Genomic DNA, 54,281 nt, shown 5'->3' with positions numbered 1-54,281 from the left:
TTGGCTGCGGCGTCCTGGTCCTTGTTGCGGCTCGCCGCGACGGAGAGGCGGCGGATCGTCTCGATCCGCTCATAGGCCTCGCTTCCTTCGTGCTCGCGAACGGCGTCGCCCAGCAGCCGGCCGAGGAGACGGATATCCTCGTTTAGCGGAAGATCGCTCTTCGCCTCGGGCTCGGCCGGAGCGGAAATCTGGGTCGGCGCTTCTTTCAGTTGTGCGTCGCGCTGCATGGTGAACCTATGAAATCAAAGCGCCCGCCCCCGCGGCCCGGTAGAGCCTATAGCAGGCCTCGAGGCCATTGACGATCTTGGCGCCGAAGAGGCGCAGAGGCGCCGTCCGGCGCCCCTTGCGGCGTCAGAAAAAGTTGAACGGGTCGGTGTGATATTTCCTGAAGTCGGTGGGCGTCAGCTCGTGACGGCAGGCCCGCGTCAGCTGGGGCATATGGCGTTTCAGACAGTTCTCCATCTCGAAGATGAAGACGGTGTTGCCGCCGCAGAAGCGGTCGGCGTCATAGGCGCAGGCGTCCTGCTCCTCCGCCATGTCCTCGGCCGTGTTTCCCGCCCAGGTGTTCACGGCGCGGGCCGGAGCTGATCCGCAGATCAGGAAAGCTAATCCGAGAGCGACGATCTTCATCTTCCGGCCTTTGCGTCCGTCCGCGGGCTTGGCCGAATGTGCGTCCGGATCGCGGCTTTGGCAAGCCGTAGCGCCGCGCCCCTTGTTCGAAACCCCCGCCCCCCTTATAGACCTTGCGCGGCCAGAAAACGTCAATCGCCCGCGCTTTCCGCGCGCCAATCGGTCACGCCATGCTCGACACTGTGGAAATCGCCCTCTTCGCGGGGCTCGGGGTTCTCTTCGCCATCGGCCTCATCGTCCTTTCGCGCTGGTCGAAGACGCGGCCGGCGCTGCTCGCGGCCTATGCGCTCATCGCGGTCTGCTTCCTTTATGTCGGCTTCGCCATCCGCGCCGAAAACTACGAGATGTGGATCGGCTTCGAGATGACCGCCGTCGCCTTTTTCGGCACGCTCGCCGGCATGTCGATCGTCGGCTCGCCCTGGTTCGTGGTCGCGGGCTTCGCCCTGCATGCGGCCTGGACGCTTTACGAGCATTATGTGGGCGCCGGCCAGGCTTTCGCTCCCGCCCCCTTCGTCGTCGCGACCGTCGGCTTCGACGTGGCGGTCGCGCTCTATGTCGCCTATATGACGTTGCGCGGCAAGCAGGCTGACGCGGCCGGGGCCGCTCCCGCGCGCAAGCTCGCGGCGCGCTCGCAGAACCGCAAGGGAGCCGCGTGATGAACGCCCCCGCCGACTTCAACATCCGCCACGACTGGACGGTCGACGAAATCGTCGGCGTCCACAATCTGCCGCTGCTCGATCTCATCGCCCAGGCCAACGCCGCGCATCGCCGCTATCATGACGTCAACGACGTGCAGAAGGCGGCGCTTCTCTCGATCAAGACCGGCGGCTGCCCGGAAGACTGCTCCTATTGCCCGCAGTCGGCGCATCACCGCGAGGTGAAGCTCGACCGCGTCGACCTCCTGTCGACGGCGGACGTTCTCGCCGCCGCCAGGACGGCGAAGGAGGCGGGGGCGGACCGTTTCTGCATGGGCGCGGCCTGGCGCGCCGCCCCCAAGGACAAGCGCTTCGACGCGGTCGTCGAGATGGTGCGCGGCGTCCGTGAACTCGGCATGGAAGCCTGCGTCACGCTCGGCATGATCGACGACGCGCAGGCGAAGCGCCTCGTCGAGGCGGGCCTCACCGCTTATAACCACAATCTCGACACCGGCCCCGAATTCTATGGCGACATCATCACCACCCGCACCTATCAGGACCGCCTCGACACGCTGAAGGCGGTGCGCGGCGCGGGGCTCGAAATGTGCTGCGGCGGCATCATCGGCATGGGCGAGACTGTGCGCGACCGCGCCGGCATGCTGCAGGTTCTCGCGAGCTTCGACCCGCATCCCGAGAGCGTGCCGATCAATACGCTCGTCGCCGTCGAAGGCACGCCGCTCGCCGATCGCGACAAGGTTGATCCGCTCGATCTCGTGCGCATGATCGCCACGACCCGCATCGTCATGCCGCGCGCGCGGGTGCGTCTCTCCGCGGGACGCTCCTTCCTCACGCAAGAAGCGCAGATCCTCTGCCTCGTCGCAGGCGCCAATTCGATTTTCTACGGCGAGAAGCTGCTCACCACCAGCAACGCCGGCGTCAACGAGGACGACGCGCTCTTCACCGCGCTCGCGCCACGCTGAAGTCCAGCCGCCGCCCGCCGGGCTCCCGGCGGGGGAATTTATGCGGGTCGAGCCCGGCCGTTTCGGCGGCGTTGAGGATCAAGGGCTGCAAGAGGTCGCGCTCGGCTTCTTCGAGGAGCGCGCCGCCTGTCTCTTCGTCGAGTCGCATGAGATCGTCGAAGACGCTGACGAGCGCCTCGAGGATTCGCGCTTCGGGGGCGCGCGGCGGCAGCGCCTTCAGCGCCTCGAAATAGGCGCGGATGCGCGCGTCGACACGAGCCGTCGCCTCCGGCGTCGCGCCAGCCACGCCGCTGTCGCGGCAGCGCTCCCAATGCGCGGCGATGGAGTGCTCCGCGTCTTCGAGAAGCGCGTCCAATCGCCGGTTCCTTGCCGCATTCATTCCCGTTCGCCTCCAGGTAAACGCCCGCGCCTGCGGTTGACATATGGTAGGATTTCTCCGCAACCAATGGCCACAGACTAAGAGCACGCCGTGACGCATCGCCAAAAATTTATTCTCGCCGGCGTCATGGGCTGGCCGATCGCCCATTCGCGCAGCCCCAAGATCCATAATTACTGGTTTGCGCGCTATGGCGTCGAGGGCGCCTATGTCCCGCTCCCCGTCGAGCCCGGCAAACTCGAAACCGCCCTGCGGGCCTTGCCGGCGCTGGGTTTTTCCGGCTGCAACCTCACCATCCCGCACAAGGAGGCCGCGCTCGCCTTTCTCGACTCGGTCGACCCGGCGGCGCAACGAATCGGCGCCGTCAACTGCGTCGTCGTGGATAAAGCTGGCGCGCTCATCGGCCGGAATTATGACGGCTTCGGTTTCGTCGCCTCGCTCCAGGAGGGCGCGCCCCATTGGCGGGGGGAGGCCGGCCCCTGCGTCGTCATCGGCGCCGGCGGCGGCGCGCGGGCGATCGTCTGGGGGCTCATCGAGGCGGGGGCGCGCGAAATCCGCCTGCTCAACCGCACCCGCGCCCGCGCCGACCGGCTGGCCCAGGACTTCGGCGCGCCCGTCGCGGCCTATGACTGGGAGGAGCGCCACGACGCGCTCGCCGGCGCCGCGCTTCTCGTCAACACCACGAGCCAGGGCATGGTCGGGCAGGAGCCGCTCGATCTCTCGCTTGCCGCCTTGCCGGCTTCGGCGGTCGTCGCCGACATCGTCTACGCCCCGCTGGAGACGCCGCTCCTCGCCGCAGCCCGGGCCAGGGGGGCGACGCCGGTCGACGGTCTCGGCATGCTGCTGCATCAGGCGCGGCCCGCCTTCCGCGACTGGACCGGAGTCGCGCCCGAGGTCACGCCCGAGCTGCGCGCGTTGATCGAGGCGACGCTCTAAAAAAAAGCGTCAGCGCCCCAACGGCCGCCGACGCCCGCAAAAAAAGCGAAATCTGTTCTTGCCGCTCAGGCCGCCTTGCGCACGTCGCAAAGCGGGGCGGCCGCGAAGCTCGCCAGGTTTTTCGCGACGTCCATCAGCTCTTGCGACTGACGGACGAAGGCTTCGAAGCGCTCGCTGGCGAAGCGCGACTGAATGTCGACGGCCTCCTCGAAGCTTTTCGCCTTGACGACCTGTTCCGCAAACTCGAGGAAAGCGGCGGCGTTCTCGGCCCAGAGCTCCAGCGACTTCTTCGACCAGGCGGACGTGTCGAATTCAAACGAGGCGGAGAAGGACTCCGCCGCGGATTCGGCCGCCTCCTCGATCACGGCGAGCGGCGCCGAGACGATGTCCACAATCTCCGGCTCCGGCGTCGGCGCGGGGGCCGCTGGGGAAGCGGCTTCGCTCAAGACCGGCTCTTGGGCGGGAATTTCGGCGCGCAGCGCCTCCTCCGGCGCCTCGGCAGGGGCCGCCTGCCCGGCGTCGAGGGGAATGCTTTTGTCAGCCTTGCTTTTCGTCGCCATCTTCCCGCTCCTCAAAGATTTCGAGTGAACAAACTGTCGGATCAGGACTTCAGGGTCGTCGAGCGCTGAAACGCGGCGCCGAGCTCCTTGGTCTGCTCCTGAATGGCCTCGAACTGCGACTTCACGAAGTCGGCCTGAAGCTGGAACACTTCCTGCGGGTCCTTCGCCTTGACGAGCTTTTGCGCGAGATCGAAAGCCGCATTCACATTGGCTTCGGCGAAAGAAAAGGCCTTGGCTCCGACATCCTTCGCGCCCGGCGGCACGATCGGCAGCTCGGTCGTGGAGGTGAGCGCTTTCTGTGCGGCGCCGGCGAAGCCTTCGAAGGCCTTGCGCGCCTGCTCGACGCTCTTCTCGGCGAAGTCGCGAACCTCGTTTGGAACCTGATAGATTGGATCAACCATGAACGTCTCCTCATTTGGCTGCGCCCGCGGCCGGCGGGTGGGCCGGGGCAGACAAGAGGACAATGCCTGATTTTTTGCTGCGCTGCAACATAAATTGTGCAGCGCAGTATAAGGCAGGTGAATGTTAGCAAAAAAATGACCTGAAAGCAGGCGGGGTCGGATGGACCGCGACGCGGCGACCGTTTAAGTTTGCGTTAAGCTCAAACTTGATCGCGTCTTTGGGAATTTTCGAGGCGGTCGGGCGCGGGCGCGTGTTCCCGTCGCAACAGCGAGCCGGCGTCATGGGCTCTTCGCAGGCAGAGGTCGAAGGAGAGGTGGCCGCCAGCCGCATCGCGGCCGATCCTGCTTTTTCGGCGCTGGACGCGTCGGGGGCCCCGATTTTCGCCGCCTGCGGAACTCCGCTCCGGATTGTCTATCTCAACGATTCGGCGCGCGCCGTCTTCGGCGCAGATGCGACGGCCCTGGCCGAGCGGCTGTTCGAAAGCGACGCGCCAAGCGCGAAGCGGCTGACGGATCTCGTCGAATCCGTGCGCCAGGGCGCCGCGTTGCGGCTGGAGCGCCTGCGGTTCAATTTCGGTCCCTCCCAGCAGACCGTCACCCTGCTGTGCCGAAAGCTTCCGACAGCCGCCGGCGCGCCCGATTTTCTCGTCCTTGCAGCGCTCGGGGTCCGGCCTGCTCCTTCGCCCGTCGACGCCCTAGCCCCTCAGACGCCCACAGCCGGCCACTCATCCCCCATCGGCGACAGCCGCGCGCTGCGCGAGCAACTGATGAGCCGCCATGGCGCCCGCGCGCCCCGCTTCCTTTGGAAAACGGACGCCGACGGCCGTTTCATCGACGTGACGCACGTGCTCGCCGACGTTGTCGGCCCGGAAAGCGCGGAGATCGTCGGCCGGGGAGTCGCGGACGTCGCCGCGGCTTTGGCGCTGGGCCGGGCTTTCGCCGCGGCGATTGCGGCGCGGAAGAGCTTTGCGGGGATCGAGGTCGACTGGCCGCTCGCCGGCACCGGCGCCCGCGCGCCGGTGACGCTGGGCGGACTGCCAACCAGCGACGCCGACCGCCGCTTCGCCGGCTTTCAGGGCTATGGCGTTCTTCATCTCGACCGGGCTTTCGTCGCGGACGCCGTCGCCCTCCCGCCTGTCGAGACGCGCGAACCGCCGCAAGAGCCGGCGCCGGAGCCCGTCTATGCGGCCGACAATGTCGTGCCCTTGCGCCCCGTCCCTGCGCCACGCGAGGAGGCGCCGAGCGCCGCCCCGCCGCCGGACAGGGACGCGTTGACCGCCGCCGAGCGCATGAATTTCGAGGAGATCGCGCGCGCGCTCAAAAGCGGCGCCGCGGCGCCGGCGCTTGTCGAGGCCGAGGCCGGGGAGGCCGCGACCGCGCCCGTCGAGGAACCGCTCTCCGCTGTCGCGGTTCAGGAAATCGCCGCGGAGCTTGCCGCGCTGATCGGGGGCGAGCCGGCGCCCGCGCCGCCGCCCGCAGCCTCGACGGCGACCGGCGTGCTCGACTGCCTGCCGGTCGGCGTGCTCATCGCGCGCGGGGCCAAGACGCTCTTCGCCAATCGCACCTTGCTCGATTATCTCGGCTATGCCGACGCCGCCGCCTTCGAAGCGGACGGCGGGCTCGCCCGCATGTTTTTCGGCCGCCCGCCGGGCGACGCCGGGGCGCGGGCCGCGGCGGTGCAGTCGAGCGACGGCGAGGCGCTCGACGTCGACGTCCATCTGCAAAGCGTCGACTGGGAGGGCGCGCCGGCGACGCTCGTCACCCTGCGCCGCAACCGCAGCCGGCTCCCCGGCCCCGATGAAAGCGCGCTGGCGCTCGCCCGCGCGCGGGACGAAAAGCTCGCCCGCGCCCGCGCCGACAACAGCCTGCTGCGCGGCCTTCTCGAAACCAGCGGCGTCGCCGTCGCCGTGCTGAGCGAAGAGGGCCGCATCGAGAGCGCCACGGGCGCCTTCGCCGCGCTGTTCGAGGCCGAGAAGGGCGCGCTCGACGGCCTGCCGCTCACCGCGCTCTTATCGGCGGAGGATACGCGCAAGCTCGCCGCCTGCTTCCGCGCGGGCGAGCCGGACGCCGCTTTGCGCCTGTCGGCTCGGCTCGGCGGCGCATCCTTCGAGGCGACGCTGCGCCGTCTCGGCCCGGCGCAAAAGCCCTGCCTCACGCTGCGCGCGGAGGCGGCCGACGCCCGCGCCGAGGCGCTGCGGGCGGCGCGCGACGCGGCCGAACAGGCGAACGCCGCGAAATCCGATTTCCTGGCCCGCGTCAGCCACGAAATCCGCACGCCGCTCAACGCCATTCTCGGCTTCGCCGAAGTGATGATGCAGGAGCGCCTCGGGCCCGTCGGCTCGGAGCGCTACAAGGAATATCTGAAGGACATGCACGCCTCGGGCGAGCATGTGCTGTCGCTCGTCAACGATCTTCTCGACCTCTCGAAAATCGAGGCGGGCAAGATGGAGCTGGAATTCGACCGCGTCGACGGCAACGCCGTCATCACGGAATGCGCCGCGATCATGCAGGCGCAGGCCAACAAGGCGCGCATCGTCATGCGCCTGTCGCTCTCCGAGCGCCTGCCGCCGGTGCGCGCCGACGCGCGCTCCTTGAAGCAGATCCTGCTCAATCTTCTCTCCAATGCGGTGAAGTTCAACGAGCCGGGCGGTCAGGTCATCGTCTCGAGCGCACTCACCGACTCGGGCCATGTCGTGATCCGCGTGAAGGACACCGGGATCGGCATGAGCGACGAGGACGTGCAGACGGCGCTCGAGCCGTTCAAGCAGGTGGCGATCTCGCACAAAAGGCCCGGCACCGGCCTCGGCCTGCCGCTGACCAAGGCGCTGATCGAAGCGAACCAGGCGAGCTTCACGATCAGGAGCCGCAAGAACGAAGGCACGCTGATCGAAATCGCCTTCCCGCCGCCGCAGGTGCTGGCGGCGGAGTGACAGCCGCCATCGACCCTGCGGGGATCACCGATATGACCTCACCCGCCGTCTTCCCGTGCGCCGCCGGCACGCCGTCGGGCAAACGTGAAGAGTCAAGGCTCGGCCAAAGCGCGCATTCTTACGCGGCCTGATTCAATCACGGAAAAATGCGTAACCGAGACACGCCGAAATATCCTCATGCGCCAGGGTCGGATAATTGCGCAGAATATCGGTCTCGCTCCAGCCGTCCGCCATCAAGCCGATGATAAACTCGACCGACAGGCGCGTGCCGCGCACGACTGGCTTGCCGGCGAGCACGTCGGGGTCGAGGGTGATTCGGGGCTGGTCAGTCATGCGGACGGCCTCCTTCGGGCAGTATAGATCGTCCCACGCCCTCTCCCAATCGCCCATGGGGATGGCCGGGACAAGCCGGCTATGACGGGGACGTCATAGCTGACAAGGAATGCGGAGAGTTAAACCAACCGGCTCTGCGCCTTCGCCGCCGCGATGAAACTCGCAAACAGCGGATGCGGCTCGAAGGGCCGCGACTTCAGCTCGGGATGATATTGCACGCCGATGAACCAGGGATGGTCGGGGATTTCGACCGTCTCCGGCAGCAGGCCGTCGGGCGAGGTTCCAGCGAAGAGCAGGCCGCAGGCCTCCAGCCGGTCGCGATAGCCGATGTTGACCTCGTAGCGATGGCGGTGGCGTTCGGAGATTTCCGTCGCGCCATAGATGCCGGCGATGCGCGAGCCGGGCTTCAGCAGCGCCTGATAGGCGCCGAGGCGCATCGTGCCGCCGAGATCGCCGTCCGCCGCGCGCTTTTCGAGCTCATTGCCCTTGAGCCATTCGGTCATGAGGCCGACGACCGGCTCGCTGCAGGGGCCGAACTCCGTCGAATTGGCCGCCTCAATGCCGGCGAGCGCGCGCGCCGCCTCGATCACCGCCATCTGCATGCCGAAGCAGATGCCGAAATAGGGAACCTTGCGCTCGCGCGCGAAGCGGGCGGCGAGAATCTTGCCCTCGGCGCCGCGCTGGCCGAAGCCGCCCGGCACGAGAATGCCGTGCACATGTTCGAGATGCGCGGCCGGATCGCCGCCCTCGAATATCTCCGATTCGATCCAGTCGAGATTGACCTTCACGCGGTTGGCGAGGCCGCCATGCGCGAGAGCCTCGATGAGGCTCTTATAGGCGTCCTTCATCTCGGTGTATTTGCCGACGACGGCGATCGTGACTTCGCCTTCGGGATTCATGATCCGCTGCGTGACGGCGTTCCAGCGGCTCATGTCGGGCTTGGGCGCGGGCTCGATGCCGAAGGCCGCGAGCACCTGCGCGTCGAGGCCGGCCGCGTGATAGGCGCGCGGCACGTCATAAATGTTCGCGGCGTCGCGCGCCTCGATCACCGCCTGCTCGCGGACGTTGCAGAACAGGCCGAGCTTGCGGCGCTCCTCACGCGGAATCTCGCGATCGGTGCGGCACAGCAGGATGTCCGGCTGAATGCCGATCGAGCGCAGCTCCTTCACCGAATGCTGCGTGGGCTTGGTTTTGAGTTCGCCGGCGCTCGGGATAAAGGGCAGGAGCGTCAGGTGAATATAGATGCAGTGATGCGGCGGCAGATCGTTCTTGAGCTGGCGGATCGCCTCGAAGAAGGGCAGGCCCTCGATGTCGCCGACCGTGCCGCCGATCTCGATCAGCGCGAAATCGACGTTGTCATTGCCCTCGAGGACGAAGTCCTTGATGGCGTTCGTCACATGCGGAATGACCTGGATGGTCGCGCCGAGATAGTCGCCGCGCCGCTCCTTGTTGATGATGTCCTGATAGATGCGCCCGGTCGTGACATTGTCCTGCCGGTTGGCGGGGCGGCCGGTGAAGCGCTCATAGTGACCGAGGTCGAGATCGGTCTCGGCGCCGTCGTCGGTGACGAAGACCTCGCCATGCTGATAGGGGGACATGGTCCCCGGATCGATGTTGAGATAGGGGTCGAGCTTGCGGAGCCGGACGGTGTAGCCGCGCGCCTGCAGGAGCGCGCCGAGAACCGCCGACGCGAGACCCTTGCCAAGTGAGGAAACCACGCCGCCGGTGATGAAGATGTAGCGCGCCATGGGGCTTAACGCCTAACGCCTTTCGCTGGATTTGGATAGCGTTTAATGCGCCGGAGAAGGACTCTTCCCCAGCGCCGTTCTCGATGTGGAAAGGAAGGACCCGCCGCTTACTGCGTGGGCGACTTCCACTGGGTCGGCGCCGCGGACTGCGCGGCGGGCGCCGCCGGGGCGGGAGCGGCCGGCGCGGCGTCGGCCTTCGGCGCGGCCTCGGGCTTGGGGGCCTCGGGCTTGGGCGCCTCGGCGGCCGGGGCCGGAGCGGCAGGCGCTTCGGCGGCAGGCGCCGCCTTGGGCGCTTCCGTCACGGGCTGAGCGTCGGCTTTCGGCGCGTCGGCCTTGGGGGCCTCCGCGGGAGCCTCCGCCTTCGGAGCGTCCGCCTTGGGAGCGTCCGCCTTGGGAGCCTCGCCGGGAGCGGTCGGGGAAGCGCCCTGCTGGCGCTTCTGCTGGGCGCGCTGGAGCTGGTCGAAGATCGAATCCTTGCCGGCCTCGGGCGTCTTCTCGCCGGGCTTGACCTCTTTGAACTTGACGTCGCCCTGGTCGATGGCCTTGGTCCAGTCGTCGCCGCCCTCGGTGTGGCGCTGCCAGGCCGGCAGCACGGTCAGAGCGATGCTGGTCAAAAAGAAGATCGTCGCGAGAATGCCGGTGGCGCGGGTCAGGGCGTTGGCCTGGCCGCGACCCGTGAAGACGCCGCTGCCGCCCATGCCGAGCGCCCCGCCCTCGGACTTCTGATAGAGCACGAGAACGACGAGCGCCGTCACCACCATCAGGTGGATCGCGATAATGACCTGCTGCATTTCCAACCTTCTTCGCTAGCGGAGCCCAAGCCGTAGCCAAGCTCGACGCCAATCCCTGGCGGCGCTTCTACACCATGCGGGACGCGCACGGAAGGGGGCCGGGCGCTTACGAAAATGTTGACGGCGGAGCCGCCGGCGTCGCCGAAAGGAGCGCGCGTCCTGGAAGAGGCGGCGCGAGAAAAAAAAAGCGGGCCCGCGAAGGCCCGCCCTGCGTAGAGCCGCGCGCGGCTTTCAGTAGAAGTTGCCGTCCTGGCCCTTCCACTTGCCGCCGTCCTGGTCGAAGCGGGTCTCGTCCTTGAACTCGATGACCTTGCCCGGTTCGATATATTGCTTGTCCTTGATCATCTGGTTCTGGATCGTGGTCGAGTAATAGCTCGTATTGTCGGAGCAGCCGGGCTTCGGCGCGCCGCCCTCCGGTTTGCACTGAAGATTGGCGCCTTTCGGGAAGCGCACATTCGCCGTGAAATAGAATTCGTAGCCGGCGTGGCCGGCGCCCTCGACGTCGAGCGGCCAGAAGCGGGTGATGTCGAATTTCTCGACGACGGCGGTCTCGTCGAACTTCTTCTTGATCAGATTTTCGAAAACCTTGCGCGCGTCTTCGGGCTTCGGCTCGCAGTTGAAGACGCAGAAGGCCTTGGCGGGAACAGCCCCGGCAAAGGCCGCGAAGATGGCTAGCGCGCCGATCTTGAGAAGTTTCATGGTCGCAACGTCTCCCCTCTTGAATTTGCGCATGTCCGGGGCTCGTTTGGCGGCCGCGACTCTGGCGCAATTTCTTGTTCCTTGACCTTTTTCAAGCTGCACGGCTTCGCCGCTTCGGGCAAGGGAAAGGAGCCGCGCGAATTGTCGCACGGCCGCCCGCGCGTCCCTGCCCGCGCGCCCATGTTGCGCAGGGCTCCCCGCCGCTCTATTGACGGCGCTTCTGCTTTCCCGAACGCAACGAAGAGGGTTTCATGTCCGCCTACAAGATCCTGCTCCTGCCCGGCGACGGCATCGGTCCGGAAATCTCCGCCGAGGCCGAGAAGGTGATCGACTTTCTGGGTCGGGCGGGCGTCGCCTCTTTCGAGATCGAGCGCGGACTCGTCGGCGGGGCGGCCTATGACGTCCATGGCGTGGCGATCAGCGAAGGCGACATGGCGCTGGCGCAGGCCGCCGACGCCGTGCTGCTCGCCGCCGTCGGCGGCCCCAAATGGGACGGCGTGCCCTATGACGTGCGCCCCGAGGCGGGCCTCCTGCGCCTGCGCAAGGATCTCGGCCTCTTCGCCAATTTGCGCCCCGCGATCTGCTATCCGGCGCTCGCCGACGCCTCCTCGCTCAAGCGCGAATTGGTCGACGGGCTCGACATCATGATCGTGCGCGAATTGACGGGCGGCGTCTATTTCGGCGAACCCAAGGAGATCACCGATCTCGGCGACGGCCAGAAGCGCGCCGTCGACACGCAGGTTTACGAAACCTATGAGATCGAGCGCATCGGCCGCGTCGCCTTCGAACTCGCCCGCAAGCGCCGCAACAAGGTGACCTCGTCCGAGAAGGCGAACGTCATGAAATCGGGCTATCTGTGGCGCGAGGTTGTTACCGCGCTGCACAAGCGCGAATATGCGGACGTGCAGCTCGAGCACATGCTCGCCGACGCGCTCGCCATGCAGCTCGTGCGCTGGCCCAAGCAGTTCGACGTCGTCGTCACCGACAATCTGTTCGGCGACATGCTGTCGGACGAAGCCGCCATGCTCACCGGCTCGCTCGGCATGCTGCCCTCGGCCTCGCTCGGCGCGGCCGACGCCAATGGCAAGCGCAAGGCGATGTACGAGCCCTGCCACGGCTCGGCGCCCGATATCGCCGGCAAGGGCGTCGCCAATCCGATCGCCATGATCGGCTCGCTCGGCATGGCGATGCGCTATTCCTTCGACAATCCCAAGGCCGCCGACGCCATCGACGCCGCCATCTCCGGCGTGCTGGGCAAGGGCCTGCGCACCGCCGACATCAAGGGCGACGCGCCCGCGTCGATCTCGACCCGCGAGATGGGCGACGCCATCGTCGCGGAACTGAAGACGATTCTGGCGTAAGCGGCTCCCGCTCACGTCATGTCGGGCTCGTCCCGGCCATCCGCCAATTCAGGCGCTCGCGGCGAGACCGGCGAGCGCCTGTTCTATTTTCGGCCCCCAGGTCTTCTCGCGAAAGCCGAAAAAATCGCGCGCCTTGTCGATAAGGCCATTGCGCCCGGCGACGACGCAGTCGACGCGCGTTTGCGCGCCTTCCGGGGCGAGCGCGATGGTCGCATGGCTTTCCGCGCCGCCGCCGTTCACGAGCCTCAGAACCACGCGCGCATTCGGCTCCGTCTCAACGACGGAGACGGCGCCGAGCGGCGCCCAGGAGGCCGGATCGGCGGCCAGCGCGAAAACCCGGCTGGCCTTGCCGGCGATAGCGGCCGTGCGCCTCACGGCGTAGCGGTCCGATTGCATGATGAGCGCCGCAGCGAGCAGCGCCAGCAGGAAATAGAGAAGAACGAGCGCGACGCCGACCATGAACGCCTCCTCTGAAACGCCTTCAGGCGTCAACGTAGCGCGCTCGTGGCCGCTGGCCACCGCCGCGCCGAGGAACCCCTGTCCGCGAGCGTCGAACACGCTAGGATGAGGGCATGACCAAAGCGGCCAAAAGCGTCGATCTCAACGCCGATCTCGGCGAAGGCTATGGCCCCTGGCGCATGGGCGACGACGACGCCATGCTCGGCATTGTCACGAGCGCCAATGTCGCCTGCGGCTTTCATGCCGGCGATCCCGACATCATGGCGAGGACGTTCGCGCGCGCGCGGGAGAAGGGCGTCGCCGTGGGCGCCCATGTCGCCTTTCCCGATCTCATCGGCTTCGGACGCCGGCCCCTGCCCCTGACGGCGATCGAAATCGAGCGCGCGGTCGCCTATCAGATCGGCGCAGCGCAGGGGCTCGCGGCGCTCGCCGGCCATCGCGTCGCCTATGTGAAGGCGCACGGGGCGCTCGCCAATCTCGCCGAGAAGGATGTGGAGGTCGCCGACGCGCTGGCGCGGGCGACGCGCGCCGTCGACGCGTCGCTGACATTGCTCGCCATTGCGCGTTCGGAACAGGTTCGGGCCGGCGAACGCGCCGAGCTGAAGGTGGCGCATGAGATTTTCGCCGACCGCGCCTATGTCGACGACGGACGGCTGCAGCCGCGTGGCCAGCCGGGCGCGGTTTTGGTCGACGCCGACGCAGCGCTGGCCCGGGTCCGCGCGATGCTCGCCGAGGGCGCGCTCGTGACCATTTCCGGGAAGCGCCTGCCGACGCCGATCGACTCGATCTGCGTGCATGGCGACTCCGCCCACGCCGTCGAGATGGCGCGGCGCTTGCGCGCGGGCCTCGAGGCGGAGGGCTTTGCGCTTCGGGCCTTCGTCGAGGCGTGACATGTACGACGCCGGACCGCGCTTTCTCGATCAGGGCGAAACGGCGCTCACGGTCGAATTCGGCGACGTCGTCGATCCCCGCGTCAACGCGCGCGTGCTGGCTCTCGACGAGGCCTTTCGCGGCGCCCCGCCCCCCGGCGTGAAAGAGACGACGCCGACCTATCGCTCGCTGCTTGTGCATTACGAGCCGCTGGCGATCTCCCGCGCTGCGCTGATCGCGTGGATCAATGACCGCCTCGCGCGCCCTGCGGCCGGAGAGAAACAGTCCAACCCGAGCGCCGCTCACGCCGACGGCGCAAACTGGGCCGTCCCTTGCTGCTACGATCCGGCGCTCGCCGAAGACATCGTCGAGGCGGGGGCTCTGCTGGGCCTGTCGCCGGCGGCGCTCGCCGCGCAACATGCTGGCGCCCTCTATCGCGTCTATATGTATGGCTTCGCGCCGGGGTGGTGCTATCTCGGCGGCCTGCCGGAGGCGCTCGCATTGCCGCGACGCCTGGCCCCGCGCGGGCCGACCCCGCAAGGCGCCGTGCTGATCGGCGGCGGCCTGTCCCTCATCGGCGCCAATCCCATGCCGACCGGCTGGTATGTCATCGGCCGCACGCCGGAGCGGCTCTTCTCCCCGCAGAGGAAGCCGCCCTTTTTCGTCGCGCCCGGCGACACATTACGCTTCGAGCCCGTTGACGCCGCGACGTTCGCGGCGCTGGAGTCCCGTGCGGCGGCGGGCGAGACGGTCGCCCGGCGCGAGACGGGGGCATGAGCGCGCGGCTCCTCGTCCATGCCGCCGGGCCGGGCGTCACATTGCAGGACGTCGGCCGCTTCGGCTATTCGCGCGTCGGCGTGACGCCCGCGGGGCCGATGGACTGGCCGGCCTTTCTGACAGCGACGCGGGCCGTGGGCGCGACCGTGGCGCTGGAAGTCTCGCTCGGCGGCGTCGAGCTTGCGGCGGAGGGAGCGACGCTCGCCGTCGCCATCGCAGGCGGAGCCTTCGATATCCGGCTCGACGCGACGTCGCTCCCCCACGCCGCCGTTGCGCCACTTGCGCCCGGCGCAAGGCTCGCCATCCGCGCCGGGCCGACGGGAGCTTGGTGCTACGTCGCGGTCGGCGGCCGCATCGACGTCGCGCCGACGCTCGGATCGCTTGCGACCCATTCGCGCTCCGGGATCGGTCCCCCGCCGCTTCGCTCCGGCGACGCCCTGCCCGTCGTCGACGTCGCCCCCGCGCCAGCCGAGCCGCAGAAATTGGATGCGCCCTGGCTCGTGGAGGACGACGCGCCCATCCGCGTCATGCTCGGGCCGCAGGACGATTATTTTGCGCCCGAGTCGATCGCGGCGCTGCTCGCGGCCGAATGGCGGGTCGGGGCGCGCAGCGACCGCATGGCCTATGCGCTGGAGGGGCCGCGGCTGACCCATGCGCGCGGCCATGACGTCGTCTCGGACGGCACCGCCATGGGAGCCATCCAGATTCCCGGCTCCGGCGCGCCCTTCGTGCTGATGGCCGATCGCCAGCCGACCGGCGGCTACCCCAAGATCGCGACCGTCATCGGCGCCGACCTCGGCCGCATGGCCCAGCGTCGCCCCGGCGCGGCTCTGCGGTTCACGGCGGTCGATTGGGACGCGGCGGTCGCGGCGCGCGCCGCGCTGAAAGCGCAAGTCGCGGCCGGCCCTGTTTTGAGGCCCCTCGCCGCCGAACTCTCCACCGAGGCGCTGTTGGCGGTCAATCTCATCGGCGGCGTGGTGAACGCGCGAGATTAGCAGCTCGCCTGCCGTCATGGCCCGGCCAGGACAGCGGGAGCGGCGGCGATCGGATAAAGCGCCGAGACGCCGAGGCGGCGGCCCTTTACTCCGCCGGCTCCTCGATCTTCACCAGCACCGGCGTCTCGTCGACCGGCGCGGGCGCCTCGACGGCGCCGCGGCGTTTCCACCACTTCCAGACCATCATCCACCAAGGATCGCCGACATGCAGGTGATAGCGCAGCGGCGTCTTGATGATGGCGAGCACCAAGCCGATTGAGAACAGGCACCAGACGGCCGGCCATTCATTGATGTTGCTGGTCGTCAGCCCCGCGAGGAACGGGCCGGCCAACCAGGAGAAAAGAATGAAGCGCCAGCTGCCGTAGAGCGTCGGGATGAAGAAGGACATCAGCGGATAGCCGAGATAGCCGCGCCCGAGCCAGGCGTTGTCCGCCATGCTGTTGCCGATGCCGTTGGTCGGCAGCAGCCAGGCGATGTGCCATTCACCGCGCACCGTGCACAAAACGTCGCCGCAGAGCGGCCGGCCGATGGCGCAGTGGCCCGCCCAGCTGAACGGATAAAGCTGGATCAGCATGGCGATGGCCGCGACGAAACAGCCGAAATAGGCCCAGGGCGCGACGATGCGCGCGCTGTCCTTGGGCATGAAGTAAAGCGCAACGGCGTTGATGAAGAAGGGCTGAAACGTAATGTGAAGATAACCGAACATGGTCATCATCTGATTTAAGGGCGAGTCGCATTGGTTGAGGACCGAATAGGCGACCGCCTGAAGCGACTCCATGCTGGCGAAATACAGAAGGCAGATCCAGAGCGCCATCGGCTCCGGGTTCTTTTTCAGAGCGGAATAGGCCGCGCCGGCAATGCCCGTGGCCGCCAATACAGTCGAAGCTTCCCCGCTCCAGCACATGGGTGTCGTTTCCTCTGATTTTCTTTTACGCGCCCCGATACACCATCCCGGGAAAAGCAAAAAGCCCCCGCTCTTGAAAACGGGAGCGCTCGCTCCAGGCGGTTTTCGGGTCCTAGGGAATTTCCCCCGGCGCGGCGAGCTCGAAATGGGCGAATTCGAAGCCCGGCGCGACCGTACAGCCGACGAGCGTCCAGGCGCCGAGGCTTTTCGCCGATTGCCAGCCCCCCGCCGGCACGATCCCCTGGGGTCGCTCGCCGCCCAAAAGATCAGCGCCAAGCCGCAAGACTGTGCGGCGACCCTCGTCGTATAGCGACAGTTCCAGCGGCGCGCCAGCGTGCCAGTGCCAGATTTCCGCGGCGTCGACCCGGTGCCAGGCGGAGATCTGGCCGGCCGGCAGGAGGTAGTAGATCGCGGTCGAGGCCGCGCGCCCGCCGCCGCCCGCGGGGTCGCGGAAGGTCTCGCGATAATAGCCGCCCTCGGGATGCGGCGCGAGGTCGAGGAGGCGCGCAACCTCCTGCGCAGAGAGACCGGACAAAGCGCTCATCCGGCGAAGCGGTTCTTGCGTTCGCGCATTTCGGCGAAGACGGCGAAGGGGTTGGCGTCCGCCATGCCCATCGCCTTCTTCACCTCCGGGTCCTCCACGCGCAGGAAGGGGTTGGTGGCGTTTTCGAGCGCAATCGTGGTGGGGAGGGTGAACTTGCCGGCGGCGCGCAGTTCGGCGACGCGTTGCACCCGGTCGCGCAGCACGGGGTTTTCCGGGTCGACCGTGAGGGCGAAGCGGCCGTTCGCCTGCGTATATTCGTGGCCGCAATAGATCAGCGTCTCGCGCGGCAGATTGGCGAGCGTTTCGAGCGATAGCCGCATCTCGTCGGTCGTCCCCTCGAAGACGCGGCCGCAGCCGAGCGAGAACAGCGTGTCGCCGACAAAGACGGCCTCGTCCTCGGGAAAATAATAGGCGACGTGGCCGGTCGTGTGGCCCGGCGTGGCGATGACCCTGGCGCGGGCGGCGCCGATCGCCACTTCGTCGCCGTCGGACACCGCCTGATCGAGCGGCGGCAGGCGGTGGGCGTCCGCCGCGGCTCCGACGATCTTCATCTGAGGAAAGCGCTTCTTGAGCGTTTCCGCTCCCTCGATGTGGTCGAGATGATGATGGGTGATGAGGAGATGCGTGACCGGCCAGCCCCGCCGCTCCGCCTCGGCGGCGATCGCCGCGCCGTCGGGGGCGTCCACGGTCGCCGTCGCGCCCGTCCGCGCATCGTGAACCAACAGCCCGAAATTATCGTTCAGGCAAATAAACTGCGCCACCTCTATGGACATGCCGATCTCCGCATTATTGATCCGCATCATAGCGGAGGCGCGCAAAAATGCGACCAGGTCAAGCCTTGCCACGCTGAGAGAATAAGAAGATGATCCGGCCCATGGCCCCCGACGTGGTGGAACTGAGAGCCTTTTACGAAACCGCCCTGGGCGAGGTGGCGCGCCGCGTGGTCGGGCGCCTGCTGCGGACCCGCTGGGATGACCATGCCGGCATGCGGGTGCTCGGGCTCGGCTATCCGACGCCCTATCTGGACGGGTTTCGCGAGAAGGCTCAGCGGGTTCTGGCCTTTATGCCGGCGACGCAGGGGGTCGTGCACTGGCCGCTCGACGGCCGCTCGGCCACGGCGCTGGTCGAAGCCTCGATGATGCCCTTGCCCGACGCCAGCATCGACCGCCTGCTGCTGGTGCATGCGCTCGAGGTCGAGGAGCATCCGCAGGATTTGCTCGAGGAGGTCTGGCGCATCCTCGCCCCGGGCGGGCGGGTGGTGATCATTGCGCCGAGCCGCACCGGCCTTTGGGCGCGCCTCGACACCACGCCTTTCGGCCATGGCCACCCCTATTCGCGCGGCCAGCTGCAGACGCTGCTCCAGGAAGCGCAGTTCCTGCCGGTTTTCTGGGGCGAGGCGCTGTACGTGCCGCCCTTCCAGCGCGTGACGCTGCTGCGCTCGGCGCCCGCCTTCGAGCGCATCGCCGGGCGCTTTTCACTGCCCGGCGGGGGCGTCCATGTCGTCGAGGCGATGAAGCAGCTCTACCGGCCGGCGCTGCGCCGGGCCGTGCGGCGCGCGCCCGTCATCGCCGAGCCGGAGCTCGAGCCGGCGCTCGAGCCCGAGGGCGCCGAGCCGGCGTGAGGCGCGCGGCCTTAGCGCCGACCATAGTCGACCTTGATCCCGAACGACTGCGCCAGAAACAGCGCCCCATGGATCAGCCCCGCGTTGTCGATGCCATGGCCGAGGCCGGCTGACATGTGCCACTGCGTCGGCACGCCGATGTCGGCGAGCGAACCGGCGGAGAGCAGCAGGGCCTCGGCGGGGATGAGTTCATCCTCCTCGCCATGAACGAGCAGCACCGCGGGCGGGGGATTTTGCGGCGCCGGTTCGGAGCCGGGCGTCGCCGCGCCGAGCACATGGATGCCGGAATAGCCGAGAATGGCGCGGGGCGGGATGCGACGGCGCAGGCCGGCGTGCAGGGCCATCATCGTGCCCTGGCTGAAGCCGACGAGCGCGAGCGCACGCTCGTCGAAGCCGCGCTTGGCGAGCTCCTTGTCGAGAAAAGCGTCGAGCGTGGGGCGGGCGGCGTTGACCCCGCGCCAGCGCTCGTCCGGATCGCGGGTGAACAGCGGGAACCACTGCCGCCCCATGGGCGACATGGCGCACCGCTCGGGCGCATGCGGCGCGACGAAATCGGCGTCGGGGAGAAAGCCGCGCCATTGGCGGCCGATCTCGATGAGATCCTGGCCGTCCGCGCCGAACCCATGGAGAAAAACGACGAGTTGCCGGGCCTTGCCGGATTTGGCCGCGACCCTCGGACCGTCGATCTCAACCGTCATGCCATGCTCCCCTTACGCCGGTCCGGGACGGGCCGCGGATGCGGGCGTTTTCTGTCTAGAAGCGTCCCGGGCGCGAAGAGATTCGCGACGTCTAGGAACGCTAAAGCTCTCGGGGGTTGTCGCTCGAAGGTCAAGAGGGCTCGTCAGGAGCCGGGCATGCGGCCTCTCGACGGCCGCAGCTTCAAAACGACGTGTTCACAACGAAGCGAAGAATCTTGAAGGCGAAGATGAAAGCGCCAGCCAGCGTGCCGTGCTTCACCATGGTCATTGCGAGAAAAATATGGTCCGGCCTCATCATGTTTCGTAACCCTTCCAAATACGCTCACGGCGCCGCGCGCGGCTTCCTGCATTCCCGCGGAGGAGAAGAGACGTTTTAAGGTTCGGGGCGTCTGCGTCTCGATCAGGCCCTTGCGAAAGGCGCGCCATTACGCCTTCTTTCGACTGAGCAATTTCGTCGCACCCTTGGCGACGCGCTCCATCTCGAAAACCTTGCGTCGAGGTAGCTTTCGACAGGCGCTTTTGCAAGCGACAGCCTTCGTAATCGGGCGTTTCGCGACAATATGTCACTTCGGGAACGCAGCGTGCGTGGAAGCTCCAATGACAGGCGTTTCGATATGCCGAGACTGTTGATCTTCGTGGGCGTTGCGCTGATCGCGCTCGGCCTCCTGTGGTCGCTCGGGGAGCGGTTCGGACTGGGCCGACTGCCCGGCGACATCGTTTTCGAGCGCGGCAATATCCGGGTTTATTTCCCGCTCGCGACGTCGCTCCTCCTCAGCCTCGCATTGAGCGTCGTCTTCTGGCTCCTCAACCGCTGAGATGGGCGCGCGGCATGGCCGTGACGCTTCGTCTTTTGACGCGGGCGTCAGGAACAACCCTTGGCGCCTCTGGTTGATCGATTACGCAAAACGATGGGGGCGGCAAAGGCCGAGGGTGTCGACATGCAGATCTTCAAACGAAATCGTGAACGTGACGCCCGCGACATCGGCGGCGTCGTAGCCCGGCAGGCCTCGGCCGCGGCCGATCAGGCGCAGCGCATGATGGAAGAGGGCGTCGACCAGGCCAATCGCGCGATCGCGACTGCGCGGGAGCAAGGCGCGCAGGTTGCAGAAAACGCGGGCGAAGCCATGGAGGAATGGCGCTCGAGTCTCGAGACGGCGGTGCGCGCTCAACCGATTGCGGCGCTGGCGATCGCAGCCGTCGCAGGCCTCGCCATCGGCGCGCTGTGGCGCAGCGGCGAAAGATGAATTGACAGGCGAGGCGTCGCACCCGCCTCGCCTCTCACGCAACTGGCCTGTGGGCGGCGGCTCTGCTATGAGCCCCGCCATGGAGCCGCAACAGACACTCGAGGCGCTTCGGCGCGGCGACCTCGCGGGCGCGCGCGAATTGCGCCTCCCGGGCCTCGCCGAGTTCCCACGCGAAGTTTTCGGATTAGCCGAGACGCTGGAAGCGCTCGATCTCGGCGGCGGGGAATTGCGCGAACTGCCCGACGACATGGGCCGCCTGCGCAAATTGCAGGTGCTGTTTTGCTCCAATAACAACTTCGCGATTTTGCCGCCGTCGCTCGGCGACTGCGCCGCGCTGCGCATGATCGGCTTTCGCCGCACGGGACTGCGCGAAGTTCCGGGCGAAGCACTGCCGCCGCTCCTGCGCTGGCTCACGCTGACCGACAACCACATCGAACGCCTCCCGGACGCCCTCGGCGAAAGGCCGCATTTGCAGAAGCTGATGCTTGCCGGCAATCGGCTCGATTCCCTGCCCGCGACATTGCGTTACGCGGAAAGGCTCGAACTGGTTCGGCTGAGCTCGAACCGTTTCGACGCGCTGCCGTCGTGGCTTCGGACGCTGCCGGCCCTCGCCTGGATTTCATGGGGCGGCAATCCTTTCGAGCGCGAGATCGAGACGGCGGCGGCCGCGCCCGCCGCCTGGGCGCATCTCGAGGTCGACGCGCTGTTGGGCGAAGGCGCCTCGGGACGCGTGCACCGCGCCACCTGGCGCCGGAACGGCGACGCAGGGCGACCCGTCGCGCTGAAGATTTTCAAGGGCGCGATGACGAGCGACGGCCTGCCCGCGCGCGAAATGGCCGCTTGTCTCGCCGCCGGAGACCACCCCAATCTGACGGCCGCGCTCGGCCGGCTGACCGATCATCCCGACGGCGCGCAGGCGCTGCTCATGCCGCTGCTGCCGCCGCACTGGCGCCGGCTCGCCGATCCGCCGAGCTTCGAAACCTGCAGCCGCGACGTTTACGACGCCGGAATGCGCATGTCGGCCGACGCCGGGCGCGCCCTTGTGCGCGGCGTCGCGGCGGCGGTCGCGCATCTGCACGCGCGCGGCCTGATGCATGGCGATCTCTACGCCCATAACATTCTGTGGGACGAGGCGAGCGGAGAGGCGACTCTGGGCGATTTCGGCGCCGCCTGCGCCCTGCCCTCGGGCGATGAAGGCGACGCCTGGCGCCAAATCGAGGTCCGCGCGTTCGGATTGCTGCTCGACGAAATTTTGGATCGTTGCGCGCCCGCACCCGACGGCGGCGAAAAACTGCGCGGTCTGGCGCGCGCCTGTGTCCAGAAGGATGTACGCGCCCGACCGCTTATGGCGGAAGCGCTGAAGGAAATCTGACCGCCTTGCGAAGCAATGGCGAGCGCCTCTCCGCCTCGCATCTGCGGCAAAATGCGGAATTGCCCTGCTTTGCTTTTGTTCTAAGCTTTGCGGGTCGCCGTCGCATGTAGAGGCGGCGACCCTTGAAAAAGGGGGAGAGCCATGACGAGGCAAGACTTCATCGTCACGGACCAGTCGAGCGTATGGTTGTTCGAGCCCCTGACCGAAGCTGCGCAACGCTTCGTCCGCGAGAGTGTGAACGTGGACGAGTGGCTGTGGCAGGGCCAGCGTTTCGTCGTCGACTATCTGTCCGCGGGGGCGCTCGCCGAAGACCTTCAGGACGAGGGCTTCTCCGTCGTTACAAAGCACTGACGAAACACCCTCACCCGGAGCCTTCTTGGCCTCTCCCGCGAGGGAAAGGCGCATGACGGCGCCGCTTTTTGGGTTCCCCTTTCTCCCCTTGCGGGAAAAGGCGTTCCGCCGAAGCAAGACGGGGCGCGCTCCCTCAGAGCGGAAGCCGGCCCTGCGCCTCGGTCTCCGAGCCGCCGGGCGTCGGGGCCATCTCCGGACCTTTCAGAAAAGACGCGGCGTCTCGTACGATTTCCGCCTTGCGCTCGGCGCTCATGGCGTCGAGGGCCTTCAGCGGCATGGCGAGGCGCGGGGTCTTGGCGAGACGTTCGCGGTTTTCTAGAAAGAAATTCCAGTAAAGATAATTAAAGGGACAGGCTCTCGCGCCGCTTTTCGCCTGCGCCTCGTAGAAACAGCTTTTGCAATAATTCGACATGCGGTCGATATAGGCGCCCGAGGCCGCATAAGGCTTGGAGGCGAGGAGGCCGCCGTCGGCGAAAATCGCCATGCCATGCACATTGGGGAGTTCCACCCATTCGAATGCGTCGGCGTAAACGATGAGAAACCATTCTTCGATCGCTTCCGGCGCGACGCCGGCGAGCAGCGCGAAATTGCCGGCGACCATCAGTCGCTGAATATGATGCGCATAGGCGTTTTGGCGCGTGTCGGCGACCGTCTGCGCGAGACAGTTCATGCGCGTTTCGCCGGACCAGTAGAACCATGGCAAGGGGCGCGCGGCGCGCAGAGCGTTGCTCTCGCGATAGTCGGGCATGCACAGCCAATAGACTCCGCGCACATATTCGCGCCAGCCGAGGATCTGACGGATGAAGCCCTCGACCGCGTTGAGCGGCGCGCGCCCCGCCAGGAAGGCGCGCTCGGCCGCGACGCAGACCTCATGCGGCGTCAACAGGCCAATGTTGAGCGACGTCGACAGCAGCCCATGGTACAGGAAAGGCGCGCCCGTGCGCATGGCGTCCTGATAATCGCCGAAAGAAGGCAGGGACTTCGCGAGAAAATCGTCGAGCGCGGCCAGCGCCTGCGCCCGCGTGACCGGCCAGCCGAAAGAGTCGAGATCGCCAAAATGATCGGCGCAGCGCGTCTCGACGAGCGCCATGACCTCCTGCGTGAGCGCGTCCGGCGCGAAGCGCCGCCGCGTCGGCGCGCGAAACTTGTCCGGCAGCGACCGGCGATTTTCCACATCGAAATTCCAGCGCCCGCCGACTGGCGCGTCGTCCCTCATCAGAAAGCCGGTGCGCCGCCGCATGTCGCGGTAGAAAAACTCCATGCGCAGCGCCGCGCGCCCCTCGGCCCAGCGCGCGAAATCGGCGCGGGAGCAGAAAAAGCGGTCATCGTCGCGAATTTCGACGGGAACTCCGAGCGCCGCGGACCACTCGCTCATCATCTCCCGCACCCGCCACTCGCCGGGCTCGGTGACGACGACGCGCGACGGCCGATGGCGGGCGACGGCGCGCGCGAGTTCTCCGGTGAAGGAGCCTGTATTGGCGGGATCGTCGAGGCGCACATAGTCGACCGCGACGCCCTCGGCGGCGAGCTCCAGCGCGAAATGGCGCATGGCCGAGAGGATGAGGACGATTTTCTGCTTGTGGTGGCGAACGTAGCGGGTCTCGTCGGCAACCTCGGCCATGAGCGCCACGTCGCCGGGCGCGAGCCCGTCGAGGGCCGAGATGGCGCGCGTGAGCTGGTCGCCGAGGAGGAAGCGCAGCGTTTTGGTCATGCGGCTTTGAGTTAGCGCCGCGCCCGCCGATTGCAACGAGCAACGAGTGCCGCGTTCCGCTTAGTGCTCGCCGATGAAGTGACGATGGTTGTGGATCGGAGCGACGCGGCGCGGCTGATGGGGGCGAGGTCGCGCAAAGCGATCCAGGCGCCGGCCGGTTATTGGAGGCTCGACGATCACCCCGCCCTGCGGCAAGGCGCGACGCGCCGAGGGGGCGAGAACAGTGGGATTGATGACCTGCTGCGCCGAGGCGGCCTGCGCCCAGATCAGGCAGCAAGCCGCGCAAAATGCTGACATACGCATTGGAGGACCTTGGTTTTTTTTGAAGCGTAGCCCGTCGCTAGCAGATGGCGCCCCGCCTCGTAAAGCGGCGCCGTCGCAAAGCCGTTGGACTCCCTTACGGCTCGAGCTTTCGCGGCGCGCCAAAGAACGTCCGCACCTCGGGCGGCACGCGCGCCAGCTTTTCGTTCACCATCGTCACGGCGAGCGAGACGCCGCCCTTGATGCTGAGCCCGGCGAGCTCCGCCCAGCCGGGGCCGAGGCAGGCGGACAGAGCGTCGAGCTCGTCGCGCTCGGCGCGATGATTGGCCAGGGCCGCCAGGATCTCCTCGCGCGGAAGGTCGAGTGCGCGCGCGAGCGCGTCGAGGGGCGACTCGCCCACCCGCCAGGCGCCGACGTGATAGGCAAGGATGGCGTGTTTCGCCGCGCGCCATTGCCGATCGATCCGTGCGCAATTGCCTGCATGTTCTGTTGTGAGTGCCGCATCCATCGTTGTCGAACTTTTTTTATTTGTTAACGCTCGAAGCTGAAAAAATCTCCTCATCTAGCGCCCAGAATCCATTTCCCTCGCGCGCCAGGAGGAGGACGGCATTGTGATTTTGCCGCCAGGAACGATTTTGATGATTGTCCCGTGTCGATTATATGGCGTCGCGACGGGAACGCCGTTGACGGTCGCGCGCACGACGCCGTTGACGTCGGTGACGCTAATCGATTGCGCGCCAGTCGTCGTAGCGATCAGCACGTCGCCAAAGGCGATGTTGGGCCCCGCGAGCAGAATCAAAAGAAAAAGGGCGACGCCGCGCTTTTGATTTTGCATCGAAACCTCCTGAAGCCTTCGAAAATCCCTTGCGGCCGGCGCGCAAACGCCAGCCGCGGCGTTTTCAAAGGACGTTCGCGTCAGCTTTCATCAGGGATGACCCGCCGGCAGAAGCGGCAAGGTCTCGATGGCCTGACCAAGGCCCGTATAACTTTGAGGTCCTGTTTGGCCGACTGTCGCCGTATTGGAAAGCGAGCTTCCCGGCTTGCCGACGGCGACCTGCTGAACGGCGAAATAATTGGCGAGGCTGTTCTGCTGGGTCGCGATCGTATTGTTATGTCCAAATTGCGCGCCGGCGGTGGCGCTCACCAGCGGATTGCTGAATTGGACGCCGACGAAGCTCGGATTGACGCTCAGGAAATTTTGCGCCTGCGCTCCACCGGCCCCGATCGAGACGAGAACCGCAATGATGAAATATCGCATTTCTTGTGCTCCTCGTTTTTCGGCCGATGCGCCGATGGCGACAGGCAGGGGCGCCGCGCCCGAAGAGAAGATCGCGGCCTCGGGCCGCGATCCGATCTAATCAGGAGGGTCTCAAGACGGCTCTCACCAATTGCCGAAGTTCAGCGGAACCTGCGCCTGAATCACGGTCGCCTTGTTGATGGCGGCGCCGCCCTTCGAGGTGTTGCCGATTGACTGATTAACGGTCGCCGATTGCGACAGATCGCCATGCCACTGGTTGACCGGGACCTGGGCCTGCACCACCCACGCCTTGTTGAGCGCGAAGCCGCCCTTCGAGGTGTTGCCGATCGCCTGGGTGACGTTCGCGGTCTGGCTGAGATCAAGAGCAAATGCGAAGCTGGTCGAAAGAGCCAGAACGACAGGAATCAAAAGAAGCTTCTTCATGATGAGTCCTTCCACTTTTGCAACGCGAAGCTGTCTTCAGGAGCTTCGATGAAGGACGTAACGCGCGCCAGACAGGCCGACAGGCGCCCATTCGGATAGGCGCCCGAACGGATTAGGTAGTTTCACCGAAACAAGCGTTTCCTTGATCGTTGCGACCCCTGCTAATGCAAATTGTGAGCGAGCGGCGGCGTCGCGCCCCTCTCCCGACTCTAGACGCGAGGGCGACCGCAGCCGCGTGGCGTTCACGCGCCGTCCTGCGGCGGGCGCGCAATCCAGTAGAGCAGGCAGAAGGCCGCTGTGATGAGCCCGCTGCCGTAAAGCGTCCCGGCGAGATCTTCACTGGGGATCCAATAGCTCGCAACGGAGAGCGTGAGGCCCGCCGCCGCGACATAGATCGGGCGCGGATCGCGCTCGTGCGGCTCTTTTTCGAGCCTCTTGCGCCAGCCCATATTCATCCTCCCGCCGCGGCGAAACCCTCACCAGGCGACGATCTTGCCAGGGTTCATGATATTGTCCGGATCGAGCGCATGTTTGATCGTGCGCATCGTCTCGATGGCGCCGGCGCCCGCCTCGCTGATCAGAAAGCCCATCTTATGCAGGCCGACGCCATGCTCGCCGGTGCAGGTGCCGCCCATGCTGAGCGCGCGCGCGACGAGCCGCTGATTGAGTCCCTCGGCAGTCGCGCGCTCCTGCGCGTCGTGGGGACCGATGAGATAGCCGAAGTGAAAATTGCCGTCGCCGACATGGCCGAGGAGAAAATAGGGAATGCCGCTGGCGTCGGCTTCGGCCTTCGACTCGAGGAGGCAATCGGCGAGCCGGCTGATCGGCACGCAAGCGTCGGTGACGATCGCGCGGCAACCCGGCCGGCTCTGCACGGCGGCGAAATAGGCGTGATGCCGTGCGGTCCACAATCGCGTGCGCGCCTCGGGGGTCGCGGCCCATTCGAAAGCGCGGCCCCGATGCGCGCACGCGATCTCCTGCACGGTCTCGGCCTGCTCCTTCACGCCGGCGGGAGACCCATGAAACTCCATCAGCAGCATCGGCTCCTCGATGAGCGCGAGCTTTGAGTGTCGGTTGACCATGGCGACGGACGGGCCGTCGAGCAGTTCGACGCGCGCAATGGGAACGCCGAGCTGAATGATCTCGATCACCGTCTGCACGGCGTCGGCGATGTCGGCGAAAGAGCAGATCGCCGCCGAGATCGCCTCCGGCAGCGGATAGACGCGCAGTGTGATTTTCGTCATCACGCCGAGCGTGCCCTCGCTGCCGATGAAGAGGCGCGTCAGGTCGTAGCCGGCGCTCGATTTGCGCGCCTGGGTTCCGGTGCGAATGAGGTCGCCCTTCGCGGTCACCACGTCGAGCGCCAGCACATTTTCACGCATCGTGCCATAGCGTACGGCGTTGGTGCCGCTGGCGCGGGTCGCACACATGCCGCCGATGCTAGCGTCGGCGCCGGGATCGATTGGAAAGAACAGGCCGTAGGACTTCAGTGCGCGATTGAGCGCTTCGCGCGTGACGCCGGGCTCGACGGCGACGGTGAGGTCTTCGGGCTGAACGGCGAGCACGCGGTTCATGCGCGACACGTCGAGACTGACGCCGCCCTCGACCGCGAGCAGATGGCCTTCGAGCGACGAGCCGACGCCAAAGGGGATGATCGGCGTCTTATGTTGCGCGCAGAGCCGCACCGCGTCAGCGACATCCTCCGCGCTTTCGGCAAAGACGACCGCCGCCGGCGGCGGCACATGAGTATAGGCGGATTCGTCGCGGCCATGCTGTTCGCGCAGCGCCGGCGCCGTGGAGAAGGCGGCGCCGAAGCGCGCGGCGAGCGCGCGCGAGAGTTCAGGCGGCGTCGGCCGCTGTGCGACTTTCGGCGCGGGCGCCGGGGTCACGGTCTCGTCGTCGGGCAGGCGCGGGTTTGCGACAGAGGACATGAGGGCTCCTGACATTCGACGAAACGACTCACGGCGCGACGGGGCCGATCTGGGCGAGCGCCATTTGCAAGGGCGCGCTCGACATCTGGATAAGCCCGCGATTGGGCGTATCGAGATCGAGCGTTAAATGGATCGCCATGGCCATGGACAGAGCGACGATCGTCAGGGTCGCAACCGACATGGCGTTATGGGGCGCGACCACGCCATAGCTCGCAAAGACGCCGCAAAGCCAAAAAATAAGAATGGCCAGGAACGGCCATTGGATGGAGCCGTCCGAGCCGGCGTATTTGAGCCATCTGAAGGCGCCGAGTTCATTCGTCAGCGTCAGCGCATTGGCGCGCAGCCAGCTTTCACGCTCGTTCTGCGGCGCGAGCTCCAGCAGCTTCAATTGCAGCTTGTTGACGCCGATGCCCCTGCGCGTCTTCTCCGTGTTGAAGCCGTCATGGGCGGCGATCTCGATCCGCTCGACGCCGCGCAGGACGATGCCGCGCAGCATTTCGCGGCTCTCGTGCGCCTGCGGCCCATATTTTGAGAGCGCCGCGTCGAGCGCAATGATCTTGGCGGCGCTCGCCTCGACTTCCGTGTTGCGCTGCTCGAAGGAGGTCGAGGCCGAGGCGATGATGAGGCCGAGCGTCAGGGACGCCAGCGCCACGAGCATGCGCCGCGCCTCCTTGACGAGATCGCGGTTGCGGTCCGTGAGCTGCGTTTCGGGAAGCGCGCGGCCAAGCCACAGTCCGACAAGCGACGCGGCCATGAAAGTAGCGAAGGACAGAACGCTAATGAGCAGCGGGTTCACGACAAAGCTTCCGGATGTCTCGGCGGCGGGACGATAACGCAGGCCCGGTCGCTTCTCAACGCGTCACACATAGCGCAAGCTTGCGAACATTCCCGCCTGAGCGTGATAGAGCAAATGACAATGAAAGGCCCAGCGCCCGGGGTTATCGGCGTCGAAGGCGATGACGACGCGTTTGCCGGGCGGAACGAGCACAGTGTCGCGCAACGCTCCCGCAAACCGCGTTCCGTCGATCTCGATCACCTGAAATCTGTGGCCGTGCAGATGCATCGGGTGGGACATCATCGTCTTGTTGGTCAAAGCGAGCTCGACGCGCTCCCCGGCCTTGACGTCGTAGGGCGGGGTCCTGTCGTTCCAGACGCGATTGTCGATCGACCAGACATAGCGCGCCATGTCTCCGGTAAGATCAATCGGGATCGTGCGATCCGCTTTTCGCGCGGCGAGCGGAGAGGCGGCCCGCAATTGTGACTCCAAAGCGAGATCGAGCGCCGCGGCGGGCTCGGCGGCCGCCTGCGGCAACTTCTCGATGGGCGCGCCCGGCGCCGAGAGGATGACGGCCGCCTGCCTCCTCTCTCCCTCGAGCACGAAGCAGATTGGAAAAGCGCGGGCGCCTTTGGGGAGATCGACGAGAATATCGAGCCGCTGCGCCACGGCGATGGGGAAGCTCCGCCCGGTTACCGGAACGACGTCCTGACCGTCCACCGCGACGAGGCTGCCGTCGAGCGCGCCAAGATCCACCCTGAAATTGCTCATCGAGGCGCTGTTGACGAGGCGCAGAAGAATCCGCCCGCCGGCTTCGACCGGGATGACGTCGGGCGCGTCGATCGTGCGCTCATTGGCGAGGAAGGCGTCATAGGCGACGTCATTGAGGTCGGGCGCGGCGGTTTTGCGCGCCGCCGCTTCCTTGCCCATGCGCATTTTCATGCGGCTCGCGCCGTGGCGCGATCCCGTCGCGACGAGCCCCGCATAGATTTCCTGCGGCGAGGCGAAACTGAAGTCGGCGAGCATGACGACGATCTCTTGCCGCTGCGCAAACCGCCTTGGATCTTTAACGATCAGCGGCGCGGCGAAGAGCAGTTGCTCCTGCAAGCCGTAATGCGAATGCATGTAATAGGTGCCGCCGAAGCCGAGCGGAAAATCATAATCCGCCGCGCCGCCGGGCGGGATGGCGGGGCCGGAAATCTCTGGCACGCCGTCCTGGCGCCAGGGCGGCGCGAGTCCGTGCCAATGCACGAGGCTCGGCTCATCGAGCGCATTTTCGACCCGCACGCGAAAGCGGCCGCCGACGTTTGCGGTGAAACCCTCTTCGCCATCCGCGCCGGCGATCGCATAGACCGAGGCGGGCCGACCCGCGACCTCGATCGTCTTGCGCTGCAGCTTCAAGACGCGCAGGGGCGCCTCCGCCCGCGCGGGACATGCGCTCGCAGCGGCGAGCGCCGCTGCGTTCCTCAGCAAGGCGCGTCTCGACAGCATGGGCTCCGGTCCTTCTTATCAGAGAGAACGCAGTGCGGCCTTCAAGAGCGCGCCTGATCCGCGCGTCTAAAGGCGGACCCGAGCGCCGGGGCGACAGGCGTCTCGACGCGAGAGGCGCGTCAGCGCAATTTCACCGTCAGATCGGTTCCATCCGCGCCGGTCTCGCTGCTCGGCGGCTGATCCGAAACAATGATCGACGCGCCGGTCCACAGGCGCTCGCCGATGCGGGCGCGAATCTCGGGCGCCATGTCGATCCGGTCGAGCGCTTCCGCGGCGTCAAAAACGCCGGGCACGGAGAGGACCGACCATTTCAGCCCCGTGGCGTCCTCATTGGCGGCGCTTGCAATGAAGAGATGGGAGCCGAGCGGCCTCTCCGGGTCTCGCACGCTGATCGGCGCGTCGAACAAGGGCGTGAGCCCCTGCCGCACATAGAGGCGCTGATCCTTTTTGCTGATCAGCACCGAGAGCGGGGCGAGACGTCGCCTCGCCTCCGCATCGGCTTTCGAGGCGGCCGCCGACGCGGCCGTCGCCTGGGTTAATCGCCCCGCCGCGTCCGAGAGCGCCGCCTCTTTGGCGGCGAGCGACGCTCTTGCCGCCGAAAGCGCCGTCTTCGCCTCGATCGAGGCCGTCGCGAAGGCGACCTTTGCGGCGGCCGCGGCGGCGCGCGCCGTCGCCGCGGCCTCCATGGCGCTCGCATATCTGGTTCGGCGCAGGCTGTCGTCCGTATCGCCGAGCGAGGCCTCCGTCTGCAGCGCATGGGCCTTTGCCGTCGCCGCGAGATAGGCCTCGTCAGCGGCGTCGGCCTTCCCCTGCGCCGTCGACGAGGCCGCCTCCGCCGCGGCGAGCGCGCGGGCGGCCGACGCGGCCTCGTCCTGCGCCGCGCGCTCGAGGGCTGCGGCGGCCTTCAAGGCCTTGGACGCCGAAATCGCCTCGGCGGCGGCGCGCGCCTTGAGCCGCTCGGCGTATTGCCGCGGGTTCAGCCGCGGGCTGGGTCCGGGCTCGTCGCCGGAATCGGGCGGGCCGTAGACGAAAGCCTCGCGGCCCGGCTCCGCCGCCACATAGATTTTCGGCTCCGGCAACACGGCATGCGAAATGACCGCCGGAGGGACGTCGTCCGGCGCAATGACGATGCGCTCGCCGATCTTGGTCATGCCCCAGAGCTTCTCGGCAAAGTCGGCCGGCAGCCGCACGCAGCCATGCGAGGCCGGATGGCCTGGGACCACGCCGACATGCATGGCGATCCCCGACCAGGTGATGCGCTGCATGAAGGGCATGGGCGCGCCCGAATAGATATTCGACTTATGGAAGCGCTCGCGCCCGATGATGGTGAAAATGCCTTTCGGCGTCGCATGCCCCTCCATTCCCGTCGAGACGGGCGAGCGCGTCACCAGGCCGTTGTGATTGTAGATCGAAATCTGCTGGTCGGCGATCGACACCACGCCGAAGAGCGGCAGGCCGGGAGCCGCCTCGGGATACGGCTTCGCGTCTCGCTGGGGGGCGGCGACCACAGGGCGCGCGGGCTTCGGCGGCTCGCGGCGGACGGCCTTCGCCGGCGGCGGCGCGGGGGTCGCCTTCTGCAGATGAGTCGGCGCGGCGGGCGCCGCCTCGCTGCGCGGCGGTTCGCGATCGAATAAAGCGAAGAAATCCAGGGCCAAAGCCGGATGGGTCAAAAGTACAAAGGACGAAACGCTCGCTGCGAGCAGCGAGCCGACGATGCGGCGAGGGGGAGGGCGCATTGGTTTTCGTCCGAGAATGAAAGAATCAATCAAGCAGCCACTGTGACGCAGCTTCGCAAGGCGGGCTATTGCGGCGGCGCAACACCCGGTTGAAAATCGTGCAGCTTTTCGCCCGGCCGCCGCTGTGGCATGAGCGCATGGTTATCGGAGGGTGAACAGTGATACGACTTTGCGACGGCGGGCCGCGCGCGCGCCTGAGAATTCTCTACAAGGTGCTGGCCGGCGTCGCCGTGATCGTCGCTCTGATCTCGCTCGCGCCCGAGCTCGGGCGGCTCGGATAAGCGCCGCGCTGGTCGCGGGCGAGAAAACTTGTCAATTGAAAATCAGGATCGATCAGGTCTAGAGTCTGGCGCGGCGCGGAAACATGAACACGGTGGAACGCCACTCATGCAGACGGCATACGATGCGGTGCTTCTTTTCGGCGTCACGGCGTTCGTCGCCTCGGGCCTGCTTCTCGGCCGCTCGACCTACAAGGTCGCCAAGGACCAAGACTGGACGGCTGCGGCCATTGGCTTGCTCCTGACCGGCGTCTGCGCGCTTGCGGCGGGTCTTATTTGCCTTCTCTTGTTTTATGCGCCGAGGGCGCGGGCGTCCGCGGCCCCGCCCCGGACGCCCGTCCTTCGGATCGTCGCCTATCAGGCGCGGTAGGCGCTACGCAACGCCGTCCCGCGCGGGAGCCTTGGACGAAGCGCGCGCGGTCAGCGTCGCTGCATCGCGCCGAAAAGCGTCGCCGTCAACGCGCCGCCGGTGACGACCAGCGTCACGCCCAACTGCAACAGCGCCACGAGAATGAGGGTCGGTTGATTGAGGCCGGCGAGCGCGAGAATCCCGAGCACGATCGCCGCGAGGCCGGCGAGCGATTGAGCCACGGACGAGCCGGACGCGATCTGCGAGACGAGAACCTCGCGCGCGGCGAAGCGGCTCTCGGCGAGGCCGGGGTGCGCGGCATGGCGCATCGCATGGAGTTGCGGAACCAGGCTGCTGCCCAAAACCATGGCGACGCCGAAGGCGATCACCGCCGACGGAACGAGAAGGCCCGCGTTGAATCCCACGAGGGCGAGAACGCCGAGCACGATCCCGGCCGCCCCGATAAGCAGAACGGCGGCGACATTGCCACCCGGCTCCATCTCGATGGCGTCGCGATCCGATCTTGCGATCTGCGCGAATTCGGCGACGCAGGCGCTCCCCTCCAGGAGCAAAGCCACGCCGAAAATGATGGTCGCCGCCGCGATCATGACCGGCGGATTGATGTCCGCCAGGCCGCAAATCGCAAGAACGGCCGTGGCGACGCCGCCGATGGCGTCGACCAGGCCGCCGAAGGCGGCCGGCGCATTCTGGCGCATAGGGCTTTCAGGTGCGACTGACATGGCTTTGTCCTTCTACTTGGCCACGATCCGAAGCGCAGCTTTGGTCGATGAGAGAAACTCAGCCCGCCTTGCGCGGCTCGCGCACGGCATGGCGCATCAGAGAGAACGGACGAACGATCCGCGCCGTCACGGCCGTGGCGCTGGCGCTCGACAGGACAAGGGCGGACGCCGCAACGATCAGGGCGGCAAGATTGAGCGTAAGATCATTTGGCCCCCCTGCGGCGGCGATGGCCCCGAGAGCGCCCGACGTAAAGCCGGCGAGAGACAGGAACGCCGGGCTGCCCCCCGTCGCGGCGCCTTCGCTCTGACCCCCGCCGATCTCATGGATAGACTGAAGTTCCCACAGAACGTTGCTTTTGAGCACGAGGCCGGCGCCGAAAACCATGCTTGCGACAGGCGTCAGCACCGCGGGATCGGCCCCCGCCAGCGCGATGACCGCAAGCGCTGCGCCGGCCAACCCTGCGACGACGATCGAATAACGCAGCGGGCCGCTCGCGTCGCGACGCGCGTAACAGCGCAAGAGACGCGCGCCGTTCGCGGCCAAAGCGACGCCGAGCACCATTGTCGCCGCTACGGCCATGATGGGCGCAACGACGCCGGCGAGGCCACACGCCGCAAGCGTGATTGCGCTCAAGCTCGCGACCACGTCAAAGGCTTCATAGGTCCAGCCGGCGCGGGTTTCCGCCGCAGTCGCCATGGCGCGTCTCCCGTTCAGGCGCGACGCAGCGTCACCGCCTGCATCATCAGGGCGAGGCCGCCGCCGGAGATCAGGACCCCGGCGCCGAGAATGAGCAGCGCCGACAGCACGAGCGGGAAGCCCCCGGTCTGCGCCAGCGCCAGAACGCCAAGCACGAGCGCGACGAGACCCGCGATCGCGGGCGCGATTTCCGAAGCCTGCGCTCCATCCGGGACGTTGCGCATGAGCGCGCCGGCGCCATTGCTCAATAGAAGCGCTCCCCCGAAGCCGATCACGGCCACGGCCGTCAAGGCGAGCGGCGCGACGTCGAGAAGCGCGAGAATCCCAAGCGCAAGCCCGCCGACTCCGGCCAGGAACAGCGCCGTGAGCGCGCCGCCGAAATCCCCGATCATTGCAAGACCGGCCGAGGCGTCCGCGGCGGACAGGGCGGAAGCGATCATTCCAGCGCGGGCGAGCAGCGCGCCGCTCACGACGAGCGCCGCGATCGCCGCCAACATCGGCGGCTCGACGCCCGCGAGGCCGCAGATCGCGAGGATGATCGCGGCGGCGCCTCCCGCCGCATCGACGACGCCGGCGCCGACGACGCCGCCCACTGGCCTGGCTTCCTTTCGAAAGGCGACAGACATGAGCTTCACTCCCTGCATGAATGAAGGCGCGAGGGCGAGGACGTCCGACCCAACGCTCGAGGAAAAGGTCTGGAGCCCGCGAGCTTGCCCGACTGTCTAGAGTGGGATCGGGACGGGCGCTGACAAGCGCGGCTGGCCGCAGGAACGATCATTGTCGACGCCTGACCCGAACATGCAGGCAGGCGAGCGCAAGCCCCTCGCCGCGCAGGGTTTTCTGGGAGGAACGGCGAGGGCGCCGACGCGTTGAGGGCGGGGGGATTCAAAGGAGTCTCACATGAAACTGGCTCTCGCATCCAGCGCCGTCCTCGCGATCGCTCTCATGACGCCGCTGCAGGCCCAGACGATGCGCCAGCAGACCCAGCAAAATCCCGCGACGAACGCGCCGCTCACACAGGCCGAGCGGCTCACGACCGACCAGTTCCTCACCAAGGCCTGGAACATCAACCAGTTCGAGATCCAGGCGGGACAGGAGGCCGAGAACAAGGCGATGGGATCGGAGTTCAAGAACTTCGCCCGGATGATCGTCGACGATCACACCCAGATGAACGACCAGCTGCGATCGCTCGTTCAGCGCGGGCGCGGCATGCAGCTCCCCACCGCGCTCGACAATGAGCATCAAACCAACCTCAGCCAGCTGAAGTCCGCTTCCGAGCGCAATTTCGACCGGCAGTTCAGAACGCAGCAGATCAAGGGCCATCAGGAGGCGCTGCGAATCTTCCAGGCCTACGCCTCGAACGGCGACAATGCGCAGCTGAGAGACTGGGCGCAGAATTCGGTCGCCATGCTGCAACGTCATCTCGACCGGGCCGAAAAACTGCAGGAGCCCTCGGGCGTCATGTAAGGTTGCGCATCGCGCGCAATGGCGGGCATGCTCCCCGTCATTGGGGGGCGCGGCCGACGCCAGGCCCCTGGGCTGTCACCGCTTTTCCCCTGCACCCTCTCTCCGCACGCGGGGAGAGGGATCCCTCACGCGAGGAGAATTACGATGGCCCGCACGGACGTTCTCATCGCGGGCGCTGGACCGACGGGCCTGGTTTTGGCCCTGTGGCTCGCGAAATTCGGCGTCTCCGTCAGGATCGTCGACAAGAGCGAAGGACCAGGCGAAACCTCGCGGGCGCTCGCGATCCACGCGCGCACATTGGAGCTCTATCGCCAGCTCGATCTCGCCGACGCCGTAATCGCGCGAGGGCGCCGCGTCGCGGCGGCCAATCTCTGGGCGCGCGGCGAGAAGGTTGCGCGCATCCCGTTCGAATTCGTCGGCGAGCGGCTGACCGCCTATCCGTTTCTGGAAGTCTTTCCGCAGGACGCGCATGAGCGCCTGCTGATCGAGCGCCTTGAAAAATCCGGCCTCGCCGTTGCGCGCCGGACAGAGCTCGTGCAGGTCGCCGACGCGGACGGCCATATTCGGGCGACGTTGTGCGGCCCCGACGGACGCGAGGAGATCTGCGAGGCGCCGTTTCTCGCCGGCTGCGACGGCGCGCATTCGACGGTGCGGAGTCTCATGCGCGCCGGCTTTCCGGGCGGCGCGTACCAGCGTGTCTTCTACGTCGCCGATGTCGCGGCGTCGGGGCCGGCGCTTAACGGCGAATTGCACGTCGATCTCGACGAGGCCGACTTTCTGGCCGTTTTTCCCATGCCGGGCGAAGGACGGGCGCGGCTTGTCGGCACGGTGCGCGACGCGCGAGCGGAGCGGGCTCGGACGCTGACATTCGACGACGTCGGCGCGCGCGCAATCGACCATATGAAGGTCAAGGTCGAGACGCTCAACTGGTTCTCGACCTATCATGTGCATCATCGGGTCGCGGCGCGCTTCCGCTTCGGGCGCGTCTTTCTCCTGGGCGACGCCGGGCATATTCACAGCCCCGCCGGCGGACAGGGGATGAACACCGGCATCGGCGACGCCGTCAATCTCGCCTGGAAACTCGCCGCGGTCGTCGGCGGCTTCGCGCCGGAGGACCTGCTCGACAGTTACGAGGCCGAGCGCATCGGCTTCGCGCGGCGGCTGGTGGCGACGACGGACCGCGTCTTCAGCTTCGCGACGGCGGAGGGACGCCTCGCAGACTTCCTGCGCACGCGCGCAACCCCTTTGCTGCTGCCGAGGCTCATGCGCCTTGCGCCGGTGCGCGATTATATTTTCCGCAACGTCTCGCAAATCGCGCTGAACTACCGCGGCGGTCCGCTCAGCGTGGGCGAAGCCGGCGCCGTTGCGGGCGGCGACCGCCTGCCATGGGCGCCGATGGATGGCTCCGACAATTTCGCGCCCCTCTCCGAGCTGAGCTGGCAGGCGCATGTCTATGGCGCGGCCGGCCCCGCGCTCGCGGCCTGGTGCGCCGATCACGGCTTGCCGCTCCATGTCTTCGACTGGGGACCGACGCATGTCGCGGCCGGCCTGAAACGCGACGCTCTCTATCTGGTCCGGCCGGACGGCTATGTCGCGCTCGCCGATCCCGCCGCGGCGCCCGCCGCGCTCGAGCGCTATTTCGCGCAGCGCGGGATTCGTCTGGCGGCGCGGCAAGACAGGCGGTCGGCGGCGGAATAGCGACGTCGGCGAAAACCGCGCGACGCCGCTTCAGACCGCGCCGCCGCCCTATATGCCCTTCCTGCCCGATCGTCGCCGGGACGGCGCCCAAAGGAGACGTGGCATGGTTGCAGCCGCACTGGCCCCTGGCAGGCCGCTCGCAGACGCGCGTCCCCTCGGCGCGCGCCTCTTCGAAACGCGCAGGCTCTCCTTGGAGATCGCCGCCCCGCTGAGCGCCGAAGATATGACGGTTCAGGCGATGGACGACGCCAGTCCGACGAAATGGCATCTCGCCCACACGAGCTGGTTCTTCGAGACCTTCATCCTCGCCGCGCACGACCCGCGCTATACGCCGTTCGACGAGGCCTTTGCCTATTGCTTCAACTCTTATTACGAGCGGCTGGGCGCCCGCCAGCCGCGGCCCAAGCGCGGCTTGCTGACGTGGCCGCCGCTCGATCGCGTCCTCGCCTATCGCGACCATGTCGACCGCGCGCTCGATAAGCTCCTCGCGGAGCAAGACCCGACGCCCTGGCGCCGTCTGATCGAGGTCGGGATCAACCACGAGCAGCAGCACCAGGAGCTGATGCTTACCGACATCCTCGCCCTCTTCGCCGCGAACCCTTTGCGGCCGGCCTATCGCGAGGCGCCGCCCCGCGCGCGTCGGGAGGCGCGCGAGCCGATGCGCTGGATCGATTTTCCCGGCGGCGTCTTTCCAGTCGGCCATGCCGGCGATGGGTTTGCCTTCGACAACGAGGGGCCGCGCCACGACGCGCTCATTCACCCCTTCCGGCTCGCTGATCGCTTGGTCACGAACGGGGAGTGGTTGGCGTTCATGGCCGACGGCGGCTATGAGACGCCGACGCTGTGGCTCTCGGACGGCTGGACGACCGTCGAGCGCGAAAACTGGCGCGCGCCGCTCTATTGGGAGCGGCGCGACGGCGCCTGGCTCCAAATGTCGCTTCACGGGCTGCAGCCGCTCGACGACGACGCGCCGGTCGCGCATGTCAGCTATTACGAAGCCGACGCCTTCGCGCGCTGGGCCGGCAAGCGCCTGCCGACGGAGTTCGAATGGGAGGTCGCGGCGGCGACGGCGCCGCAGGAGGGCAATTCGCTCGCGACGGGCGCCTTGCGTCCGCTGCCGGCCGGACCCTCGAACGGCGCGCCGCGCCAGATGTTCGGCGACGTCTGGGAATGGACGCAGAGCGCCTATCTGCCCTACCCCGGCTATCGCCCGCCCAAGGGCGCGCTCGGCGAATATAACGGCAAGTTCATGGTCTCTCAGCATGTGCTGCGCGGCGGCTCCTGCGCGACGCCGCGCGGCCATGCGCGCGCGACCTATCGTAACTTCTTCTACCCGCATCAGCGCTGGCAGTTCCTCGGCCTGCGCCTCGCCTCGGAGGCGGCGTAATGGCGGAAGCAAGGGAACGCGCCGCGCCGTTTCAGGCTCCAGGCGACGACTTCGCCGCCGCCGTCCTGAGCGGCCTGTCGCGGCCGCACAAGAGCCTTCCCTGTCGCTTTCTCTATGACGCGGTCGGCAGCGCGCTCTTCGAAGAGATCACCGGCCTGCCGGAATATTATCCAACGCGAACCGAAATCGGCATTCTCGAAGCTCACGCCCCTGAGATGCTGCAAGGCGTCGGCGACGAGACCGTCCTCGTGGAATTCGGCTCCGGCTCCAGCGTTAAGACCGAGATTCTGCTCGGAGCGGTCGGCGGGCTTGGCGCCTATATCCCGATCGACATTTCTCAAAGCGCGCTCGCCGACGCGCAGGCGCGGCTGCGCGTGAGATTTCCCAAGCTCGACGTGAGGCTGATCGCGGCGGATTTCTCGGCGCCGATCGCGCTTCCCGCCGATGTGGCGCAACGCAGGAAGCTCGGATTTTTCCCCGGCTCGACGATCGGCAATTTCCCGCCCATGGAGGCGACGCGCTTGCTCGCCGCGATGCGCGAGACGCTCTCGCCCGACGCAAGGCTCGTCATTGGCGTCGATCTGAAGAAAGACCCCCGCCGGCTTGTTCGCGCCTATGACGACGCAGCGGGGGTGACCGCAGCCTTCAATCTCAACCTGCTGGCGCGCATCAACCGCGAACTCGCCGGCGGCTTCGATCTCGACGCCTTCCGCCACGCGGCGACCTACAACCCGGTCGACGGGCGCGTCGAGATGCATCTCGTCAGCCTGAAAGATCAGCTTGTCAGCGTCGGAGAGGCGCAGTTTCGCTTCCGCGCCGGCGAAACGATCCACACGGAAAACGCCTATAAATATTCCATCCCGCAGTTTCGTGAGATGGCGCAATCGGCCGGCTGGACGTCGCGCCGCGTGTGGAGCGACGGGTCGGGCTTGTTCAGCGTCCATGAACTGGTTGCGCCCTGATGGCCCCGGCGCACAACGATCGCGATCTCTGGCCCGCGCTGCCCTATGACGACTGGCGGGACACCTGCGCGACGCTGCATCTTTGGACCCAGATCGTCGGCAAGATCCGCCTGTCGCTGACGCCCTGGCTCAACCACTCTTGGCATGTGGCGCTTTATGTGACGGCCCGCGGGCTCACCACCTCTCCCATGGCGGTTGGGGGCGGTCTGTTGCAGATCGATTTCGATTTCGTTGACCACATGCTGCGCCTCGAGGCAAGCAACGGTCGTCGAGAGACGCCTCTCGAAGCCCAGTCCGTCGCGGCGTTTCATTCCAGGCTTTTCGTAAAGCTCGCGGAGCTCGGCGTTTCAGTGCGCATCGATGAGCGCCCCAACGAAGTCGCCGATCCGATCGCGTTCAGCGCGGATCGCGTTCATTGCGCCTATGACCCGCACTCGGCGCACCGGTTCTGGAGAGCGCTGGCTCAGGCCGACCGCGTGCTCAAGCTGTTTCGCACCGGCTTCATCGGCAAGGCGAGCCCGGTGCATTTCTTCTGGGGGAGCTTCGATCTGGCCGCCACACGATTTTCAGGCCGGCGCGCGCCGCGCCATCCGGGCGGCGTTCCCCACCTCCCCGACGCGGTCGTGCGCGAAGCCTATTCGCATGAAGTCAGCAGCGCGGGCTTTTGGCCCGGCGGCGCCGGCGTCGACTTCCCGGCTTTCTATTCCTACGCCTATCCCGCGCCCGCGGGCTTCGCGAGCGCAGCGATAAAGCCGCCGGGCGCCTTCTTCCACGAGGCGCTGCAGGAATTCATCCTGCCTTACGATATCGTGCGCAAAGCTGACGATCCGGACGCGACGCTGCTCGCCTTTCTGCAAAGCGCCTATGCTGCCGCCGCGAACGCCGCCGGCTGGGACCGCGCCGCGCTCGAGCGTCCGCTCGGACAGATCGGCGTCCCGCCCGCGTCCGCGTGACAGGGGTCACAGCAAACGAGGCCTTCGGCGCACGCCAAAGACCTCGTTTCACCACTCGCGCCCTTCAGTAGCCGCCCGTCCGTAGCCGCCGCCGTCACGCCCGGGCCCGCAATAGACCCGATATCCCCGCCGTTGCATCCCCCTGTGTCAAAATCGCGAGGCGGCTGCACATCTAAGGTTGTGCAACGTGCATTTTTCAGAACGCGCAGACGATGCGAGCAGACCCGAAAGTTCCGGTTTTGACTAATCGAAGCCAATTCAACGCTTACGCTTTGCAGCGGCGTGGCGGCTGAATTACCCTCCGAACTCGCGCCGAGGATGCCGGATCTCATTGGATGGAAAAGCAGAAGCATTGGGCGGCCAGTTTCGAGGCGGACGACATAGGACAGTTCAGCCATGTCGACGCCGCCTGGGGCCGCGTCACGGGACAAACGGTCGGCGCGACGCTCGGTTTCGGCTGGCTCGACGTCCTACACGACGACGATCGCGCGTCGCTGCGCGCCGCTTTCGATTCCGCTTTGCGTCAAGGGGCGCCTTTTCAGGCGGAATGTCGGCTGCGCCATAGCGACGGGGCTTATCGCTGGGTCCTCTTGATCGGCGCGCCGCGTTTCGATGAAGGCGGCGCATTTCGCCAGTTCACCGGCTTTATCGTCGACATCGACGCCCGCCGCGCCGCCGAAGCCGCGCTGCGCAAAACCGAGGAGCGTGAAGCCTTTCTGCTGCGGCTTGCCGACGCTTTGCGGCCGCTCGGCGATCCCGTTCAAATTCAGGACGCGGCGGCCCGGCTCCTAGGCGAACAGCTCGGCGCGGACCGGACTTATTACGCCGAAATCGACGAGACGCGCGGGAAGATCATCATCGAGCGCGCCTATGCCCGCAACGCCGCGCCGAGCGTCATCGGCGAGCACGACTTCGCCCCATTCCAGATCGTCCTCGACGTCCTGCGCGCCGGACGCGCCTTCGTCGCGGACGACGTCGCGGGCGATCCATCGATAACTCCCGCAGATGTCGCGGCCTACCACGCCTTCTCGATTCGCGGCGTCTTTTGTGCGCCGCTCCTAAAGGACGGCAGGCTGCGCGCCACGATGACGGCGCTGAGCGCCGCCCCCCGTCATTGGACCAGCGACGACGTCTTCCTGATCACGGAAACCGCCGAGCGCACCTGGGCCGCGGTCGAACGCGCGCAGGCCGAAGCGAATCTGCGCAAAAGCCAACGCCAGATGGCCCGCGACCTGGCCGACGCGAAGCGACTGCAGGCGATCAGCAGCGCCTTGGTCAAGCAAGACGACGCCGCGTTGCTTCATCAGGAGATCATGCAGGCGGCGATGACGTTGATGCAGTCCGACGCAGCCAGTCTGCAAATGTACGATTCTGAACAGGACGAATTGCATCTCCTGGCCTGGAAAGGCTTTCATCCGGACTCGGCGGCCTTCTGGGAGCGAACTTCTTTGTCGAGCGGCTCGAGTTGCAGCCATGCGCTGAGACAAGGTCGGCGCCTGATCGCGACGGACGTCGAAGACGCGGAATTCGCCAAGGGGACGCAATCACTGGGGCATTGGCGGCTGAGTGGGATCAGATCCGTCCAGTCGACGCCCCTCTTTGCGCGCGACGGCCGTCTCATTGGCGCCATTTCCACGCACTGGCGCGCGCCTCATGAACCGAGCGAGCATGAATTGGCGCTCTTCGACGCGCTCGCCCGCCAGGCCGCGGACATGCTCGAACGCCAGTTCGCGCTCGACGCCCAGCGCGAAAGCGCGCTGCGCTATCAGGCGCTGTTCGAGCGGACCCCGGACGGCGTCGTCACGGTCGATATGGCCGGCCGCATCATCGACGCCAATCCGGCCTATCAGGCGATGCTCGGCTACTCACTCGAGGAGCTGAAGCAACTCACCTATCGCGATCTCACGCCTGAGCGCTGGCACGCGATGGAGGACGCGATCGTGCGGGAACAGATCCTGCCCTATGGACGGTCGGCGGAATACGACAAGGAATACCGACGCGAGAATGGCGTCGTCTTTCCAGTGAGCATGCGGACGTGGATTGTCCTCGATGCGAGGGGAAACGTCTGCGGCATGCAGGCCTTCGTGCGCGACATCACCGAACGCAAGGCGGCGGAATTGGCGCTCAAGGAGGCGGATCGCCGCAAGGACGACTTTCTCGCGACGCTCGCCCACGAATTGCGCAATCCGCTGGCGCCGATCCGCAACGCCGTGCACGTCATGCGGATGAAGCATGGGCCGAACGACGCCGACGCCGCGACGCTCGATATGGTTCAACGTCAGGTCGACCATCTCGTGCGTCTCGTCGACGAGCTTCTCGAAATCTCGCGCATCAACCAGGGCAAGATCGATTTGCGCCAGGAAAGCGTTCCCTTGTCGACCTTCTTGCGCGACGCCTTGGAGAGCTGTCAGCCGCTCATCGACAAGAAGGGCCATCGCGTCACGACGAAAATCGTCGATGAGCTGTGGGTGTCGGGCGATTCTTTGCGGCTCGCGCAGATCGCGACGAACCTCGTCAACAACGCCGCGAAATATACGCCGCCGGGCGGCGTCATCGTCGTCGAAGGCGCGCGCGACGGCGACGAAGCCGTCTTGCGCATTCGCGACAATGGCGTCGGCATCGCGGCCGATATGCTGCCGCGGGTCTTCGATCTCTTCGCGCAGATCGACCGTCACGCGCGCCTTTCGGAAGGCGGGCTCGGCATCGGCCTGGCGCTGGTTCGCAAGCTCGTCGAATTGCATGGCGGCCGCATCGCGGCGCGAAGCGATGGGCCTGGAAGCGGCAGCGAATTCATCGTCTGGCTGCCGCTTGCCGCGGCGCCCGCGCCGGCGGCGCCTGGAGGAGACCGGCTGGTCGCCGACGGCGCGTCCTCGCCACGGGCGCTCGTTATCGACGACGATCGCGATGTCGGCGACAGCGTCGGCCTGCTTCTCGAAAGCCTGGGCGCGACGGTCCGCGTCGTTTACGACGGCCTCTCCGGCGTCGACCTCGTCAACGAGTTCGACCCCGACCTGATCTTCCTCGACGTCGGCATGCCCCGCCTCGATGGTTATGAGACCGCGCGCCGCATTCGCAAGACGTCTGCCGGCAAACGTCCTCTTCTCGTCGCATTGACCGGCTGGGGCCAGGTGGAAGACAGGCGCCGCACACAGGAAGCCGGCTTCGACGCACATCTGACCAAGCCGGCGTCTGTCGAGGCGATTCAGGCGCTGCTACGCAGCGTTCGCTGAGCCAAGTGGCGCGACAACACGTCCCCGGACTCTGGGGCTCTCGACCTCAGACTTCCGCAAGGCCGACGAAAGTCGTCGAAGCAGGAGCGGCTTTCCGCATGGCCTGCCGACCACGCAGGCGCAAACGACGAAAGCGGACATTCCAACATTCCTGAAGGCTCGATCGACAGGCGGCGCGGATGCGTTCGCTCATGCTCGGCCGATCAGGAAATAGGTTTCCATCAGCCCCTTGCCCTTGACTTCGAGGCCGCCGCGCGCTTCGCATAAATAGCGTCCGCGCAAGCGCTCATGCGTCGATCTGGAAATCTGAATGCGGCTCGGCAGGCTGTGCGACTCGAGCCGGCTCGCCACATTCACCGTATCGCCCCAGATATCGTAAACGAATTTGTGCGTGCCGATCACGCCCGCGACCACGTCGCCGGAGTTGACGCCGATCCTGATCTCGAGCGGCGCCGGCAAATCCGCATTGAGGCGGTTCAGCGCGTCGATCATCGCCATGGCCATGTCGGCGACGGCCTCCGCGTGATCCTCTCTCGTTCCGAAGAGCCCACAGGCGGCCATATAAGCGTCGCCGATCGTCTTGATTTTCTCGACCCCGAAGTCGAGCGCGAGCGCGTCGAAGCTCGAGAAAACGCGGCTCAGAACCCCGACCAGTTCCGGCGCCGGTAGTTTCGACGACAGTTCGGTGAAGCCGACGAAATCAGCGAAGAGAATGGTGACATTCGCAAGATGATCGGCGATGACCGTCTCGCCGCCCTTCAGACGCGAGACGATCGGCGCGGGGAGAATATTGAGGAGGAGTTGTTCCGAGCGCTCTTTTTCCACATGCAGCGCCGCCAAGGCCTCACGCTCGCGGTCGCGCAGGCGTTTCTTTTCCAGCGACGAGCCCACGCGCGCGCGCAGCAGCACCGGATCGAAGGGCTTCGTCAGATAATCTTCCGCGCCGGCCTCGATACATCTCACGATCGAATCGATCTCCTGCAAGGCGGAGATCATGATCACCGGAATATCACGCAGCGACAGGCTCGATTTGAGCGCAACGAGGACGTCGAAGCCGTTGACGTCCGGCATCAGCAGATCGAGCAGCACGAGATCGAAGTTCTGGCTCTCGACGAGCGCCAAAGCGGCGGATCCACCCTCCGCGAGAACAACGGAGTGGCCCTGGCGTTCGAGGCGCCTTTTGAGAAGGTCGCGGTTCGACGCATTGTCGTCGACGACAAGGATGCGGCTCGGCAGCAGCGCAGCGGAGTCGGCCTCTCCCGCCGCGATCGGCTGCACTGATTTCAAAAACCGATCCACGACCTTGGCCGAGACCCGCCCGTCGCCGGCGTTCGCGGCTTCGCTTTGGGGCAGCGAGAAATCCACCAGGCCGTCGATGCGAATGAGCAGGCGGGACGCTTCCGCGAGGAGCTGGTCCAGATCCGCGATGAATGCGCCGGCGTCCTCCAGCTCCGTTGCGTCTTCGCGCAGCATTTCGCCGTAGCCTTTGATGGCGTTGATCGGCGTGCGCAAATCATGCCGCAGCCGACGCCGATATTCTTCCGCGTCGTGAGCGTCCGGGCCATGCCGGGACCGCGCGGGATCGACGAGCGAGGCGATCAGCCCGTTGAGCGCACGGCTGGCGCTTTGAATGCGCGCCAGATCGTCGCGAAAATCGTCGCTGCCGCTCCTTTCGGCTTCCTCGAGCAGCATTTCGGCATAGCCCGCGATGGCTTGCGCCGGCGCGCTCAGCTCCTGCCGAATATAGGTGATCAGCGCCCGATCGGTTCTCCCCGAGGGGACGTCGCCCTGCGTCGTCATCTGGGCTTACTGTAAATAAGCGCGCATCAGGCGGCTCCAGGGGTGAGCAGAGCCGTGATCTTCCCCAACAGCCGCGTGATTTCAACGGGCTTGGTGTCATAGTCCTCACAGCCCGCTTCAATGGCTTTCTCGCGATCCCCCGCCATGGCGTGCGCCGTCAGGGCGATCACCGGAATGGCGCGCGTCGCCTCATTGGCCTTCACGCGCCGCGTCGCTTCCCATCCGTCGATCACCGGCAGGCTCATATCCATCAGGATGAGGTCCGGCGATTCAGACGCGGCCATCTCGACGCCCTGTTGTCCGTCGACGGCGATCACCACCGCGTAACCGTTCCGCTTGAGACGCCGCGACAGCATGTCCCGGTTCATTTCATTGTCTTCGACAAGCAGAATCTTCACCACGTTTTCGGTCTCCGCAATCAATGAAAATGCACGCCGCCGCTCGACTCGAGCGACTGACGCATAATGGAAACGAGCTCTCCAAGATAGTCGTGATCCTTGGTGACGATGTCGGCGTGCAGCGCCGCCAGGTCGCGCATGTCTTCGGGGCTCAGCTCTTTCGCAGTGACGATGACGACCGGGAGGCGGTCGTAGGCCGGATGTTTGCGCAATTCCCGCAGAAAGCCGAAGCCGTCCAGTTTCGGCATCATCAGATCGAGCAGGATAAGGTCGGGCGCGGGGTTTCTGGCGATCCAGTCGAGTCCGTCCTGGCCATTGACGGCGGCTGCGGCCTGATAGCCGGCGCCCGATACGGACCGGCACAAAAGCTCGCGCGTCGCCGCATCGTCTTCGATGATCAACACCCGGCTTTCAGTGGGCGCGCTGCAATATTGCGCCAGCAGAGTCGTCAGACGCTGCCGGTCGATCGGCTTTGTCAAAAGCTCCGCCGCGCCAAGCGGTATCGCCAATCCGCGCTCGTTGAGGATCGTCACCATGATGACGGGAATGGCTCGAAGCTCTGGATCTTCCTTCAGTTGCTTCAAAACGCTCCAGCCGTCGAGCTGCGGCAGCATGACGTCGAGCGTAATGGCTTGCGGCTTGTGCTGTCGCGCCAAGGCGAGCGCCTCGAGCCCGTTGCGCGCAGCGATGACCCGATAACCCTTGCTCTCCAGCGTCCGCGTCAGCAGGTCACGCGCCGTCGCGTCGTCGTCGACGACAAGGATCGTCGCATGAGACGCCTCGGCCTGCGGCTCGACCTTTTCCTTCTCGGGGCTTTTCTGCTGATCGGGAAGCGTCATCGTAAAAGTCGATCCGGCGCCGAGCGCGCTTTCGACGAAGATGTCGCCGCCCAGGGCGGTGCAGAAATGCTTGGTGATCGCGAGGCCCAGACCCGTTCCGCCAAAGCGCTTGGTGGTCGAGGCGTCGGCTTGCGTAAAGGCCTGGAAGAGCCGGCCGAGTTGTTCGTCGGTCATGCCGAGGCCCGTGTCGGAAACGCGAAACAGCACGACCGCGTTTTCGTCCCGCTCCACGCTCAGCGTCACTTTGCCGTTGCTCGTGAACTTATTGGCGTTGCTCATCAGATTGAGCAGGCATTGCTTGACTTTCGTCTCATCCGACGAGAAGCCGCCGATGTCGTCCGGACAGTGGAGCTCGAGCGCATTGCCATTCTTCTCCGCCAGGGGCGCGACGATCGACATCACTTCATTCACGAGCCGGCCGATCTCGACGCGCTCGACAAAGACCTCCATTTTTCCGGCCTCGATCTTCGAGAGATCGAGAATGTCGTTGATGAGGCCGAGCAGATGGCGGCCGGCGCTCTCGATTTTCTTCAAATCTTCGACAGGCTCGTCGTCGCCTTTGTCGAGCGCGTCTTCCTGAAGCATTTCGCTGTAGCCGATGATGGCGTTGAGCGGCGTGCGCAGCTCGTGGCTCATATTGGCGAGAAAGGCGCTTTTCGTCTTGCTGGCCTCCTCGGCCGCCACTCGCGCGACCAGCAGCTCCTCATTGGCGCGCTGGAGCTCGCGCGTGCGCGCTTTGATCTTGTCCTCCATCGAACTGTAAAGCTCGCGCAATTCGCCGGTCATCGATTGGATGGCGGCGAGAAGATGGCCGGTTTCGTCGCGGCTGGTGATTTCGAACTTGGCGTCGAGATTGCCGCCCGCGACCTGCTCGGCGACGCGAACCGCCGTCTTGATCGGCCGGGTGATGGTGCGCGCAACCGCGAGCGCCAGGACGATGATCGGCGGCATCATGAACAGCAGCAGCGTCAGCGTCGCGCTTCGCTCGGCCCGCGTGAGGGCGAAGGCCTCCTCGGCCCGCTGCTGCACGACCATGCCCCAGCGAAACGACGGGACATAGGTCCATGAAGCGACGACGGGCTTCTCCTCGACATCGTCGAAGAGGCCCGAGCCGTGAACGCCGGCCAGCGCCCGCGCCAGCGCCGGATAAGCGCCTCCCGTCAGCGGCGCGCGAATGCTGAAGGCCTTGGAGGCGTCGCGACGCAGCGGATTGACGATGACCATCTGGTCGCGATCGAGATGGGCGGCGACGAGCACCTCCCCCGTCTCGCCAAGGCCGGTGTAATCGTTGACCGCGCTGTAGAGCTCGCGATTGTCGAGCTGAAAGACGACGACGGCGATGACGACGCCATCGTCGAGAATGGGCCCCGCGATAAAAGCGGCCGGTTCGGTCATCCCCGGATAGATCTGAAAGGCCGAGATCTCGGCTTGCAGCAAGGTCCGCGCGCGATCGATCGCGTCGGCGAGTTCCGTGTCGCCGCGCAGATTTCCCTTGAAGACGTCGGCGCCGGATTGGTTGAACAGAATGTCGCCGGCGGGCGAAAGAAGCGCGCAATCCACATAGTTGAATCGATCTGCGAGGCGGCTGAGCGGCGGGCCATGCTTCGCCACGGCCTGCCGATAGGCCTCCGAGTCCGCGCCGCCCGCCTGCAACGCCTGGGAAAATTCGCGCGCCGCTTCACTGATCGAGGGCGTATGCATCAACGCTTCGACGCTTCGGATTTTTTCGAGCGTCAGATTCTCGAGTTGTTCGACTTTCTTCTTGGCGACGACCTGCAGCGACGTTTGCACGGCCTGCTCGAGCGACTCGCGCGAGATGTCGTAGGTGCGCCAGGCGAGCAATCCGCAGGACACGAGATTGATGACGAGAAACCAGAAGATGATTTTGGCGCCGATCGAGCTGCGCAGCAGGCTGAGAGGCTTCATCGATCAGTTCGCCTCTATGGGATTGGCCCAGCGGCCGCCCCATCGGTTGTACATGGCCGTTAGAAATGCGTCCCACTCCGCCTTTGTGCGCGAGGGCGGATAGGGCACGGGACGGATCGGGCGGTTCACCGTCCAGACAACCTCGATCCGGCCGTCGGGCCTGATTTTGCCGACGGAAAAAGATCGCCAGCTGTGCTGGGTGTAAGGGTCGACGGAAACCAGGCCCTCGGGGGCGTCGAGCGTCTCTGTCAGCATGGTGCGTCGCACGCGTTCGACGTCGAGCGACTGCTCCTCCTGAACCGCCTTGGCCCAGAGTCTGACGCTGAAATAAGAGGTCGCAATCACGTCGCTGGTGACGCGGTTCTCACCGTATTTCTTGCGGAAATTCGCAAGAAAGCGTTCGTTTTCGGGCGTCTTGATCGCTTCGAAATAATTCCAGGCGCTGTAATGGCCCTGGAGGCTTGCAATCGGCAGGCTGCGCAGCTCCTCCTCGCCGATGCTGACGGACACGACGGGCAGCCTGTCGGCGGAAAGTCCGGCGTCGGTGAGCGCTTGATAAAAAGCCTTATTGGAATCGCCGACGACCGAGCTCAACACCACGTCCGGCTGCGCCGCCTTTATTCGATCGACCGCCTTGGCGACATTGGAGCTTCCGAAAAAGATATAATCCTCGCCGACGAGATCCGCTCCCAGGGCGCGGATTGTGTCTTTCATGATCTCGTTGATGCTGCGCGGCCAGACATAGTCGGAGCCGATCAGATAGAATTTCTTGCCCAGATGATCGAGGCTCCATTTGATGGCGGGAATGACCTGCTGATTTGGCGCGGCGCCGGTGTAAATAATATTCGGAGACTGTTCGAGGCCTTCATAGGCCATGGGATAGACCATCAGCTGACCGTATTTTTCGATCACCGGCGCAACGGTTTTTCGGCTCGCCGAGGTCCAGCATCCAAAAATAATCGAGACATTTTCTTCAACGATCAGGCGTTCGGCCTCTTTCGCGAAAGTCGGCCAGTCGGATTTTCCGTCGGCGATGACGGGCAAAATCTTGCGGCCCAGAAGCCCGCCCTTGGCGTTGATCTCCTCGATCGCCAGCAGTTCCGCATCGACCATGGAATTTTCGCTGATCGCCATGGGGCCGGAGCGCGAATGTAAGACGCCGACCTTGATGGGCGCGGCCTTAGTGAATTGCGCAAGCCCCCAAAAAGACGCCGCGCCGACAACGGCGAGCGCCGCAGCCAAAGGCAGGAACGCTGTCGGCGCGCGAAAAGAACCCTTGAGGGCCATGCGGGAATTCCTGTTATTTCGAGAACGCAATCGGCGGGACGTTAATATAGCTTGATTGTCCTGCATGCTAGGCGGTCGCACCGTCGCAGGCCAGACGAGAGGCGCGTCGTCGCAGCGGGAAATTTTCGTATCGTCATTATAGGCGCGGTCGGCGCGCGCGTGCGCCAGACATTGCGCTGCCCCGGCCCGCGCCCCAAACTATCCACGTTGATTTTTCATGAGGAGCGTGAGCGTGACAGAGCAACCGCAGGGGCGTTATCGGACGCCGGGCGAAGCGGGAAAACCCAACATGGCGTTCGTCGAGGTGGGTCGCATTGGATTGGAAATTTCCGAGCAGGACTACCGCGACCGCGGCTACGAGCCGGCCTTCGAGGCGCTTCCCTGGAAAAAGGATTATTGCCCGGTCGATGAAAAAGGCGACGAAGGCTAGGGGGCTCGCCTTTAACGGCGTCCGGGCGTCCGGCGGGCGTGACCCCGCGCGCGACAAGGGCCTTCGAATTGTTGCCGCGCCGGCGGAACGAAAGCGACGCAGCGTGGGACGCCCGGCACGTAGATTCCACAACTGGCGTCCCTCGGGCCGGCGCGTATCGTGCCGTCTGCGCGGGAAAAAGGCCGGCAAGAGCCTGCATGCGCGGTCTGCGGGTGGGCAGACGGGGCTGACGGCCCGTCTTCGCGTGAGAGACGGGCCGTCAATCCAAAGTCCGGACCGCGGCGGCGGTCGCGGAAGGCTCGCGGCTCCGCCGCCTTCAGTGCAAACGACCCGTCCGACGCATCCGCCCGGGGCGCGCATGACGGCTGAGGCCGGACAGTCTCGGCGCGGGAGACCAAATTCTCGTGGCGGTCCCGACAGGATTCGAACCTGTGACCTTCGGTTTAGGAAACCGCTGCTCTATCCTGCTGAGCTACGGGACCCGCGACTCAAACATCTACCACAGCGGGCCTGTTTGAAAAGTTAGATTGCAGGAAGCCGCCATGTTCGAATCCGCCTCCTTGCCGCATGTCATGACCAAGACCGAGTTCGAGGACGCGGAGGCGCGGCTGCGGGAAAAGCTGCTCGATGCGCAATTCGAGGTCGCGGATCGGAAAAACGCCGCCGTCATGGTGCTCGTGAACGGCGCCGACGGGGTCGGCAAGGGCGAGATCGTCAACAGACTTTATGACTGGCTCGACGACCATTTCGTCGAGACCCTTTCCTACGGGCGGCCGACCGACGAGGAGCGGGCGCGGCCCGGCGCCTGGCGCTACTGGCGCGACGTCCCCGCCAAGGGACGCATCGGCCTCGTGCTGGGCTCCTGGCACCACCGCCTTTTGCGCAACCGCGCCCTCGGCCGGCTCGGCAGGAGCGCCTATGAAAAGGCGCTGGAGGAATCGATCCGGGCGGAGGAGATGTTGCGCCACGAGGGCGTGCATCTCTTGAAGATCTGGCTGCATATGGATTTCGCCGAATCACGGCGGCGCCTGAAGAAGCTGCGGCAGGGGAATGGCGCGCTGCGCCGGCCGGCGGTCGTCGAGTGGGACGAATTCGACAGCGCGAGAGACATCGCCAAGCTTGCCGAGGCGGCGCTCGAGATGATCGAACGCACCTCGACCGGCGACGCGCCCTGGGCCGTCGTGCCGGCCGCCGATCCGCTCTATCGCGACGCCGCCGTCGGCGATCTGCTGCTTCAAACCTTGACCCGCGCGGCGACCGACGCGCCGCCCTCGCCCCGCACGCTGGCGATCGCCGCGCCGGCCAACGATCTGCCCAAGCCCAGCCTCGTCGGGGCGCTCGACCTGACGCAGGCCGCTGACCCGGCGAGCTATTCACAGGAGCTGCGGGCGCTGCAGCAGCGCCTCACCGAGGCGACGACGGCGAAGAGCTTCGACAGTCGCGGCCTCGTCATCGTCTTCGAGGGCAATGACGCCGCCGGAAAGGGCGGCGCCATCCGGCGCGTGCGGGAGGCGCTCGACCCGCGCCGCTTCCGCGTGCATGGCGTCTCCGCCCCGACAGACGAGGAGCGGGCGCGCCCCTATCTGTGGCGGTTCTGGCGCAACGTCCCGCGGCGCGGCGACGTCGCGATTTTCGACCGCAGCTGGTATGGGCGCGTGCTCGTCGAACGCGTCGAGGGCTTCGCCGCGACGGAAGACTGGATGCGCGCCTATCAGGAGATCAACGACTTCGAGCGCGAGCTCCATGACAACGGTTATGTCGTCATGAAATTCTGGCTCGCCATCTCCGCCGACGAACAGCTGCGCCGGTTCCAGGACCGCGAGGCCAAGCCCTTCAAGCGCTACAAGCTGACGCCGGAGGATTGGCGCAACCGCGAGAAATGGGCGCTGTACGAAGCGGCGATGACCGACATGGTCGACCGCACCAGCTCGCGCCACGCGCCCTGGACGCTGGTCGAAGCCAATGACAAGAAATTCGCCCGGCTGAAGACTTTGAAAACCATTGTCGACAGGCTGGGGACGAATGGCAAAGCATAAGCTTCGCGCCAGAGCTGCGCCGCAATCTTCGACTCGTGCGTCATGTTCATGATGGCCCTCCCATTTGGGAAGGAGAGACGCCATGCGAGGATTGTCATGCGGGCAAAAGACATTTTGTCCCAGTTGGGATTCGCCGACCGCGAATTTCTCGAGGCCGCCGGGCCGGCGGTGCTCCGTCTCAAGCTGCTCGAAGCGAGCTATCTGTCGGAAAACCGGCGGCTTCCCGAGGAGATGCGCGAGGCTGCGCGGCAGGTGGCCGAGGAGCTGAGGCGGCTGATCCTGGAGCGCCCCTCGGTGTCGCTGATCGACCGCGCCGCCAAGGAAGAGGTCGACGCGCGGCGCGCGGCGAGGCCTGTCCCAATCCTCAGACGCGCCTGAGCCTCACGCGGACGTTCCGCTCAGCCGCTTCTCCCAGTGGAGCGCCTGTCGGACGATCTCGTCGAGATTGTCGTGTTGGGGCGTCCAGCCGAGGATGTCGCGGGCGCGCGCGTTGGAGGCGACAATGGCCGCCGGATCGCCGGGGCGGCGCGGCGCGTAGTCGACCGTAAAATCCACGCCCGACACGCGCTTGACCGCCTCGATGACTTCGAGCACCGAGAAGCCGTGCGCATAGCCGCAATTGGCGATGAGGCTTTCGCCGCCGCCGCGCAGATGCCTGAGCGCGTCGAGATGCGCGCGGGCGAGGTCGGTGACCTGAATATAATCGCGAACGCAGGTGCCGTCGGGCGTCGGATAATCCGTCCCGAACACCTGCATTCGGTCGCGCTTGCCGAGCGCGGTCTGCGCCGCGACCTTGATGAGATGGGTGGCGTTCGGCGTCGACTGGCCGGAGCGGCCCTTCGGATCGGCGCCCGCGACGTTGAAATAGCGCAGCACGACATAAGCGAGGTCATGGGCGCGCGCCACGTCCTCCAGCATCCACTCGACCATGAGCTTGGAGCGGCCATAGGGCGAGACGGGCTTGAGCGTGGCGTCCTCCGTCACCGGCAATTCGTCGGGATCGCCATAGACCGCCGCGGTCGAGGAGAAGATGAAATGCTTGACCTTGGAGGCGACCGCCGTCGCAATGAGATTGCGCGCCTTGGCGGTATTGTTGAGATAATAGCCTAAGGGGTCGGCGACCGATTCCGGCACCACGATCTTCGCCGCGAAATGGATGATGGCTTTAATGTCGTGGCGGGCGATGATGTCGGCGATGAGCGCCTCGTCGCCGTCGTCGCCGATGAAGAGCGGCACGCCCTCCGGCACGGCCCAGCGGAAGCCGGTCGAGAGATCGTCAAGAACGACCGGCTGTTCGCCCGCATCGATGAGTTCGAGCACCGTGTGGCTGCCGATATAGCCGGCGCCGCCGGTCACCAAAATCGCCATTTGAACCCTTTCCCGCCCGAAGGCGCGCCAAATTAACGCCGCACTCGCCAAATTTAGGTCTAAAGTCGCGCCCGCCGGCCCAGGCCGGGTAAGGCTCGTTGAAACGTCACTTGAAACGGACCCTCATGACCAAGCGCATTCGCAAGGCTGTCTTTCCTGTCGCCGGACTCGGCACGCGATTCCTTCCGGCGACCAAGGCTGTGCCCAAGGAGATGCTCACGGTCGTGGACCGCCCCGTCGTGCAGCATGTCGTCGACGAAGCGCGCGAGGCCGGCATCGAGCATTTTGTCTTTGTGACCGGGCGTGGCAAGGGGATGATCGAAGATCATTTCGACATGGCCTATGAGCTCGAGGACACGCTCAAGCGCCGCAACAAGACCAAGGAATATGAAGCGCTGATGGCGGACCTGCCGAAGGCCGGCGCCACGAGCTTCACCCGCCAGCAGGCGCCGCTCGGCCTCGGCCACGCCGTCTGGTGCGCGCGCGAGATCATCGGCGACGAGCCTTTCGCCGTGCTGCTCCCCGACATGATCACCCTCCCCGCCCCTGGTCAGACGGCGCGCTGCCTCGCCCAGGCCGTCGAGGCCTATGAAAAGCATGGCGGCAACATCATCGCCGTCGAGGAAGTGAAGCCC

58 protein-coding genes and 1 tRNA gene (2 of these 59 only partly in view) are annotated in these 54,281 nt (G+C 66.1%); 25 read left to right on the top strand and 34 right to left on the bottom strand.

What is annotated here, in order from left to right; translation table 11 throughout:
- Positions 1–227, bottom strand: the 5' end (the start) of a protein-coding gene (gene ppc / locus RVU70_RS08655; protein ID WP_363350978.1) for a phosphoenolpyruvate carboxylase. The gene continues 2,575 nt to the left of window position 1, outside the view; only the first 227 of its 2,802 coding nucleotides appear in the window; the start codon lies at positions 225–227; the stop codon falls past the left edge of the window.
- 124 nt (positions 228–351) lie between these two features.
- Complete coding sequence (locus tag RVU70_RS08650) at positions 352–630, bottom strand: hypothetical protein (RefSeq protein WP_363350976.1); 279 nt, start codon at positions 628–630, stop codon at positions 352–354.
- A 170-nt stretch (positions 631–800) separates the two neighbouring features.
- On the opposite strand from RVU70_RS08650, the gene RVU70_RS08645 reads away from it, so the two are divergent.
- Both RVU70_RS08645 and bioB read left to right on the top strand, forming a co-directional pair.
- Positions 801–1,286: a PTS sugar transporter subunit IIA gene (locus tag RVU70_RS08645; protein ID WP_363350974.1), complete on the top strand. Its 486-nt coding sequence runs from the start codon at positions 801–803 to the stop codon at positions 1,284–1,286.
- Positions 1,286–2,245 (top strand): biotin synthase BioB, encoded by a 960-nt coding sequence (gene bioB, locus RVU70_RS08640; protein WP_363350972.1) that lies wholly within the window; start codon positions 1,286–1,288, stop codon positions 2,243–2,245. Before RVU70_RS08645 ends, bioB begins: the two co-directional genes overlap by 1 nt.
- Here bioB and RVU70_RS08635 read toward each other — a convergent pair.
- Positions 2,223–2,624, bottom strand: coding sequence for a hypothetical protein (locus RVU70_RS08635; RefSeq protein ID WP_363350970.1), 402 nt, complete (start codon positions 2,622–2,624; stop codon positions 2,223–2,225). The two genes, bioB and RVU70_RS08635, sit on opposite strands and share 23 nt — an antisense overlap.
- A gap of 90 nt (positions 2,625–2,714) precedes the next feature.
- On the opposite strand from RVU70_RS08635, the gene RVU70_RS08630 reads away from it, so the two are divergent.
- A complete protein-coding gene (locus RVU70_RS08630; RefSeq protein WP_363350968.1) occupies positions 2,715–3,557 on the top strand; it encodes a shikimate dehydrogenase in 843 nt (280 codons plus the stop codon).
- A gap of 65 nt (positions 3,558–3,622) precedes the next feature.
- Here the strand turns inward: RVU70_RS08630 and RVU70_RS08625 are convergent, their stop codons facing one another.
- Both RVU70_RS08625 and RVU70_RS08620 read right to left on the bottom strand, forming a co-directional pair.
- Positions 3,623–4,117, bottom strand: a complete 495-nt coding sequence (locus RVU70_RS08625; RefSeq protein ID WP_363350966.1) for a phasin family protein — start codon at positions 4,115–4,117, stop codon at positions 3,623–3,625.
- 41 nt (positions 4,118–4,158) lie between these two features.
- On the bottom strand, positions 4,159–4,518 hold the full coding sequence (locus tag RVU70_RS08620; RefSeq protein ID WP_363350964.1) for a phasin: 360 nt from the start codon (positions 4,516–4,518) through the stop codon (positions 4,159–4,161).
- Between the two features lie 281 nt (positions 4,519–4,799).
- Between RVU70_RS08620 and RVU70_RS08615 the strand changes: the two genes are divergently transcribed.
- Entirely contained in the window at positions 4,800–7,448 is a 2,649-nt protein-coding gene (locus tag RVU70_RS08615) for a HAMP domain-containing sensor histidine kinase (RefSeq protein ID WP_363350962.1), read from the top strand.
- Between the two features lie 132 nt (positions 7,449–7,580).
- On the opposite strand, the gene RVU70_RS08610 is transcribed toward RVU70_RS08615, so the two are convergent.
- The 4 genes from RVU70_RS08610 to RVU70_RS08595 all read right to left on the bottom strand — a co-directional run bounded on the left by RVU70_RS08610 (position 7,581) and on the right by RVU70_RS08595 (position 11,019).
- Entirely contained in the window at positions 7,581–7,781 is a 201-nt protein-coding gene (locus tag RVU70_RS08610) for a DUF433 domain-containing protein (RefSeq protein ID WP_363350960.1), read from the bottom strand.
- A gap of 119 nt (positions 7,782–7,900) precedes the next feature.
- Positions 7,901–9,529, bottom strand: a complete 1,629-nt coding sequence (locus RVU70_RS08605; protein WP_363350958.1) for a CTP synthase — start codon at positions 9,527–9,529, stop codon at positions 7,901–7,903.
- 107 nt (positions 9,530–9,636) lie between these two features.
- Positions 9,637–10,320, bottom strand: a complete 684-nt coding sequence (gene secG / locus RVU70_RS08600; protein ID WP_363350956.1) for a preprotein translocase subunit SecG — start codon at positions 10,318–10,320, stop codon at positions 9,637–9,639.
- A gap of 231 nt (positions 10,321–10,551) precedes the next feature.
- Positions 10,552–11,019, bottom strand: coding sequence for a hypothetical protein (locus RVU70_RS08595; RefSeq protein ID WP_363350954.1), 468 nt, complete (start codon positions 11,017–11,019; stop codon positions 10,552–10,554).
- Positions 11,020–11,270: 251 nt separating this feature from the next.
- On the opposite strand from RVU70_RS08595, the gene leuB reads away from it, so the two are divergent.
- The gene (gene leuB, locus RVU70_RS08590) at positions 11,271–12,380 is read left to right on the top strand and encodes a 3-isopropylmalate dehydrogenase (protein WP_363350952.1); all 1,110 of its coding nucleotides are present in this window, start codon (positions 11,271–11,273) and stop codon (positions 12,378–12,380) included.
- A gap of 48 nt (positions 12,381–12,428) precedes the next feature.
- On the opposite strand, the gene RVU70_RS08585 is transcribed toward leuB, so the two are convergent.
- Positions 12,429–12,839, bottom strand: a complete 411-nt coding sequence (locus tag RVU70_RS08585) for a hypothetical protein (protein ID WP_363350950.1) — start codon at positions 12,837–12,839, stop codon at positions 12,429–12,431.
- A gap of 113 nt (positions 12,840–12,952) precedes the next feature.
- Between RVU70_RS08585 and RVU70_RS08580 the strand changes: the two genes are divergently transcribed.
- From RVU70_RS08580 to RVU70_RS08570, 3 genes are read left to right on the top strand one after another with little or no spacing between them, the layout of a single operon-like run.
- Positions 12,953–13,729, top strand: a complete 777-nt coding sequence (locus RVU70_RS08580) for a 5-oxoprolinase subunit PxpA (protein ID WP_363350948.1) — start codon at positions 12,953–12,955, stop codon at positions 13,727–13,729.
- A 1-nt stretch (position 13,730) separates the two neighbouring features.
- The gene (locus RVU70_RS08575) at positions 13,731–14,486 is read left to right on the top strand and encodes an allophanate hydrolase subunit 1 (RefSeq protein ID WP_363350946.1); all 756 of its coding nucleotides are present in this window, start codon (positions 13,731–13,733) and stop codon (positions 14,484–14,486) included.
- A complete protein-coding gene (locus tag RVU70_RS08570) occupies positions 14,483–15,481 on the top strand; it encodes a biotin-dependent carboxyltransferase family protein (protein WP_363350944.1) in 999 nt (332 codons plus the stop codon). Before RVU70_RS08575 ends, RVU70_RS08570 begins: the two co-directional genes overlap by 4 nt.
- 85 nt (positions 15,482–15,566) lie before the next feature.
- Here RVU70_RS08570 and RVU70_RS08565 read toward each other — a convergent pair whose 3' ends face one another.
- From RVU70_RS08565 to gloB, 3 genes are all read right to left on the bottom strand, one after another.
- The gene (locus tag RVU70_RS08565; protein WP_363350942.1) at positions 15,567–16,385 is read right to left on the bottom strand and encodes a DUF5765 domain-containing protein; all 819 of its coding nucleotides are present in this window, start codon (positions 16,383–16,385) and stop codon (positions 15,567–15,569) included.
- 112 nt (positions 16,386–16,497) lie between these two features.
- A complete protein-coding gene (locus RVU70_RS08560) occupies positions 16,498–16,929 on the bottom strand; it encodes a cupin domain-containing protein (protein WP_363350940.1) in 432 nt (143 codons plus the stop codon).
- Complete coding sequence (gene gloB / locus RVU70_RS08555) at positions 16,926–17,702, bottom strand: hydroxyacylglutathione hydrolase (protein ID WP_363350938.1); 777 nt, start codon at positions 17,700–17,702, stop codon at positions 16,926–16,928. The genes RVU70_RS08560 and gloB overlap by 4 nt, the downstream gene beginning before the upstream one ends.
- 89 nt (positions 17,703–17,791) lie before the next feature.
- Between gloB and RVU70_RS08550 the strand changes: the two genes are divergently transcribed.
- Positions 17,792–18,550, top strand: a complete 759-nt coding sequence (locus RVU70_RS08550; protein ID WP_405044868.1) for a class I SAM-dependent methyltransferase — start codon at positions 17,792–17,794, stop codon at positions 18,548–18,550.
- 11 nt (positions 18,551–18,561) lie between these two features.
- On the opposite strand, the gene RVU70_RS08545 is transcribed toward RVU70_RS08550, so the two are convergent.
- Positions 18,562–19,248, bottom strand: a complete 687-nt coding sequence (locus RVU70_RS08545; RefSeq protein ID WP_363350936.1) for a phospholipase — start codon at positions 19,246–19,248, stop codon at positions 18,562–18,564.
- A gap of 614 nt (positions 19,249–19,862) precedes the next feature.
- On the opposite strand from RVU70_RS08545, the gene RVU70_RS08540 reads away from it, so the two are divergent.
- The 4 genes from RVU70_RS08540 (at position 19,863) to RVU70_RS08525 (ending at position 22,215) form a co-directional block, all read left to right on the top strand.
- The gene (locus RVU70_RS08540; RefSeq protein ID WP_363350934.1) at positions 19,863–20,063 is read left to right on the top strand and encodes a DUF2905 domain-containing protein; all 201 of its coding nucleotides are present in this window, start codon (positions 19,863–19,865) and stop codon (positions 20,061–20,063) included.
- A 123-nt stretch (positions 20,064–20,186) separates the two neighbouring features.
- A complete protein-coding gene (locus RVU70_RS08535; protein WP_363350931.1) occupies positions 20,187–20,492 on the top strand; it encodes a hypothetical protein in 306 nt (101 codons plus the stop codon).
- A 79-nt stretch (positions 20,493–20,571) separates the two neighbouring features.
- A complete protein-coding gene (locus RVU70_RS08530; protein ID WP_363350929.1) occupies positions 20,572–21,864 on the top strand; it encodes a leucine-rich repeat-containing protein kinase family protein in 1,293 nt (430 codons plus the stop codon).
- A 141-nt stretch (positions 21,865–22,005) separates the two neighbouring features.
- Positions 22,006–22,215 (top strand): hypothetical protein, encoded by a 210-nt coding sequence (locus RVU70_RS08525; RefSeq protein WP_363350927.1) that lies wholly within the window; start codon positions 22,006–22,008, stop codon positions 22,213–22,215.
- A gap of 133 nt (positions 22,216–22,348) precedes the next feature.
- On the opposite strand, the gene RVU70_RS08520 is transcribed toward RVU70_RS08525, so the two are convergent.
- From RVU70_RS08520 to RVU70_RS08470, 11 genes are all read right to left on the bottom strand, one after another.
- Positions 22,349–23,926, bottom strand: coding sequence for a cryptochrome/photolyase family protein (locus RVU70_RS08520; protein ID WP_363350925.1), 1,578 nt, complete (start codon positions 23,924–23,926; stop codon positions 22,349–22,351).
- Between the two features lie 60 nt (positions 23,927–23,986).
- A complete protein-coding gene (locus RVU70_RS08515; protein ID WP_363350923.1) occupies positions 23,987–24,229 on the bottom strand; it encodes a hypothetical protein in 243 nt (80 codons plus the stop codon).
- Between the two features lie 94 nt (positions 24,230–24,323).
- Positions 24,324–24,695 (bottom strand): hypothetical protein, encoded by a 372-nt coding sequence (locus RVU70_RS08510; protein WP_363350921.1) that lies wholly within the window; start codon positions 24,693–24,695, stop codon positions 24,324–24,326.
- Positions 24,696–24,749: 54 nt separating this feature from the next.
- Entirely contained in the window at positions 24,750–25,022 is a 273-nt protein-coding gene (locus tag RVU70_RS08505) for a hypothetical protein (protein ID WP_363350919.1), read from the bottom strand.
- A gap of 90 nt (positions 25,023–25,112) precedes the next feature.
- Positions 25,113–25,445, bottom strand: a complete 333-nt coding sequence (locus RVU70_RS08500) for a hypothetical protein (protein WP_363350917.1) — start codon at positions 25,443–25,445, stop codon at positions 25,113–25,115.
- Between the two features lie 123 nt (positions 25,446–25,568).
- Positions 25,569–25,868, bottom strand: coding sequence for a hypothetical protein (locus RVU70_RS08495; RefSeq protein WP_363350915.1), 300 nt, complete (start codon positions 25,866–25,868; stop codon positions 25,569–25,571).
- Between the two features lie 242 nt (positions 25,869–26,110).
- Positions 26,111–26,317 (bottom strand): hypothetical protein, encoded by a 207-nt coding sequence (locus RVU70_RS08490; protein WP_363350913.1) that lies wholly within the window; start codon positions 26,315–26,317, stop codon positions 26,111–26,113.
- Positions 26,318–26,344: 27 nt separating this feature from the next.
- Positions 26,345–27,799: an FAD-linked oxidase C-terminal domain-containing protein gene (locus RVU70_RS08485; RefSeq protein ID WP_363350911.1), complete on the bottom strand. Its 1,455-nt coding sequence runs from the start codon at positions 27,797–27,799 to the stop codon at positions 26,345–26,347.
- Between the two features lie 28 nt (positions 27,800–27,827).
- The gene (locus tag RVU70_RS08480) at positions 27,828–28,595 is read right to left on the bottom strand and encodes a hypothetical protein (protein WP_363350909.1); all 768 of its coding nucleotides are present in this window, start codon (positions 28,593–28,595) and stop codon (positions 27,828–27,830) included.
- 63 nt (positions 28,596–28,658) lie between these two features.
- The gene (locus RVU70_RS08475) at positions 28,659–30,065 is read right to left on the bottom strand and encodes a multicopper oxidase family protein (protein WP_363350907.1); all 1,407 of its coding nucleotides are present in this window, start codon (positions 30,063–30,065) and stop codon (positions 28,659–28,661) included.
- Between the two features lie 119 nt (positions 30,066–30,184).
- Positions 30,185–31,801 (bottom strand): L,D-transpeptidase family protein, encoded by a 1,617-nt coding sequence (locus RVU70_RS08470; protein ID WP_363350905.1) that lies wholly within the window; start codon positions 31,799–31,801, stop codon positions 30,185–30,187.
- A gap of 158 nt (positions 31,802–31,959) precedes the next feature.
- Here RVU70_RS08470 and RVU70_RS08465 point away from each other — a divergent pair, with 158 nt between their 5' ends.
- Positions 31,960–32,082 (top strand): hypothetical protein, encoded by a 123-nt coding sequence (locus RVU70_RS08465; protein WP_363350903.1) that lies wholly within the window; start codon positions 31,960–31,962, stop codon positions 32,080–32,082.
- Between the two features lie 106 nt (positions 32,083–32,188).
- Positions 32,189–32,449, top strand: coding sequence for a hypothetical protein (locus RVU70_RS08460; protein ID WP_363350901.1), 261 nt, complete (start codon positions 32,189–32,191; stop codon positions 32,447–32,449).
- 50 nt (positions 32,450–32,499) lie between these two features.
- Here RVU70_RS08460 and RVU70_RS08455 read toward each other — a convergent pair whose 3' ends face one another.
- The 3 genes from RVU70_RS08455 to RVU70_RS08445 are packed head-to-tail and all read right to left on the bottom strand — an operon-like array spanning position 32,500 to position 34,491.
- Complete coding sequence (locus tag RVU70_RS08455; protein ID WP_363350899.1) at positions 32,500–33,168, bottom strand: hypothetical protein; 669 nt, start codon at positions 33,166–33,168, stop codon at positions 32,500–32,502.
- A gap of 58 nt (positions 33,169–33,226) precedes the next feature.
- Complete coding sequence (locus RVU70_RS08450) at positions 33,227–33,865, bottom strand: hypothetical protein (RefSeq protein WP_363350897.1); 639 nt, start codon at positions 33,863–33,865, stop codon at positions 33,227–33,229.
- Between the two features lie 14 nt (positions 33,866–33,879).
- Positions 33,880–34,491 carry a hypothetical protein gene (locus tag RVU70_RS08445; RefSeq protein ID WP_363350895.1) on the bottom strand — a complete coding sequence of 204 codons (612 nt, stop codon included), beginning with the start codon at positions 34,489–34,491 and terminating at the stop codon, positions 33,880–33,882.
- 274 nt (positions 34,492–34,765) lie between these two features.
- Here RVU70_RS08445 and RVU70_RS08440 point away from each other — a divergent pair, with 274 nt between their 5' ends.
- From RVU70_RS08440 to RVU70_RS08415, 6 genes are all read left to right on the top strand, one after another.
- Positions 34,766–35,332: a DUF4142 domain-containing protein gene (locus RVU70_RS08440; protein ID WP_363350893.1), complete on the top strand. Its 567-nt coding sequence runs from the start codon at positions 34,766–34,768 to the stop codon at positions 35,330–35,332.
- 144 nt (positions 35,333–35,476) lie between these two features.
- The gene (locus RVU70_RS08435; RefSeq protein ID WP_363350891.1) at positions 35,477–37,030 is read left to right on the top strand and encodes an FAD-dependent monooxygenase; all 1,554 of its coding nucleotides are present in this window, start codon (positions 35,477–35,479) and stop codon (positions 37,028–37,030) included.
- Positions 37,031–37,133: 103 nt separating this feature from the next.
- Positions 37,134–38,417 carry an ergothioneine biosynthesis protein EgtB gene (gene egtB / locus RVU70_RS08430; RefSeq protein WP_363350889.1) on the top strand — a complete coding sequence of 428 codons (1,284 nt, stop codon included), beginning with the start codon at positions 37,134–37,136 and terminating at the stop codon, positions 38,415–38,417.
- Positions 38,417–39,379, top strand: a complete 963-nt coding sequence (egtD, locus tag RVU70_RS08425; protein WP_363350887.1) for an L-histidine N(alpha)-methyltransferase — start codon at positions 38,417–38,419, stop codon at positions 39,377–39,379. Before egtB ends, egtD begins: the two co-directional genes overlap by 1 nt.
- Positions 39,379–40,332 (top strand): DUF5996 family protein, encoded by a 954-nt coding sequence (locus RVU70_RS08420; protein ID WP_363350885.1) that lies wholly within the window; start codon positions 39,379–39,381, stop codon positions 40,330–40,332. The genes egtD and RVU70_RS08420 overlap by 1 nt, the downstream gene beginning before the upstream one ends.
- 335 nt (positions 40,333–40,667) lie before the next feature.
- Positions 40,668–43,562, top strand: a complete 2,895-nt coding sequence (locus tag RVU70_RS08415; protein WP_363350883.1) for a PAS domain S-box protein — start codon at positions 40,668–40,670, stop codon at positions 43,560–43,562.
- Positions 43,563–43,751: 189 nt separating this feature from the next.
- Here the strand turns inward: RVU70_RS08415 and RVU70_RS08410 are convergent, their stop codons facing one another.
- From RVU70_RS08410 to RVU70_RS08395, 4 genes are read right to left on the bottom strand one after another with little or no spacing between them, the layout of a single operon-like run.
- Positions 43,752–45,362 carry an adenylate/guanylate cyclase domain-containing protein gene (locus RVU70_RS08410; RefSeq protein ID WP_363350881.1) on the bottom strand — a complete coding sequence of 537 codons (1,611 nt, stop codon included), beginning with the start codon at positions 45,360–45,362 and terminating at the stop codon, positions 43,752–43,754.
- A 26-nt stretch (positions 45,363–45,388) separates the two neighbouring features.
- Positions 45,389–45,763, bottom strand: coding sequence for a response regulator (locus RVU70_RS08405; RefSeq protein ID WP_363350879.1), 375 nt, complete (start codon positions 45,761–45,763; stop codon positions 45,389–45,391).
- A 17-nt stretch (positions 45,764–45,780) separates the two neighbouring features.
- Positions 45,781–48,525 (bottom strand): response regulator, encoded by a 2,745-nt coding sequence (locus RVU70_RS08400; protein WP_363350877.1) that lies wholly within the window; start codon positions 48,523–48,525, stop codon positions 45,781–45,783.
- Positions 48,526–48,528: 3 nt separating this feature from the next.
- The gene (locus tag RVU70_RS08395; protein WP_363350876.1) at positions 48,529–49,812 is read right to left on the bottom strand and encodes an urea ABC transporter substrate-binding protein; all 1,284 of its coding nucleotides are present in this window, start codon (positions 49,810–49,812) and stop codon (positions 48,529–48,531) included.
- A gap of 232 nt (positions 49,813–50,044) precedes the next feature.
- On the opposite strand from RVU70_RS08395, the gene RVU70_RS08390 reads away from it, so the two are divergent.
- Positions 50,045–50,242 carry a hypothetical protein gene (locus RVU70_RS08390; protein ID WP_363350875.1) on the top strand — a complete coding sequence of 66 codons (198 nt, stop codon included), beginning with the start codon at positions 50,045–50,047 and terminating at the stop codon, positions 50,240–50,242.
- Positions 50,243–50,647: 405 nt separating this feature from the next.
- On the opposite strand, the gene RVU70_RS08385 is transcribed toward RVU70_RS08390, so the two are convergent.
- Positions 50,648–50,724, bottom strand: a tRNA-Arg gene (locus RVU70_RS08385).
- Positions 50,725–50,784: 60 nt separating this feature from the next.
- On the opposite strand from RVU70_RS08385, the gene pap reads away from it, so the two are divergent.
- On the top strand, positions 50,785–52,278 hold the full coding sequence (gene pap / locus RVU70_RS08380; RefSeq protein ID WP_363350874.1) for a polyphosphate:AMP phosphotransferase: 1,494 nt from the start codon (positions 50,785–50,787) through the stop codon (positions 52,276–52,278).
- 96 nt (positions 52,279–52,374) lie between these two features.
- On the top strand, positions 52,375–52,656 hold the full coding sequence (locus RVU70_RS08375; RefSeq protein WP_363350872.1) for a hypothetical protein: 282 nt from the start codon (positions 52,375–52,377) through the stop codon (positions 52,654–52,656).
- Between the two features lie 3 nt (positions 52,657–52,659).
- Here the strand turns inward: RVU70_RS08375 and galE are convergent, their stop codons facing one another.
- Complete coding sequence (gene galE, locus RVU70_RS08370; RefSeq protein WP_363350870.1) at positions 52,660–53,646, bottom strand: UDP-glucose 4-epimerase GalE; 987 nt, start codon at positions 53,644–53,646, stop codon at positions 52,660–52,662.
- A gap of 125 nt (positions 53,647–53,771) precedes the next feature.
- Here galE and galU point away from each other — a divergent pair, with 125 nt between their 5' ends.
- Positions 53,772–54,281: the 5' portion of a UTP--glucose-1-phosphate uridylyltransferase GalU gene (gene galU, locus RVU70_RS08365; protein ID WP_363350868.1), read on the top strand. 375 nt of this gene lie beyond the right edge of the window; the window shows 510 of its 885 coding nt (coding positions 1–510); the start codon lies at positions 53,772–53,774; its stop codon lies off the right edge, out of view.

Source organism: Methylocystis echinoides, from assembly GCF_040687965.1.
Lineage (GTDB): Bacteria > Pseudomonadota > Alphaproteobacteria > Rhizobiales > Beijerinckiaceae > Methylocystis > Methylocystis echinoides_A.
The sequence above is the reverse complement of the archived record's forward strand: the minus strand, read 5'-3'. Positions and strand labels throughout refer to the sequence as shown.

What these genes read in the sequence shown, in the direction of transcription:
- leuB (WP_363350952.1), top strand. Translation starts at nt 11,271, where the DNA reads ATGTCCGCCTACAAGATCCTGCTCCTGCCCGGCGACGGCATCGGTCCG.
- RVU70_RS08490 (WP_363350913.1), bottom strand. Translation starts at nt 26,317, where the DNA reads ATGGGCTGGCGCAAGAGGCTCGAAAAAGAGCCGCACGAGCGCGATCCG.
- RVU70_RS08485 (WP_363350911.1), bottom strand. Translation starts at nt 27,799, where the DNA reads ATGTCCTCTGTCGCAAACCCGCGCCTGCCCGACGACGAGACCGTGACC.
- gloB (WP_363350938.1), bottom strand. Translation starts at nt 17,702, where the DNA reads ATGTCCATAGAGGTGGCGCAGTTTATTTGCCTGAACGATAATTTCGGG.
- RVU70_RS08445 (WP_363350895.1), bottom strand. Translation starts at nt 34,491, where the DNA reads ATGTCTGTCGCCTTTCGAAAGGAAGCCAGGCCAGTGGGCGGCGTCGTC.
- RVU70_RS08595 (WP_363350954.1), bottom strand. Translation starts at nt 11,019, where the DNA reads ATGAAACTTCTCAAGATCGGCGCGCTAGCCATCTTCGCGGCCTTTGCC.
- RVU70_RS08450 (WP_363350897.1), bottom strand. Translation starts at nt 33,865, where the DNA reads ATGGCGACTGCGGCGGAAACCCGCGCCGGCTGGACCTATGAAGCCTTT.
- RVU70_RS08400 (WP_363350877.1), bottom strand. Translation starts at nt 48,525, where the DNA reads ATGAAGCCTCTCAGCCTGCTGCGCAGCTCGATCGGCGCCAAAATCATC.
- RVU70_RS08440 (WP_363350893.1), top strand. Translation starts at nt 34,766, where the DNA reads ATGAAACTGGCTCTCGCATCCAGCGCCGTCCTCGCGATCGCTCTCATG.
- RVU70_RS08645 (WP_363350974.1), top strand. Translation starts at nt 801, where the DNA reads ATGCTCGACACTGTGGAAATCGCCCTCTTCGCGGGGCTCGGGGTTCTC.
- RVU70_RS08520 (WP_363350925.1), bottom strand. Translation starts at nt 23,926, where the DNA reads ATGACCAAAACGCTGCGCTTCCTCCTCGGCGACCAGCTCACGCGCGCC.
- RVU70_RS08535 (WP_363350931.1), top strand. Translation starts at nt 20,187, where the DNA reads ATGCAGATCTTCAAACGAAATCGTGAACGTGACGCCCGCGACATCGGC.
- RVU70_RS08575 (WP_363350946.1), top strand. Translation starts at nt 13,731, where the DNA reads ATGTACGACGCCGGACCGCGCTTTCTCGATCAGGGCGAAACGGCGCTC.
- RVU70_RS08615 (WP_363350962.1), top strand. Translation starts at nt 4,800, where the DNA reads ATGGGCTCTTCGCAGGCAGAGGTCGAAGGAGAGGTGGCCGCCAGCCGC.
- RVU70_RS08585 (WP_363350950.1), bottom strand. Translation starts at nt 12,839, where the DNA reads ATGGTCGGCGTCGCGCTCGTTCTTCTCTATTTCCTGCTGGCGCTGCTC.
- RVU70_RS08570 (WP_363350944.1), top strand. Translation starts at nt 14,483, where the DNA reads ATGAGCGCGCGGCTCCTCGTCCATGCCGCCGGGCCGGGCGTCACATTG.
- pap (WP_363350874.1), top strand. Translation starts at nt 50,785, where the DNA reads ATGTTCGAATCCGCCTCCTTGCCGCATGTCATGACCAAGACCGAGTTC.
- egtD (WP_363350887.1), top strand. Translation starts at nt 38,417, where the DNA reads ATGGCGGAAGCAAGGGAACGCGCCGCGCCGTTTCAGGCTCCAGGCGAC.
- RVU70_RS08620 (WP_363350964.1), bottom strand. Translation starts at nt 4,518, where the DNA reads ATGGTTGATCCAATCTATCAGGTTCCAAACGAGGTTCGCGACTTCGCC.
- galE (WP_363350870.1), bottom strand. Translation starts at nt 53,646, where the DNA reads ATGGCGATTTTGGTGACCGGCGGCGCCGGCTATATCGGCAGCCACACG.
- RVU70_RS08500 (WP_363350917.1), bottom strand. Translation starts at nt 25,445, where the DNA reads ATGCGATATTTCATCATTGCGGTTCTCGTCTCGATCGGGGCCGGTGGA.
- RVU70_RS08375 (WP_363350872.1), top strand. Translation starts at nt 52,375, where the DNA reads ATGCGGGCAAAAGACATTTTGTCCCAGTTGGGATTCGCCGACCGCGAA.
- RVU70_RS08410 (WP_363350881.1), bottom strand. Translation starts at nt 45,362, where the DNA reads ATGACGACGCAGGGCGACGTCCCCTCGGGGAGAACCGATCGGGCGCTG.
- RVU70_RS08565 (WP_363350942.1), bottom strand. Translation starts at nt 16,385, where the DNA reads ATGTGCTGGAGCGGGGAAGCTTCGACTGTATTGGCGGCCACGGGCATT.
- secG (WP_363350956.1), bottom strand. Translation starts at nt 10,320, where the DNA reads ATGCAGCAGGTCATTATCGCGATCCACCTGATGGTGGTGACGGCGCTC.
- RVU70_RS08475 (WP_363350907.1), bottom strand. Translation starts at nt 30,065, where the DNA reads ATGCTGTCGAGACGCGCCTTGCTGAGGAACGCAGCGGCGCTCGCCGCT.
- RVU70_RS08515 (WP_363350923.1), bottom strand. Translation starts at nt 24,229, where the DNA reads ATGCGTATGTCAGCATTTTGCGCGGCTTGCTGCCTGATCTGGGCGCAG.
- RVU70_RS08540 (WP_363350934.1), top strand. Translation starts at nt 19,863, where the DNA reads ATGCCGAGACTGTTGATCTTCGTGGGCGTTGCGCTGATCGCGCTCGGC.
- RVU70_RS08435 (WP_363350891.1), top strand. Translation starts at nt 35,477, where the DNA reads ATGGCCCGCACGGACGTTCTCATCGCGGGCGCTGGACCGACGGGCCTG.
- RVU70_RS08560 (WP_363350940.1), bottom strand. Translation starts at nt 16,929, where the DNA reads ATGAGCGCTTTGTCCGGTCTCTCTGCGCAGGAGGTTGCGCGCCTCCTC.
- RVU70_RS08635 (WP_363350970.1), bottom strand. Translation starts at nt 2,624, where the DNA reads ATGAATGCGGCAAGGAACCGGCGATTGGACGCGCTTCTCGAAGACGCG.
- RVU70_RS08505 (WP_363350919.1), bottom strand. Translation starts at nt 25,022, where the DNA reads ATGCAAAATCAAAAGCGCGGCGTCGCCCTTTTTCTTTTGATTCTGCTC.
- RVU70_RS08495 (WP_363350915.1), bottom strand. Translation starts at nt 25,868, where the DNA reads ATGAAGAAGCTTCTTTTGATTCCTGTCGTTCTGGCTCTTTCGACCAGC.
- RVU70_RS08610 (WP_363350960.1), bottom strand. Translation starts at nt 7,781, where the DNA reads ATGACTGACCAGCCCCGAATCACCCTCGACCCCGACGTGCTCGCCGGC.
- RVU70_RS08625 (WP_363350966.1), bottom strand. Translation starts at nt 4,117, where the DNA reads ATGGCGACGAAAAGCAAGGCTGACAAAAGCATTCCCCTCGACGCCGGG.
- RVU70_RS08550 (WP_405044868.1), top strand. Translation starts at nt 17,792, where the DNA reads ATGATCCGGCCCATGGCCCCCGACGTGGTGGAACTGAGAGCCTTTTAC.
- RVU70_RS08510 (WP_363350921.1), bottom strand. Translation starts at nt 24,695, where the DNA reads ATGGATGCGGCACTCACAACAGAACATGCAGGCAATTGCGCACGGATC.
- RVU70_RS08525 (WP_363350927.1), top strand. Translation starts at nt 22,006, where the DNA reads ATGACGAGGCAAGACTTCATCGTCACGGACCAGTCGAGCGTATGGTTG.
- RVU70_RS08420 (WP_363350885.1), top strand. Translation starts at nt 39,379, where the DNA reads ATGGCCCCGGCGCACAACGATCGCGATCTCTGGCCCGCGCTGCCCTAT.
- RVU70_RS08580 (WP_363350948.1), top strand. Translation starts at nt 12,953, where the DNA reads ATGACCAAAGCGGCCAAAAGCGTCGATCTCAACGCCGATCTCGGCGAA.
- RVU70_RS08415 (WP_363350883.1), top strand. Translation starts at nt 40,668, where the DNA reads ATGGAAAAGCAGAAGCATTGGGCGGCCAGTTTCGAGGCGGACGACATA.
- RVU70_RS08455 (WP_363350899.1), bottom strand. Translation starts at nt 33,168, where the DNA reads ATGTCAGTCGCACCTGAAAGCCCTATGCGCCAGAATGCGCCGGCCGCC.
- RVU70_RS08395 (WP_363350876.1), bottom strand. Translation starts at nt 49,812, where the DNA reads ATGGCCCTCAAGGGTTCTTTTCGCGCGCCGACAGCGTTCCTGCCTTTG.
- RVU70_RS08650 (WP_363350976.1), bottom strand. Translation starts at nt 630, where the DNA reads ATGAAGATCGTCGCTCTCGGATTAGCTTTCCTGATCTGCGGATCAGCT.
- RVU70_RS08460 (WP_363350901.1), top strand. Translation starts at nt 32,189, where the DNA reads ATGCAGACGGCATACGATGCGGTGCTTCTTTTCGGCGTCACGGCGTTC.
- RVU70_RS08470 (WP_363350905.1), bottom strand. Translation starts at nt 31,801, where the DNA reads ATGCGCCCTCCCCCTCGCCGCATCGTCGGCTCGCTGCTCGCAGCGAGC.
- bioB (WP_363350972.1), top strand. Translation starts at nt 1,286, where the DNA reads ATGAACGCCCCCGCCGACTTCAACATCCGCCACGACTGGACGGTCGAC.
- egtB (WP_363350889.1), top strand. Translation starts at nt 37,134, where the DNA reads ATGGTTGCAGCCGCACTGGCCCCTGGCAGGCCGCTCGCAGACGCGCGT.
- RVU70_RS08545 (WP_363350936.1), bottom strand. Translation starts at nt 19,248, where the DNA reads ATGACGGTTGAGATCGACGGTCCGAGGGTCGCGGCCAAATCCGGCAAG.
- RVU70_RS08530 (WP_363350929.1), top strand. Translation starts at nt 20,572, where the DNA reads ATGGAGCCGCAACAGACACTCGAGGCGCTTCGGCGCGGCGACCTCGCG.
- RVU70_RS08605 (WP_363350958.1), bottom strand. Translation starts at nt 9,529, where the DNA reads ATGGCGCGCTACATCTTCATCACCGGCGGCGTGGTTTCCTCACTTGGC.